Raw genomic sequence first — 57671 nt, forward strand, 5'->3', positions numbered from 1 at the left:
CCCCCTTAACAATCCCCTAACCCCGACGACGTTAGAGGTGCATGCCTCAGTGCTTCGCACTGCATGCGTTTTATTGAAATTCTAGTAAATTTTAAAATTTATGAGCGAGCATATCACGGCTCTAAATTTAGTGCTAAACGAAGTGTAGCCTAAATTTAGTAGCCTGCTAAGGCAAGCGAGTAAAGTTTTAAAATTTACAAAGAGAAATGAAATGTGGCAAGTTTTATCAAAATTTTAATAAGTCAAATACTTAATCGTATCTTGATAAAGCACTTGATTTTCGCATTGTATCAGTAATAGGTCATTTTCTTCAAAGATTGTTGAGCCAGTTGGCTTTTGATACTCGTTTTTACGCTTTATTAGGATTATTAAAAACTCAGTTGGAAGCTCAAGCTGAGCCAAATCTTTGCCAATTAGTTTTGAGCCATAGTGGATGGTATGCTGGTGAAGCGTGTAGCTTAAGATCGGCGAGTTTTCTACTGCCTTAACATCCTCTTGCTCGCTCTCTTTGACCTTAAATTTATCAGCTGCAAAGCCAAGCGACATGCCCTGTATCAAAATAGAAATCAAAACCATAAAAAATATAATGTTAAAAATCATATCCGCATCACGTACGCCATCGACATAAACATAGGTAGCTAGTACAACTGGCACGACGCCTCTTAGCCCAACCCAAGAGATAAAAATTTGCTCATTTATCTTAAATTTTGAAAATGCAAGCGATGCAAAAACACCAAGTGGTCTTGCAAAAAACATAAGCCACAAGGCCAAAACAAGCGCTAACAGCGCAGTTGCAGGAAGTTGTGATGGATTTACCAAAAGGCCAAGTGTTAAAAAGACCACTATCTGCATCGTCCAAGCGATACCGTCGTGAAAACCGACTAAATTTTTCTTGTGAGAAAACTCTTTTTTATTTATAAAAATTCCAGCAATATAAACAGCCAAATAGCCATTGCCACCGATTTTAAAGCAAAGCGTATATAAAAGCAATATCCAAGCGATAGAAAAAACTGGATAAAGGCCCCAGCTTTTTAGGCGAAGTCTATTAAAGATGGCTGGCAAAGCAACGCCAAATAAATAGCCTATAGCGATACCTATGCCAAACTGCTTAACAAGTGTGATCGCCCACTCTGACGCACTTGGAGTGCTATTTAGTGAGATCATTTGAAAGATCGTCATAGTTAGAAATATCGCCATTGGATCGTTTGAGCCAGATTCCAACTCAAGCAATGGTGCAATGCTATTTCTAAGTGAAATTTTCTTAGCTCTTAGTATAGCAAAAACAGCTGCTGCGTCTGTTGAAGAGATAATGGAGCCTAGCAAAAAGGCCTCCGCCCAGGTAAAATCAAGCAGATATTTTGCAACTGGAGCAATAGCTAGTGCGGTTAAAAAACACCAAGTGTAGCAAGTGCTAAACCTCTAGCAAAAATAGGCTTAATCGCTGCAAAATCAGTATCTAGCCCACCAGCATAAAGTATAAAAATAAGTGCCAGCATACCGACATTTTGAGCGATCATTTGATCATCAAAATTTACGCCCAGCAAGCCATCTGAGCCAGCTAGCATGCCAACGCCTAAAAATATTATTAAAGATGGAATTCCAAATTTATCAGAGATCTTACTTAAAAGAATGCTAGTTATAAGCAAAACTGCAAAAAATAGTAGTAAATTCTCTAAATAAACTCCACAAAATTATATTAAATTATACTTTCAAAAACTTCAAATTTATCTTGATTTACAAGCATCTCAAGTAAGACGCCGTAGTTGTCTTTTATCTCATCTTGAAGTTTTATAGCAAGCTCTTTTGCGTCTTTTCCATCTTTTGGATAGGTAACCACTAGATCGATCGGCTCAGCGTTTAAAAACTCTTGTATGCCAGTTAGTAGCTCGCTAGCGCCTCTTTCGTTTGTGCCGTGAAGCACGACTACGTAGTGTTCGTTTTCTCTTATGACAACGTCAGTTTGTCTTAGGATTTTTTCAAAAATTTCGCCATATTCTTTACTATTTGGTAAAGAAAAATATATCAAAGATAAATTTTTCGCATAGTCCTTTACGTTTTTGTATCGCTTTATAAAAGCTATCTCAAGATCGATTATTGATAAAATATCAACTGCCGAGAAGATTTTTGCCGCCATTTTTACACTCCTTTTTTTGCGGTTTTGATTTTTACGCCGCTATTATATCTTGTAAATTTTCAAAAATAAAGACATTCATTCCATTTTTGTATTCATAGCCAAATTTTAGTCCATGAGCCTCAAGGATGTTGCTAACTATATATAAACCTAGACCAAAGCTCTTTTGCGCATCCTCGCCTTTGATAAATGGCTGGATGTAAAAGTCAAGGTCATTTTTTAGCTTCTCGCCTTGAGTTATAAATTTCATATGATCCTTGCTAACCATGATATTTACGTGCTTATCAGTTGAATACTTTATACCATTATCTATCATATTTTTAATAGCTACTGAAAATAGTTTAAAATCAACCATCACCCTAACCTCATCAAGCTCGCTGATGCCAACATGCTCCTTTTCAACCATCGCTATATCGATAGCCTCATCGATGAGATCCCTCATAAGGCAAGGCGTTTTGTTTGTAAGTCCTATCTTTGAAGTGATCTGCTCGATTGCTGCAAGCTCGTTTATCAAATTTTCAAGCTTGTGAAAGACGGAGATGAGCCTCTCTTGGTTTTTACTTTTTTCTATCATTTGAGCAGCGATCAGCCCCTTTGTGATAGGCGTTTTTAGCTCGTGCATGATATTTCTTAAGAAAAGATGCCTTGAGTCATTTAGCGCCTTGATCTGACAAACAGCCTCATAAAATGCCTCTGAAACCTCTGAAATTTCATCCTTGCCGTTGCCGACATTTTGCACGCCGTTTAGCTCGCCATTTGCAAATTTCACGATCTGACGCTTTAGCTTTCTAAGCGGCTTTATCTTATAGATGACAAAGATATAAGCAGCCAGCAAAATGACCGCAACTACGGCAAACACAGCCTTTATCACCTCGTATCTATAAGGCTGAAATTCTTTATCCATTAAAAGCTTTAGCTCATCTAAATGCTCGATCTTTAGGTAGTGATGCTTATCATAAAGCAAGATCGCACTTGATCCTAGATCACTTGAAATTTCTTCTAAAACGGCTGCATTTTTTAAAATTTCTTCTTTTTCATTTTTAGCGGTGATCTCTGGCATATCGATGTTTGAGAGCTGGCGGTCGTACTGAGCTTTATTTATGATGCCACCCATGTAGAGTAAATTTGTCCTAGCGACGTTTGAGTATTTGTTATTTAGCTCCCTTGTGTAGTTTTGCTTATCAAAACCCATGAGCCACAAAAATGCTAGAAATATCGAAACAAGCGCGAGCCCAAAGATAAACGTTATCGTGATAAATATAGAAGATCTTGGCATCAAAGGACCAACTTATAGCCGATGCCACGGATCGCGTGGATGTATTTTGGCTCTTTTGGATTTTCATTTAGTTTTTGGCGAATTCTGCCGATGATGACGTCGATACTTTTGTTTGAGCTATCTTCATTTATGCTCTCGCAGTTGTAGATGAGCTCCTCTCTAGTGACCGCCCCACCCTCTTTTTGAAGCAGATATTTTAAGATGTCATACTCCGCTGCGGTTAAATTTAGCACACTTCCTTTAAATAAAATTTCTCTCTCAAATTCTTTTAAAACCAAGTCTTTGTTTAAATTTCTTGCCTCATTTGCAGGAGCGATGCTCTGCCTTCTTAGATGACTTTTGATGCGAGCAAGAAGCTCTTGTGGATCATAAGGCTTTGGCAGATAGTCGTCCGCGCCGTTATCTAGGGCATTTACTTTGTCTGTTATATCGTGCCTTGCGCTTGAGATGATTATAGGGATGTTGTGTTTTTTTCTTATCTCTTTGCACACCTCTAGTCCGTCCATGCCAGGGAGCGTAAGATCAAGAATAACTAGGTCAAATTCGCTTGTGTTTAAAGTAGATAGTCCGATATATGGCTCCTCAGCCGTCGTTACTTTTATGTCGTAGTTTTCTAGGTATTCAGTTAAAATTTCAGCAAGCTCCATATCATCTTCTATCATTAAAATTCTAGTCATGATCTTTCCTGATGTAAATTTATTTTTAAGGATTATAGCAGATAAAGGTTTTAAAAATTTAAAAGAGTTAAGAGCTGAAATTTCAGCTCTTAAGTGGTTATTTTATAACAAGGCCTTGCATGATGCCACCGCGGTTTATCCACACTAGCGTCTTTTTGCCTTTTGCGTTTTTAACTGTGCTTGCAAATGTTTGAAGATCTTTTATGCTTTCTTCGCCAACTTGAACGATCACATCACCTCTTTCAAAGCCAAAGTCTTCAGCTTTTGAGCCAGATTTTACATCAGTTACAAGCACGCCTTGAGTATCTGGGCTGATCTTATACTTAAATCTTATCTCATCGCTTAGATTACTAACGCTAAGACCTTCGATGATGACGCTTTTTGTAGCATCTTTTGCGTTGTGATCCATATTTACAAGCTTGATTTTTGTATTCATGATTTTATTTGATCGCTCGTAAGTTATATCAACGCTGCTATTTGGAGTTAGTGAGCCGATGAAATTTTTAAGATCATTTGCGTTTTTGATGGCTTTGCCGTTTGCTGAAATAACCAAGTCGCCTCTTTTTAGCCCTGCTTCATCTGCTGGCATGCCCTGCTCTACGCCGCTTATTAGCGCGCCCTCTTTATTTGTGTAAAGCTCTTTTTGCTCATCAGTTAAATTTGCGATAGTTACGCCGATAAATCCACGCTCGATCTTACCGTCAGTTATCAGCTTTTTAGCGATATCTTTTACCATATTTGATGGTATGGCAAAGCCTATGCCGTTGTTGCCACCACTTTTTGAAAGTATGGCTGAGTTTATACCGACTAAATAGCCCCTGCTATCAACCAAAGCACCACCTGAGTTGCCAGGGTTTATAGAGGCGTCTGTTTGGATGAAATTTTCATATTGATTAAGGCCTATGTTGTCTTTATTGAGCCCTGAGACGATGCCTTGAGTGATGCTCTCGCCTACGCCAAAAGGATTGCCTATGGCAAAGACTACGTCCGCATCAAGCAGCTTTGATGAGTCGGCAAATGTGATCGCATTTAGCCCATTTGCCTCTATCTTTATAACGGCTAGATCGGTCTTTGGATCGCTGCCTATTAGCTTCGCTTTATACTCCTTGCCACCCTTTGCCAAGGTCACAACGATCTGGTCGCTATCTTCGATGACATGGTTGTTTGTAACAATGTAGCCGTCATTTGAGATGATGACGCCAGAGCCAAGAGAGGTTGTCTTTTCTTTCTCTTTTGGTTTTGCAAAGTTAAATCCAAAAAATTCATTAAAAAACGGGTCATTAAACATCTGCTCGATGCCAGCGTTGCTTACTGTTTTTGTAGTTGAGATATTTACAACTGAAAGTTTTGCCTGAGCGATAGAGTCATAGTATGAGAGCACACTATTTTTATCACTTAACGGCGAAACTCTAGTTACATCTTGGTTTGCTTCGTTAAATTTAATATCAGCTCCCATTAGCAAAGAAGCCGCCGCTAATGAAATTAGCATAAATTTTTTCATTTTTTTCCTTTAAATTGAAAATGTCTTGAAATTATAAATAGAGCTTAAAAATAAAATCTTAACGCTTTTTTCTCCTTTGTAAATAAAAATAAACTTGACTTGCATAGACTAAAGTTTTGTGATATAATCCGTGTCAAAAAACATAAGGAGAATATATGAGCGAAAGCTTATATGAAACTTTAGGAGTTTCAAAAGGCGCATCAAGCGACGAGATAAAAAAAGCTTATAGAAAACTTGCTAGAAAGTACCACCCAGACATCAACAAAGACCCTGGAGCAGAGGATAAATTTAAAGAGATAAACGCTGCTTATGAAATTTTAAGTGACGAGAAAAAACGTGCCCAGTATGATCAATACGGCGATAATATGTTTGGCGGTCAAAATTTCCACGACTTTGCCAGAGGTTCAGCCGATATGGGCGATCTAAACGATATCTTGAAAAATATCTTCGCAGGCGGATTTGGCGGAGGCGGCGCTAAATTTAGCGGTGGCTTTGGCGGAGGTTTTGAGGGATTTGAAGGCTTTGGCGGAGGTGGATTTGGCTTTGGCGGAGCTGATCTAGACGTAAATGCCAAAATTTCTATACCATTTGACGTAGCTGTAACTGGCGGCGAACATAAGATAAATTTTAATGGCGAAAGTATCAAGATAAAGATCCCAAGCGGCATAGAAGGTGGCGAAAAACTTCGCATAAAAGGCAAAGGCAAGAGTGCTGGCGGTCAAACTGGCGATCTTATACTTGCCATTAGCGTTGAGCCAAGCGACGAGTATGAAAGAGTCGGAGATGATCTTTATAAAGATGTAGAAATTCCACTAAAAACTATGCTCTTTGGCGGCAAGATAAATGTGCATACATATAAAAAAGATGTAACTATCAAAATCGCTGAGAACTCAAAAACAGGCACAAAGATCCGCTTGAAAGGATACGGTGTGCAAAACAGAAAGAGTGGAATTTATGGCGATCTTTACTTAAAAGCTAGGGTAAAACTTCCAAACATTAGTGAGCTTGACGAGGGCTTAGTAAAAGAGTTAAAAGAAAAATTACCGGAGTAAAAAATGCAAAATTACGAAGAACCACTTTTTTTAATAAGCGTTGTAGCAAAGGTTTTAAGCATACATCCACAAACTTTAAGACAATACGAAAGAGAGGGACTAGTTGAACCCTCAAGAACAGATGGCAAGATGAGGCTCTACTCGCAAAAAGACGTTGATCGCGTCAAAACGATACTAAATTTGACCCGTGAGCTTGGCGTAAATTTAGCAGGTGTTGATGTGATACTTCAGCTAAAAGAGAAAATTGACGATTTAGAAGCAACTATTGATGAGTTAAATAAAAAATTACACGAAGCTACCAGTCAAACTAGCACCAAAAGATCTCTAGTAAAGAGAAAAAATAGCTTTGATCTTGTATTTTACGAAGGCAAAAAATAATATATGGAACAAATTTTAGAAGGCTTCTTGCTTGTCGCTGCTATCTCAGTCGCGTTAAATGTCATTTTTAAGAAATTTCAGATACCAACCATCATCGGCTACATCGTAACCGGCACGCTTATATCAGAATTTTTCAACCTAAAAAGCAACGATGAAATTTCTCATATAGCGGAATTTGGTATTGCATTTTTGATGTTTACGATCGGACTTGAGTTTAGCTTTAAGCACCTGATGAGCATGAAAAAAGAGGTCTTTCTAAATGGCGGTCTGCAAGTTTGTTTAAGCGGCTTTGTGATGGGCGTGATGCTTTACTACGCGCTTCATCTAAAGGACGAGACAGCACTTATTGCTGGTCTTGCCTTTGCTCTATCATCAACTGCGATCGTGCTAAAAACGCTAAATGACAACGGCGATGTGAGTAAAATTTATGGTAGAAAGGCACTTGGAATTTTGCTATTTCAAGATATCGCCGTTATCCCGATCTTACTTATGATAGATATGTTTAGCTCGCAAGATGCCTCGATAAATGAGCTTTTGCTAAAGACATTTACGAGTGCGGTTATCCTTATCGTTGTGCTATTTTTGCTCGGCAAATACGTCATCAACTGGATATTTTACAAAGTCGTTCAGACAAACTCTCAAGAGGTCTTTATAGCCACGATCCTATTTTTAGTCGTTGGCGCTAGCACGCTAGCTCACTTCTTTGGCTTTTCATATTCTCTTGGTGCATTCTTGGCTGGCATGATGATGGCAGAGACGCAGTATAAGCACCAGATCGAGGTCGATCTCATACCTTTTAGAGATCTGCTTCTTGGGCTATTTTTCATAACCGTTGGCATGCAGATAAATTTTGTAGTCGTGCTCTCAAATATCTGGCTAGTTTTAGGTCTAGTCTTTAGCATAATGGTCGTAAAAGCCATCGTCGTTTTTGCCGTTTTAAATATCTACTTAAAACGCAGGGTCGCTGCTAAGACCGCACTTAGCGTCTGTCAGATCGGCGAATTTGCACTGGCTGTCTTTGGGCTGATGACTACTAGAAATTTACTTGATGTCCAAACAGCTCAAATTTTCATCGCAGCCTCTGTTATATCGATGTTTGCAACACCTTTTATACTTAAAAAGCTTGACGTGATAGCTGATCTTGTAGAGCGTGAGGTGGTGGTCGAGTCAAACGAGACCTTAAAGCCACAAAAACTAAAAAATCACATCGTAGTCTTTGGCTATGATAGGCTCGGTCAAGAGGTGGTTTTAAGACTAAAAGAGACAAAGCTTTTATACATCGTACTTGATAATGATATCAGCCTAGTCGAGCTTGGCAGGAGCCGCGGGGAAAATGTATTTTTAGGAAATGTGCTTCAAAGTAACACTCTTGAAAACGCTTGCTTAGACGACGCAGCAGCCGTTATCATAACAGTTAGCAACGAGCAAAGAGTTGAGCTGATCGCGCAAAAGATCAAAGACTACGGAGCAAATATCCAAACGATCATCAAAGCAAATGGCGAGGGCAACAAAGATATCTTTGGCGAGTTAGGAGAGAATTTCCACCTTATAAGCGAGGAGCGCGTCATGGCAAAAACCCTTGTTCACGAAGCCCTTCAATGCAAGATCGACCACGATGTAAGAGCGTAGTAAATTTAGCTTCTTAAAACACGTTTTTTTGTTAAGTTCGTTTAAATAAATTAATAAAACTATTAGCAACTTTTTTGATTGCATAAGAAATAATAGAGACAATAAGAAGCTAAAAATTTGTCTAGTCACAGCGTCGACAAAGAATTAAAAATTGATGAGCTATCAAAAGATAAAAAAATAGAATTTATTACAAATTAAAATAAAAGCATATTAGCCAATAATATGCTTTTTAAAACTAAATTTAAAGCCTAGCTTTTCTAGGCTTTTACTCATTTCTTAAAGTTTGAAGGACATTTACCTCTGTGGCTTTTTTTGCTGGATAGTAAGACGAGATAGCCACGATAAATACAGCTCCAACCACGATAAGCACAAGATCAAGAGTTGAGAGTTCAAGTGGTAGTTTGCTTGAGCCATAAACATCAGCTGGTAGGTCTATGATGTTGAAATTTCCAAGTAAAAATAACCCCAAAAAGCCAAGTACTAAGCCAAATATGATGCCACCTCCACCTATTACTAACCCTTGATAAAAAAAGCTTCTTTTTATCTCGCTTTTACTAGCTCCAAGCGCTAAAAGCAAGGCGATCTCCTGCCTGCGGTTCATCACGGTCATTAGTAGCGAGCTTATGATATTTAGCGACGCCACAAGGATTATAAGCATCAAAACGATAAAAAGTGCTCTTTTTTCAAGTGCGAGCGCTGAGAAAAAGTTGCCATTTTGCTCCCACCAGCCAATAGCAACCGTGCCAGCTGGAAGCCCCTCGCGCACCCTTTTTATATCATCAAATGGCTTACTTGAAAAGATGTGAATTCCATCATAAACGCCTTTTGGATAGTCCAAAATTTTCCTTAATGCATCAACTGAAGTATATGAAAATGCCTTGTCATAGGCGATTAGTCCGGATGTAAATGAGCCGCCGATATCAAAGCGCTTCATCTTTGGCGTTAGCGAAAAGCCAGCAGGATCAGCCTTTGTAAAGATAAGCGTTAGTTTTTCATCGTTTCTTAGCCTAAACTCACTCGTTATGCCACTTCCCACAAGTATCTCAAAGCCCTCTAGCTCTTTTTCTTTCAAAGCTTCATTCACAACTGAATTTATCTGCTTTTCATCTTTAAAATTTACGCCATAAATTAGCCCACCTTCAAGCGCATTTGCCGAGCGGTAAATGACCTGCGTGCTGATATATGGACTAAATTTAAGATCACTAAATTTAGCCTTTAGTTCATCTACAAAGCCATCATCGATCGATCCTTTAAAAGCGCTTTGAACGGTTATAGGATAGTTCATTGTAAAAAGTTTGCGCTCAAATTCTTTATCAAATCCGTTCATGATCGCCATCGCAACTATTAAAACCATAAGTCCTATACTAACTCCAAGAAAGGCGAGCAAGGCGCTTAGAGCGATAAATGGCTGAGTTTTATCAAATCTTAAATATTTAAAAAGTAGGTACTTTGGTAAGCTTGTCATCAAATAGCCTTTAAAAGATTAAGGCGCTTTGGCGCCTTAAAAGTAGAAATTTTAAGCAAATATGCCTTTTTTAGGGCCACTTTTGCCGTGGCAATCTTTATATTTTTTACCGCTTCCGCAAGGGCATGGAGCGTTTCTTGGTATCTTTTTTTCAGGCGTGAAATTTTCTTCTTCGCCTTGATTATTATAGCTTAGGGGCTCATTTTCAGCATTTTGGCTAGCTTCTAACATCATCCTGGCTTGCTCTTCTTGCTCCTCACGGCTCTTAAATCTAACGATTTGAAGCGTTTTAACGCTCTCAGTTTTTAGTCTGCCAACTAGCTCCATAAAGAGGTTGTAGCTCTCTTTTTTATACTCCACTAATGGATCTTTTTGATTATATCCTCTTAGACCGATACCAGTTTTTAGGATATCCATCTGATAAAGGTGCTCTCTCCACGCATTATCAAGCACTTGAAGATATAAAATTTTCTCTATATCTTTTCTTTGCTCTTCATTTAGCACGCTCATCTTTTCGTTATATCTAACCTCTAAAATTTGCGCTATTTTCTCTACTAGTTCATTATACTCTAGCCCTTTTAGCTCGTTCTCGTCGATCTCTTCACCGCAGTCTGCAAGGATGATAGAGCATAAATTTTTAATGTCATAGTCATCTTTCAAGCCGCCATGGAAAATTTCAGCCGTATCAAGTAAATTTGTAGCGTATTCAACTCTATTTTGAGCTATCTTTTCGCTCATATCGTAGTTTTTATCAAGTAGCTCGTCGCGGTATTTGTAGATAGTCTTTCTTTGCTCATTTGCCACGTCGTCATACTCAAGCAAGTGCTTTCTAGCCTCAAAATGCAAACTCTCGACCTTCTTTTGGGCATTTTCAACAGCTCTTGTCACCATGCGGCTCTCGATGCTCTCGCCTTCGTCGATGCCAAGCCTATCCATGATCGCCTTTATGCGGTCGCTACCAAAAATTCTTAAAAGATTGTCCTCCAAGCTTAGGTAAAATCTACTCATACCAGGGTCGCCCTGACGTCCAGCACGGCCACGAAGCTGATTATCTATCCTTCTACTCTCGTGCCTTTCGGTGCCTATGATATACAGACCGCCAAGGTCTCTGACCTCGTCGTTTATCCTGATATCAACACCACGTCCAGCCATGTTTGTAGCGATAGTTACAGCGCCTTTTACACCAGCTTGTGCGATGATTTCAGCCTCTTTTTCGTGGTTTTTAGCATTTAGCACAGAGTGTGGGATGCCAGCTTTTTTAAGCATCTCATGAAGCACCTCACTACGCTCGATACTTGCAGTCCCCACAAGCACTGGCTGACCTTTTTCGTGAGCTTTTTTGATCTCGTCGATGACAGCTTTAAATTTCTCATTTTGAGTTTTGTAGATAAGGTCGTTTTGATCGATCCTCTTAACTGGCACGTTTGTTGGGATCGAGATAACATCAAGGTTGTAAATTTGAGAAAACTCAGTGGCCTCCGTCTGAGCCGTACCAGTCATGCCTGCAAGCTTTTTATACATCCTAAAGTAGTTTTGATATGTTGTATCAGCTAGCGTTTGGCTCTCTTCTTGAATTTTCACGCCCTCTTTTGCCTCAAGCGCTTGATGAAGTCCCTCACTAAAGCGCCTGCCCTCGCTTAGACGTCCTGTAAATTCATCAACAATAACAACCTCACCATCTTTTACAACATAATGAACGTCTTTTTCAAAGAGATTGTGAGCTTTTAGAGCTTGATCTAAGTGGTGGCTTAGCACGGCATTTTCAAGGTTGTATAAATTTTCAACGCCAAAGAGCTTTTCAGCTTTGCTTATGCCAGCTTCTGTGATCATGATCGTTCTATTTTTTTCATCTACTATGAAATCCCCAGTTGGCTTTGAGCCTGGCACGTTTGGATCGGCCGGAGTGCCTCTGGTAAGTTGTTTTGCGACTTGATCGGCTCTTATGTAACCATCAAGCGTGCGGTTTGTTGGACCAGAGATTATAAGCGGAGTTCTAGCCTCGTCTATCAAGATACTATCGACCTCGTCCACGATGACGAAGTTATGGCCTCTTTGCACCTTTTGGCTAGCTTCAAATTTCATATTATCACGCAGATAGTCAAAGCCAAATTCTGAGTTTGTACCGTATGTTATGTCGGCGTTATAGGCAGCTTGTCTTACCTCATCGTCGTATCCGCCACTTAGTATCACATCAACACTTAAGCCCAAAAAGTTATAAAGCTCGCCCATTTGCGTCGCGTCACGCTTTGCAAGGTAGTCATTTACTGTAACTACATGCACACCCTTGCCGCTCATCGCGTTTAATATAACTGGCAAAGTCGCCACCAAGGTCTTACCCTCGCCTGTCTTCATCTCAGCGATCCTGCCCTCGTTTAGCACCATGCCGCCGATTAGCTGCACGTCAAAATGGCGCATCTTAAGCACCCTTTTGCTAGCCTCTCTAACTAACGCAAAGACATCATTTAAAATTTGATCTAAAGTGACTTTCTCTTCGACGACTTGGGCTTTTAGCTCGTTAAATTTAATCTTAAGCTCATCGTCGCTCATCTTCTCATAAGTAGGCTCTAGCGCATTTATCTGCGCCACACGTTTTATATATTTTTTGACTTCTCTATCGTTTTTCGTGCCAAAAATCTTTCTAAATACCGATGAAATCATTACTTTACCTTCCTAAATTTTTAAACTTTGGATCTTAGCATAGTTTAACTATTTATTTAATTAAACTGGGCTAGAATACGCCAAAAAAGGATAAAAAATGAGAAAATTTTTGATAGCTTCTCTCGTTGCAGTTTGCTCATTTGGCGCTGGCTTAAATTTTAAAAGCCTGCAAAGTGACTTTACGCAAACTGTCTTTAGCGAGGGCAAAAGTGTAAATTACAAGGGTAGATTTTACGCTAAAAGCGACAATACCGCGCTTTGGATATATGAAAGTCCAACACCAAAGAGAATTTACTTTGACAAAGACAAAGTGGTCGTGATCGAAGATGAGCTTGAGCAAGCCATCATTTCAAGGCTAGATGATACGCCAAATTTGACGCAGGTCTTAGCTCACGCAGAGCAAATTCAGCCGACACTTTATAAGGCGATATATGACGGAGTTGAGTACTTTATAACGATAAAAAACACGCTTCCAACGACGATTGATTATAAAGACAAGCTCTCAAATAAGATAAAAATCACTCTAAGCAACCCTGTAAAAGACGCGCTCATCCCAAAAGAGACGCTAACTCCGGTTATCCCACAAGGTTACGACATCGTAAATCAATAAATTTGGCTAGCTTTTAGCCAAATTTACTCACTTCTCTCCGAAGTCTTTTCCAAATTCTTGCACATTATTTAGATCGATCGGCTTTTGCACCACATCATTTGGATCAGGTGCGACGATGATCTCGTTGCCTTTTTTCTTCTTTTCTGGCTTTGTCATCACATCTTCATTTACGCTTGGATCAGAGCATAAATTTTGGCTTTTTATCGCTTTTATGATCTCGCTTAGCTCTAGATTATTTATCACTTTGATATTTAAAATAAGCACATCATCGATATCAAGCGAGTGCTTTTTGGCTGCGTATTTCATAAAGAGCTCTTTAAATTTCTCTTTTCCCATTGAGGTTAGGATATCCTCCACGTAAAAGCTGCCAACCACGACGTTTAGCGCATCAAGCACGTATGCTTCGTTCTCCTCCACATCACGTCCGACAACTTCAAGGTTCATACTTATCTTTTTTGTTAAATTTTGTCCAGCTTTTGAGTAGATATCTGTCTGAAAGTCACTCACTTTTAGCACGTCTGCAAATGCAAAAACGCCAAAAACAAGGCTTAGAAATAGCTTTTTCATAAACTCTCCTTAATATGCAAAAATACGTTTTCTTGGTAAAATTTCTTAACTTCGTCGTCAATTTTAACCACTTTTCTTAAATGCTGCCTAAAATCACTTTTCTTATCATAAAAAAGTTTTAAATTTTTAGGATTTACCGCGCGAGAAAGTGCGACGTAGAGCTGCCCTTTGGCAAAGATGTGGTTGATGTTGCAAATGAGCGAATTTATACTCATGCCTTGAGACTTGTGGATAGTTAGGGCATAGGCAAGCTTAAATGGAAACTGATAAAGCGAAGCTTGCACGTTCTCCTCGATCTCGTCTTCATTCAAATTTAGCGCGCAAAAGTTATAAGCGCACTTTTCTATCTCGCAAATCTCGCCGCTATCTTTTTGCACGATCACACTTGAAATGGCGCCATTTTCTTTTAAAATTTGCATGATCTTACCCTGCTCGCCGTTGTAGTACTCGCCCCATTTATTTGAAGTAAAGATGATTTTTGCGCCTATTTTCATCTCTAAATTTCTTGAGATATTTAGCGTATTTGCCCACTTTTCAAACTCTTTTTTATCTAAATTTTCATCCATAACAATCACGTCTGAGCTTGAAATTTCAAGTGGCGCATTAAGCGCAAGAAGTCTCTTTTGATTTAGCATCTCAGCCTCAGCATTTCTGCCAAAAAGCACGCTAGTCTCGCTATCTGGCTCTATAGCGTCCACTCGCAAGCTCTCGATATAAGCCATCATCTCATCATCTAGCTCGCCAACTCTAAGGCGAGAGAGAATTTCATAAAATTTAAGATCATTTGTGCGTTTTGAGACCAAAAGCTCAACATTTGTAAATTTCATATCCTCCCACGCACTGGAGTTAAAGGCGTATAAAAAGTTAAAAAGTTTGCTCTCATTTTGCTCTTTTTGCACTGGTGGCAGCTGATAAAAGTCGCCCACTATAAGCACCCTGCCCTTAAATTTAGAGGTGAGCAAGCGGTATCTTATCATCTCCATGACATTTGAGCTAACCATCGAAATTTCGTCTATTACTAGCAGATCGCAGGCATCTAGCATATTTCTTAGCTTGCTTAGCTTATCTTTTTGGCGGTAGTCAAGCCGTCTTAGCTCCTCGTAGTCCTTGCAGTAGCCAAATTTAAAAAAGCTATGCAAGCTCACGCCCCCAAGGCTAACAGCGCTTATGCCAGTTGAGCCAAGGATGACGACATTTTTGAAATTTTCTTTGTAGTGTCTGATGATGGAGGCGGTTAGATAGCTCTTGCCAACACCGCCACCGCCTGTTAAAAAGACATTTGAGCGAGATAAAATTTCTAAAATTTGATCTTTCATCTACTCAAACATCTCTGGGCGATACTCAAAATGCATCGTATCAAAGTGCTTCCAGCGTCCACCCCAGATAAATTTATGCTTCTCAAAGACTCGCACGATCTTTTCAGGGATCAAATTCTCATAGCCCTTGCTCCACTGCCAGTAGTGACTCTTTTTTACATTTATATCTATCGCGATGCCGTAGCTGTGCGCGCTTAGGCGGTTTGTGCCAGCGATGATGCGCCATTTAAATGTCCCGCCTGGATCTTTTAGGTATTCAAGTAAATTTGGATCGCTCTTTACCATCTCATTTAGCTCGTTGCTCACATCTTGCAAAGCAGCTGCAGCGCCATTTTTAGAGTTAAATTTTAAAGGCAAATTTAAAAAATCCTTTAGCCAGATGACATCAACCAAATTTGCTTTTACCGCACTCTCGCTTGAGCCATAAATTTTGCCTAAAAGCTCGTAGTTTCTGCATCTACCAGCATCACTTAGAGCTGTGCTAAGTGGCGAAAATGCAGCGTAGTCAAGTGCGTTCATATCCTCTATATCAGCGCCAGTGCTGCACTCTTCATCTTTTTGTTTAAAATCATCATAGACTAAACTCGTGCCATCGCTAAATTTAACCAAATTTTCTTCGATCTTTACGCCATAAGCTCTTTGCAAAGCCGACATCTTTCTAGCCTTATCTAGCATCCCTTGCTCAGGCCTCATCACATTTATAGAATCAACCTTAGAAATTAGCAAATTTGCACTTTGTATGTCGCTTCTGTTTTGACCGATATTTAGCGTAGTTATCGCGGTCGCTCCGATAAGCGCACGGCCGTTGTTTGCAGTCTTTAGCCCCCAAGCGTCATGCACCACATAGATATCATCGCCCTTATATCCAGCATAGAGCATGATGTGACCTGGCAGATGCACGAGAGTGAGATATGGCACGCCCTTTTCTTTTATCTCTTTGCTCTTTGCAGCGTTACTAAGACCTTTTAGATTGATCTTCTCTCCCATATTTGCCTGCGCCCTCGAGTTCCTAGGTAACCACACGCCAAAGCTTGCTAGCAAGTCTTTTGTAAAAAGCGAGCAGTCTCTTAGCTTATCCACGCCACCCCAGCCATAAGGCTGAGTAAGAAGCGAGCTAAGAATTGTCTTTAAATTTGAGTCATTAAATTTAAGTGGAAAAAGGGCGCTAAAAGACTTTGGGAGGACAAACTCCCTAAGCATATTTCTTACATAAATTTTGCCGTAGTAGTTTTTGTCATCTTGTGCTAAAACTGGCAGTATCGCGCCGACACGCGAGTAAAATAAAAAGTTCCCTCCCTTGTCATAAACTGGCATCTTGTCGGTTTTTATCGTGACAAAGCTTGATTTTTGATAGGCAAGCGCCTCTTCATCGCTTATAAATTTGATATCTTCAACCTTCACCCAGCCCCAAACCGCATCATCGCTCACAAACGCCCATGCCCTATCCTTTGAGAGGTGCGAGACAAAGAGCGGATGAGCGATGCTTAGGGTTGATTCTTGCAAATAATCAAACGGATAGCCCTCGCCTGGGGTTTGCGGGTTTAAAAATATCGGCTCGTCGGTTGGGAAATTTCTTACAGCTGTGTTTGCTGAAGTTAGAGCGTAAGCTGAAATTTGCAAAAAGCCAGCGAAATTTGCATTGTCCTTTTGTGCGTCAAACCAGCTTTGAGGTATCTGCCTAAAATTTGAGCCAAAATACTTTCTTTTTTCGCTTGGTTTATATACATTAAACGCCCAAAAAGCGTCATTTGGGTTAAATTTCACGCCTCTTAGAGTAAAAACTTTAAACCTTCTTTTTAAAATTTCATCCTGAGCAAAGCTTGCACTTTGCATATTTTGAGGTAGCGACGATGCGTCTTGTTTTACTTCAAATTCAAGCAAGCTGATGCGCTCATTTGGCTTATAAACATTTTCGTCTGGCAGGGCATTTTGCTGCTTGTTTGGCTCTGGTTTTGTTGTCTGCGAACAACCCAAAAACAAAGCAACACTCAGTGCTAAAAATATACCTTTTTTCAAATTTCTTCCTTATCCTTAAATATAGCTTCGACGATCAAAACAAAGATATAAAACATCTTTTCATCGTTATTTTTGCAAATTTGCCTCATCGTCTCGTTTTGGTCCCTGACCTTTATATCGTTTGATCTTAAAATTTCTGCAATGTCTGAGCCAAATTTCTTTGAAATTTCCCCAACTTTGACATCATTTAGCGCGTTTAAAAACCTTGTCGTGTTGCAGTCCATCTGCACTGGCTTGTGCTTTAAGATATTTTTAAACTCAAGGCTTAGCTTTTTTAACTTTTTCTTTTTGACGTAGCTGTGAATGATAGTTAAAACAACCAAGCTAAAACCAAAGAAAATGTGCAAATTTAGCGAATTTTCGCTCATCTCTCCCTTTAAAAAGAGCACGCCGCTTACAAAAAGCCCCACCACGCAGACAAAAAGTAGCAGCAAGATGATGTATTTAAAGACGACTTCGAGCCAGACGTTATCTTTTAGCCTCTCAAACATCAAGCCGCCCTATCTCATCTTCGCTAAAAACTAAAATTTCATTTTCTTTTAGCAGTTTTGCCGCTACGCCGTCACCTAAAATGAGCTTTTTAGTGAAGCTTCCATCATAAATTTGCCCGCTCCCACAGCTTGGGCTTCTAGCTTTTAAAATAGCCTTTTTGCAGCCATTTAGCTTAGCTATCTTTAGGCAAATTTTAGCTCCATTGATGAAATTTTCGCTCACATCTTTGGCGGTTTTTGTGACAACAAGCCCATTTTTCATCTCAGCTGGCTCTCTTGGCGTGCTAAGTCCGCCAAAAACCTCTGGGCAGACAAAAAGCAGATGATATCTCTTTGAAATTTCATCCAAAATGCCACTATCTAAAAGGTTATTTTCGCCGTTAAATTTGCAGTTTATGCCAGCCAGACAAGCGCTTATTAAGACCTTTTCTCTCAAAGTCCAGCTTCTTTTAAAAGCTCACTAGCATAAATTTCACGAAGTTTGCTTGAGATTTCGCCCACTTTTGCGCCGTTTATCGCCTTGCCATCAGCATAGATGACTGGCAAAAGTATGAGCGTAGCAGCCGAGATAAAGACTTCATCAGCGCTATAAACCTCGTCCATGTTAAATTTACGCTCCTCTATCTTTAAACCGATATCTTTAGCGATCCTTAAAAGCCTCATACGGCGGATCCCTGGCAAAATTTCATTTGAAAGTGGCTTGGTGATGAGGGTTTTATCCTTGATGATAAAAGCGCTCGAGCTACAGCCCTCTGTGACAAAGCCATTTTCGACCATAAAGCCCTCGTCCGCGCCCTTTTTGTGAGCCTCGTTTTTAGCGTAGCACTGAGCTAGAAGCGAGATCGACTTTATATCGCGCCTTTTCCACCTGATGTCCTCGACGCTCACGACCTTTATGCCAGTTTTTGCAGCTGGGTTGTTTAAAATTTCACTCTCATAGCAAAAGATAAAGACGCTTGGGGTTAAATTTTCCATAAAGTAGAAATTTCTAAACGCCACGCCTCTTGTTACTTGCATGTAAATTCCGCCCTCTTTTAAGGCGTTTTTGGTGATCATCTCATTTAAGATCGCTTCAAATTTATCTTTTTCGTAAGGCAGGCTTATATCTATCTCGTTTAAGCTTCTCTCAAACCTCGCCCAAAAGCCCTCTTTATCGACCATTTTTGAATTTATCACAGGCACCACTTCATAAATTCCATCGCCAAATATAAATCCTCTATCAAATGCGCTAACTTTTGCCTCATCTTTTGGCAAAAACTCGCCATTTAAAAAGACCGTTTCTAAAGCTTTATCTGCCATTTTTAGCTCCTTAAATTTTGTGCAAATTGTATCTAATTTTGTTTGAATTTATAGATTTTTAGATACAATGAGCTGAAATTTTTAAGGTAAAAAGTCTATAAAAAATGAAAGAAAATCTAAGAAACACTATCATTAAAAATATTTTTTTCGTCTCAAAACAGCCAGTTTTATTTAGAGATTTGCTTGAAGCAAATGCCCTTTTTAACGAAGGTATGCTAGTTGATGGCGCAAAGCTAAATTTTAGATTTAACCACGTGAAGCTCTACCAAATTTACGCACTCATCTGCTTTGTTGTCTTATTTCCGCTTCTCATCATCACGCACCACTTTTTAGCAAATACTGACGCTCACATCTCGATAATTGCAACCACGATCGTCACTTCAGCTGTTTTTATTGGCTTTGATATGTTTAAGGTTTGGGCTAGAAGAGAGATAAGTTTGGAGCTCATAAAAAAGGCTTGGAGCGTGCATTTCCCATATTTTGGATATGAAAAATATTCAAGCAAGGTCGAAGAAATTTACAACACCGCCCTTAAAAATGACGTTTCAAAAAAAGATTTAGAACAATATATATATGAAAAGCTAATCTCTCAAAAAGAGAGCGCTGAGTAAATTTCATTTTGCCCTAAAGCAACTCGTAAAATTAGCTTTTTAGCGTTTTCGTCTTTGCAAAGCAGCTTCGTTTCTATCTCGCTTATGAAATAATATGGAAGCTTTCTCATCTTTTTATCTAGCATTAAAAACCTATCTGAGATGATTTTTACATCATTTTGCAAGGCGTTTTTCTCTTGTAGCTCGTCTAAATTCAGATAATTTCTAAGCTTAATCAGATCGCTATTTATATCATCAAGCTTGCTAGCTATAAATTTTGCATTTTTTATATTATCATCGTCTAAATTTTTACTAACTTTTATAGCGTAGTTTAGCTCATTTAGCGAGCCTAAAATCTCTTTTTCATCCGTGCTAAAAGCATCTTTGTTTGACTCATTTAGAGAAATTTGCACTAAATTTCTAAAACCTATCAAGACATCACTTAAGCTATCTTTTACCTTAGTATAGTCATTTTTTCTAGTTAGCAAATATGCGGCAAAAACTATCACAAAGCCAGCTGCCACGTCGAGCAATCTATCGACCATAAGAGCCAAAAAGTCTCTTTTTATAAGCGAAAAAATGGATGTAAATTCAAACATAAAAGCCGTTGCAAAGACAATTTGTTTATAGGCTTTAAGGTAATAAACCAAAAACATACCGATAAAGACAACCACGTAAAATGCGTATGATTCGCCCATAAATTTAACAAAAACAAGCGCGATAAAAAAGCCGATAACTCCGCCAAGAAGACTATCTCTGCCAGCATTTTTCAAAGCATCTTCGTCGTTTTTGTTTAGGCTCATCACCGCTATGGCGATCCAAATTCCGTGATTTATATGCATCGCCTGCGCTATAAAAATGGCTATCGACATACAAATGGCAAGCCTTAAAGACTCTTTTAATATTTCATTTTTTAAATTTAGCTTTTTAAACACCTCTTTTAGCGTGATCTTTTTTGTGTTATTAAACGAGAGTTTGTCCTCGCCACCCTCTTTTATAAGCAAAAATTTATCATAAAGCACGCCAAGCGAGCTTGCAAAAATTTTAAAATTTGAGTTTTTAGCTAAATTTAGCGCATCAAATTTTAGCTTTAGAGTTTGATTTTTGAAAATTTTTTTAAGCTCAAAAAGGTTGTAAGCGATCTCATTTTTTACCTCGTTTAAAAGCGCTTTGTCCTCGATCCTTTCAAACGAAGCGCCTAATGTTCGAAGCAAAAGAGCGATCTCTTCAACTTTATAAAAATAAAATAGCGCTTTGGCTTGATTTCTAACTAGCTTAACATCTTTTATCTTTAGGCTTTTGTTTGCAAAAATTTCTTTTGATTTATCAATCGAACTCATCAAATCTGCAATGCTTGCGTAAAAATGACTCGTGCCAAGCGCCTTGCTCGACAAGATGGCGCTGTCTAGTAAAAAGCTGATGCTCTTTTTAGTAAATTTGCCGTATTTGCCAAAATTTTCAAATTTTATGATGATACTTAGCACGCCAGCAAGCACTAAAGCGCCGATACTATCAGCCACATTTAGCCCAACTGCGGCCTTTGTCACAAAAGCAACTAGGCCGGTTGCATTTACAGCGAGTAAAATTTTGTTTAAATTTGAGCTATAAATTTGGCTAATGCCTACCACAAATATCCAGACAAATACGATAAACGAGAGCCAAACGCCAAGGCTGATAAATGGATCAACAAAGGGCATAAAAGCGCAAGAAAGCGCGATGTAAAGCAGCAAAAATGCAAATTTGCTCCTATCTTTGCACTCAAGCTCGCCAAGAAAAAATATACCCATCGTGATATTTACAGCCATGATAGCGCCACTTAGATGAAAGAAGTAAAAGCACAAAAAGCAGTTAAAAGCGATGGTTGTGGCAGCTTTTAGCGAGTAGATGAGCTGGAAATTTGCAGGGTCGTAGTAGTGGATAAAGCTTTTAAATTTCTTGATTATTTCCATTGACGCTCTTGCATATTGTTTAAAATTTGATTTTTATAACGCAAATTTTCAAGCTTTATGCTAAGAGCTCTGTTTTCTTCAAGGAGCATATCTCGTTTGCCGCTGATATCGGCGATATCTCTACTTATATAATAAATTTGATTTGCTATATAAATTTTTGGCAAAAATAGAGCTAGCGCTATAAAAACCGCCAGATAGACCATCACTAGCGTCTTAAAGCTTAAATTTACCTCACGTTTTTGCTCCTCGTCGTGAAGTGTTAGCAGCTCTTCTTTTTCTTGCATCTTTATCCTTTTATCTTAAAAACACGCAGTTTTGCGCTCTTGCTTCGTGAGTTTTGTGCCAGCTCACTTTGGCTTGCTGTTAGTGGTTTTTTGGTTAAAATTTCGCCCAGTTCGTGGTTGTTTCCGCACTCACATCGGTAGATGCCAGGCGGGCAGATACAGCTGTTTGCCCACTTTTTGAAGCGCTCTTTTACGATCCTATCTTCAAGCGAGTGAAATGTTATGACCGCTACCAAGCAATCTTTAAAACTGCCTTTTTCTATACTATCAAGCAAATTTGTTAGCTCGTCTAGCTCGCCATTTACCTCTATCCTAATCGCCTGAAAAGCAAGGATGGCAGGGCTAACACCACGTCCTTTTATCTGGGCTGTACCTATTATGTTTGCAAGCTCTTTTGCGCTTGTTATCTTGCCTAAATTTCTAGCATTTATTATCTTATTTGCGATCCCAGAGGCATTTTTTAGCTCACCGTAATCCCTAAAAATCCTAACTAACTCATCAAACGAGTAGCCATTTACCACCTCATAAGCGCTAAAACCTCGCTCTTTATCCATGCGCATATCAAGCGCGCTTGAGCCAAGACTAAAGCCCCTATCATCTTTATCTATCTGCAAAGAGCTAACGCCAATGTCAGCTAAAATTCCTCTAACATTTGAAATTTCATCGCTACTAAGCTTGCTAATAAGCTCAGAGAAATTGCTTTTATAAATTTTCACTCTACTGCCAAATGGCTCAAGTTTTTTGAGCGAGAAATTTATAGCTTCGATGTCTTTGTCGCAAGCGATCAAATTTAAATTTTCATTTTGAGACAAAATAGCACTAGAATGTCCAGCATATCCAAGCGTGCAATCTATAAAATTTCCACGTAGGCCTTTAAAAAAAGATAAAACTTCGTCAAGTAAAACGCTAATATGCGGACTTTGCAACACTGCCTCTTTAATGAAATTAGTGTGAAAATTTATCGAAATTTTACTTAAAAAGCTATCATTACATAAAATTTTACACAAATTTTAAGATAGCTTAAATATAATCACCCAAACATAGGAGAAAAAATGGACTTAATGCACTCAACAAATGAGATAAAAAAGATATCTCTTTCGATGTTTAGAAAGAATTTTTTTGGTGTTTTTCATGGTTCTATCTCAGCAAGAGTAGAAAAAAATCAATTTATCATCAACAAGCAAAGTGCCATTTTTGACGACTTGCAAGATAGCGATCTAACGCTTCTTTCATCAAAAAAAGACTACCGCTGGAATGATGCGAGTTTGGATGCTGATATACACTTAAATATCTACAAAAACATAAATGAAGCAAAATTTGTCTGCTACGCCATGCCTCCATATGCGACAGCTTATGCAATGAAACATGAAAAAATCGCACCAAAAGACTATTTTGGATGCATGAGATTTAATGAAATTTTAGTCTATGATCCAAAGCAGTTTGACGACTGGTATGAGCGTGCTGAGACAGAAATTTATAGAGCGATGATAGAGAAAAATACTAACGTCGTCGTGATCAAAGGATACGGCGTTTACGCGTATAGCAGGAGCCCTCAGCTACTTGCAAAAGATATAGCTTTGTTAGAAAATAGCTGCAAACTGCTTCATTTTACTGGTGATTACAGCGATTTTAGCATTTAAATTTTTGCTAACAAAGATAAAAAATGTTAGTAAAAATTTAGCAAGAAACGTTTTTATAAAGCCCCATTTTAAGCTTATTTAAGCCAAATTTCTATAAAATATCGCACAAGCTTTGTTAGTATTTTAAAGGAAGAACTTAATGTTATCTTGGATGCAAAAACATAAAAAATACCTAGTCGTGACAATTTGGGTAAGCACGATAGCTTTTGTCGGTGCTGGTTTTGTCGGCTGGGGCGCATACGATCTAAACAGCAACAGAGCTACTTCAGTAGCCAAAGTAGGACATAGAAATATAAGCGTTCAAGAGTTGCAACAAAAATATGATAGGTTATATCAGTACTACAACAATGTATTTGAAGGCAAATTAACTCAAGAGAAAGCTGAAGAGTTAGGCTTAGAAAATGCTGCACTTCAAGCTGCTATTCAAGAAAATTTACTATTAAATTTCGCAGACGACATCGGTCTTAGCGTTAATAAAGACGATGTTTTAAAATATATAATCGTCGATCCAACATTTCAAAAAGACGGCGTTTTTGACAAAAAATTATACTACGATGTGCTAAGAAGAGCTAGGATAAACCCAACTGATTTTGAAGACAATCTAAAACTAACTATCTTACTAGATAAACTTAGAACTATTTTAAATTTGCCTGCTAGTAAAGAAGATATCGCCATGATGGAAGCTAGCTTTTTCATGCAAGATAAATTAGCTGTGCAAGTAGTAAATGCTGATCAAAATGAGATCAAAGTAGATGAGAAAGAGCTAAAAGATCTTTGGGAGATAAATAAAAATAACTATATGACAAAGACACTTTATGGTATAGATACATACTTTGTCGAGTCAGAAAAAAGTGACGCAAACGAAAGCGTTTTAAAATCTTACTATAACGAAAACCAAGATAAATACAAGGGTTCTGATGACAAGATAAAACCTTTTAGCGAGGTAAAAGCTGAGGTTAATAAAGACTACAACATAGAGCAAAGCAAAACTAATGCTTTAGAAAAGTATGTCGCTGTTAAAAAAGCTGAGCTTGCAACTAATGGTTTTATAAGTGTAAATGAAGACAATGCTACTTTTTCACTTGATGAGATAAAGGGTGCAAAAGTTGGTGAAGTGATAAAACCATTTATCTACAAAGATGGCTATTTGATAGCTAGAATAAAAAGCGTAACTCCTCCACAACCTATGAGCTTTGAACAAGCAAGAGCTAATGTGCTTGAAATTTATAAAAGTAAAAAAGAAAAAGAAATTTTAACAGCAAAAGCAAAAGAGACTCTACAAAACTTCAAAGGCACAGATGTCGGCTTTGTTAGCAGAGAGGTAAATGGCTCTATTGCGGGCTTAAATGAGAGTGATACAAGAGCTTTTGTATCTCAACTTTTTGACACTAACAACACAAAAGGTTATGTTATATTAGATGACAAAGCCGTAGTGTACGATATTTTGGAACAAAGATTGCTTACTAACAATATAAATAACAACTATAAGCAAATAACACAACAAAATGTTGCAATGCTTAAAAACAACGAGTTGATAAAAGATTTAACAAACAAGCTTCTAAAATATTATGAAGTTAAAGAATATGTCAAAAGGTAAAAATTTTGAGTACTAGAATTTTAGGCATAGATGTCGGATCATTTCAAATTTGTGCTGTTATAGCAGAGCAAAATGATGATGGCATAAAAATAATAGGAATAGGCACAGAAAAAGCACAAGGTATAAAAAAAGGTGCTATAAACAACATTGAACTAGCTGCAAAATCTATAAAAAACGCACTCATAGAAGCACAAAAAGTTGCGGGTACACACTACGAAAGAGTAGTAGTTTCGATATCTGGAAAATATACTAAAAGTGTAAATAGCAGTGGCGTAGTAAATATACCAAATCATGAAATAGGCATAAAAGAGATAGAGCGTGCTATGCAGATGGCAGATCACAATGCCGAGACTTCACCAGAATATGAAAAACTTCATGTCTTGCCTTACAACTTCAAGGTGGATGGGCAAGAATTTATAGAAGATCCTATTGGTATGAATGGCACTAGACTTGAAGTGCAAACACATATCATAAGTATTCAAAAATCACAACTTAGCAACCTAAGAAAGGCTGTAAATTTAGCAGGTGTGCAGGTTGATAATGTAGTTCTTTCTGGTTACGCTTCAGCCATAGCAACACTAACAAAAGATGAAAAAGAACTTGGTGTTGCTCTTATAGATATGGGCGGCGAGACATGTAATATGGTAGTGCACGCTGGAAATTCACTAAGATACAACTCATATCTACACGTTGGCTCTGCAAATATAACTATAGATCTTTCAATGGCGCTTCATACTCCTTTGCCAAAAGCTGAAGAGATAAAACTAGAATATGGCAAGCTAGTAAATAAATCAGTTGATCTTATCGAGCTTCCAAGACTTGGCGATGAGCAAAAAACTCACGAAGTTTCACTTGATGTTATATCAAATGTCATCTCAGCTAGAGCAGAAGAGACTGTGATGGTGCTTGCAAATATGCTTGAAGATAGTGGATATAAAGATCTAGTTGGCGCTGGCATAGTACTAACTGGCGGCATGACAAAGCTTGATGGGTTAAAAGACCTAGCTTCTGCGATATTTGACAACATGCCTGTAAGAATAGCCAGACCAAAAGAGATGGATGGCTTATATGAAATTTTAAGAGATCCAGCAAATTCTTGTGCCATAGGACTTTGTATGTATGGCGCTGGAGAATTTACGCCTTATGAGATAGACTCAGAAAAAAAGATGAGATATAAAGGTGAATTAAGATCAAAGCCAAAAACAAATTTCAACATTTTTGAAGAAGAGAAAAAAGAGAAATTTGAAGTAAAAAAACAGGAAAAAGATGATTTTGAAGAAGGCATTGAGCTTGTAAATATGGATATAAATTTAGAGCAAACAAACAACAAAAACGAGCTTGCAAATATCGCTGATATAAGCAAGCAAGAAAAAAAACCAAGTGCTTTAAAGAAATTTTGGCACAGCATGACACAACTATTTTGAGGAGAATTTTTACAATGAGCAACAGTTTCACAATCGAAGAGAACAAGAGCCTATATAGCGCAAAGATAAAGGTAGTAGGCGTAGGCGGTGGTGGTGGTAATATGATAAACCACATCATAAGAGAGAATCCAAATTTAGACATCGATCTAATGATAGCAAATACAGATGCTAAGGCACTTGATAATTCTCCTGCACACACAAAGATACAGCTTGGTGAGAAAAAGACAAAAGGTCTTGGCGCTGGTATGAGACCAGAAGTTGGCAAAGAAGCTGCACAAGAGAGCTACGAAGAGATAAAAAGCGCTCTTGAGACTTCTGATGTTGTGTTTATCGCTTCAGGCCTTGGTGGTGGTACAGGTACAGGCGCTGCTCCAGTTGTTGCACAAGCTGCAAAAGAGATAGGTGCGCTAACAGTTGCTGTTGTGACTATGCCTTTTTCATTTGAGGGTAAAAAGCGCAGCAAGCTAGCTGATATCGGTCTAAGCGAGCTTAGAAAAGAGAGCGACTCGATAGTTATCATACCAAATGATAGACTTTTAACTTTGATAGACAAAAAATCAGGCATCAAAGAGAGCTTTAAAATGGTTGATGAAGTGCTTGCAAGAGCGGTAAATGGTATGTGCTCTATTGTACTTGACTCTGGTGTTAGCGATATCAACCTCGACTTTGCTGACGTAAAAACAGTTATGAGCCATAGAGGTCATGCTTTAATGGGCGTTGGTGAGGCTTATGGCGAGGGCGCAGCTCAAGAAGCTATCAAAAATGCTATCCAGTCTCCACTACTTGATAATATGAATATAAATGGAGCGCTTGGCGTTTTAGTTCATTTTAAAATGCATCCAAACTGCTCACTTGATGATCTTCATAGTGCTATGTCAATGATCGAAGAGGCATCTGATGATGATGCTGATGTGATCTTTGGTACAACAACCGATGAAAACATAGAAGACAATAAAGTCGAAGTTACTATCATCGCAACAGGTTTTAAAGGTGCTGAAAAAGAAAGCGAAGAAAAAAAAATAGCCCAAGAGCCTGAAAACGATCTTCTAAATAAAAATATCGTTTTAAAAAGAAGAGTAAGTGGTGGATATAATAGCGACGAGTATATCTCTCAGCTAGATATCCCATCATATCTTCGTCACCAAATGGACTAAGTCCTAACCAAAAATTCTCCTGTTAAATTGCAAGTTTATCTTGCAATTTACCTTTTTATATATTCAAATTTTAACTATTACCTAGCAAACGCCTAAAATTATCTTCTATAGCTCGCATTTTTAGTTTTTACTTGCATAAATTTATTTGTAAACTTATTAAAGAGCTTAAGCGGCAACAAACAAATTTAACTACGCTTTTTATAATATTTTTAAAATTTAAAGTAGAAGTTTAAGAAGAAAGGCTAGAAATTTGCTAGCTAAGCTAAATTTCTAGCCAAATTTATTAATTCACTCCAAGTTGTGCTTTTACAAAATCGCTTGCCATTTGGATATTCCACTCAGGCTCCCAAACTAGGTCTATCTCACACTCTTTTACGCCATCCACTCCAAGCACAGCCGTTTCAACCCAGCCAAGTATCATCTCATGAAGCGGACAAGACTTAGTTGAAAGCGTCATCGTCACCTTTGCTTTGCCGTTTTCATCGCAGCTCGCATCATATATCAGTCCAAGCGAAACGATGTCAAAACCAACCTCTGGATCAACGATATTTGATAGAGCATCATAAATTTTTTCTTTCATTTTTTATCCTTTAAAACCAGTAAATTTAAAAACGTTTATCATATTTACAGCAAGCAAAATGATGCTTAAAGCCATAAAAATCATGCTTGCATAGACCAAATTTCTCATCTCAAAGCTAACCGCCAAAGGGTAGCACACAAGAGAAATGGCATTAAATGCTATGGCAAGATATGCAGCCTTTTTTAGTATCATTGCATCGAGTAGCGGCACTTTTGCCTTGCCAACAAATGGCGCCACATAGTGATACCAGATGAGAAATGGCGCAATCTTATAAAGATGAGCCACGATAAAGGCAAACAAAAAGCCATATATCATAAAAAACGCAGCCAAATTTAGCTTTTCAAAAACCATAAATGTAGCAGCCACAAACAAGGCAAGCAGCGAAAGAGCGATATTTACGTTCCAGTAGTCATATGCCTTTCTCACACGTTTTTTTAAGATATTAAAGGCCTGTGCTATAAAAAGCAAAGCCGCTACAGCCACTGCAAAAATGGCTAAATTTTCATCAACCGCCAGCAAAACCCCAGCCAAAATATAAGAGGCAAGAGAAGCCTTGCTAAGTGTAAATTTAAGATCATGCGCCAGAGCAAACATCGGTAAAAGCACGCTTGCAGCCCCAAGTACCACGAAAAATACAAAACCCAGCACGAAATATACGTGAAATTTTAGCGTCATCATAAAATCAAGCATAAGCGTGCCGCCAAGTATCATCACTAGGCAAAATCCAAGCGTTATGCCAACTAGCAAAAATATCGCCGAGACAAAGAGTGCAAAGGCAGCGAAGCTTCTTTTTTGATTATCCATAAAGCTTAGCGCATAGGTCGAGCCAAAAAAGAGAAGTGTGCCAAAGAGAAAAACTGCGCTGATTTGTAAAATTTTGGCCTCGCCAAATATCATCGCATAGCTCATAGCAAGCAGCGACAGGCAAAAGATGACTAAATTTAAAATAGCCCCTTTGACCGTGAAAAATGGCTTTTCTAAGATGACTGAGGTTAGCTGATAGAGCGCTCCGATGATGATGCTTATCACAAAGCCCACGAAAAATATATGCAAAAAACCAGCCGTATTTAGCGAGCTAATCGCATCAAAGTCAGCATAAAAAAATGCCGGGGCGCTAAGTGCTAAGAAAAAAATGCCAGCGATAAAGTAGCCGCCAACTAGTTTAAATGGCGGCGCATAAGTGTTTAAAAGCATTTTAGTGGCAAAGGCTGGTGTCTATATTTTCTATGCTAGCGCCATCTTTTAGGCTAAAAGTCATCTTCACGGCCCCGCCCTCAAGATCCTCGCGCTCCACATTAAAGCTTTTTTCTATCTTTGGTATGAGCCCAGCTGGAAATTTGTGATTTACCATCACGATCTTTGTGTTTTTATCAGCAAATTTTATAGCTAAAAGCGCATTTACCATAGGCTCTGGCGGCACGCAAGGACGTGAGTCAAAGCCTACAAAATCTACACCATTTTCACTAAATTTATAAAACGGCACCGTCGCACCATCGACGCTAAACTGCTCTGCATTTTTGAAAAATTCACTCATTTTTTCTCCTTTTGATTTTGGAGAATTATACTCTGATTAAACTTTTCAAACCATTGATTTGCTTCAACAAAAGCTACTTGACGTAGGGGATAAACTCCTCGTATCCAAGCCTAGCCATATCCTCAAGCGGTATAAATTTAAGGCTTGCGCCGTTTATACAATACCTTAGTCCGCCCTTGTCGCTTGGTCCGTCATCAAAAACATGCCCGAGGTGCGCGTCGCTGTTTTGAGACCTAACTTCTACCCTTTTCATCATAAAAGAGTTGTCCTCGCTATACGCAAGCGCCGTTGTCGTGATAGGCTTTGTAAAGCTTGGCCAGCCACACCCCGCATCAAATTTATCAGCGCTTGAAAAGAGTGGCTTGCCACTGGTGATATCGACATAGATGCCCTTTTTGTCAAATTTATCATACTCGCTGCTAAATGGCCTCTCAGTCGCCGCCTCCTGCGTCACGGCATACTGCTCGCTACTTAAATTTCTCTTTAGCTCCTCTTTGCTAAGCGGCTTAAATTTAGCCTCATCGTAAAGCGGCTTATTTGCCAAATTTAGATCGATATGGCAGTATCCAAAAGGGTTTTTATCAAGATAGTCTTGATGATACTCCTCGGCAATGACGAAATTCTTAAGTGGCGCAACCTCGACCACGATCTTATCTTTAAATTTCTTTTGCTCTATCTTCATAAAGCTCTCAATGACAGCCAGATCATCCTTGCTAACATAGTAAATCCCGCTTCTATACTGCCTGCCAACGTCATTGCCCTGTTTATTTAGCGAGGTCGGGTCGATCACCCTAAAAAAATGAGCCAAAATTTCAGCCAAAGCGACCCTATTTTCATCAAATTTGACATAAAGTGTCTCGGCATGATCGCTCTCGTGAAGCTCACGGTAGCTCGTGTTCTCGCTCTTACCATTTGCGTAGCCCACTTTTGTATCTACCACGCCAAATATCTTTTTAAAATATCCCTGCATGCCCCAAAAGCAGCCACCTGCTAAATAAATTTCTTTCAAATTTTGCCCTGCCATCGTCTGCTCCTTTAAAAACTCATCTTTTGCCGTCAAATTTACACCCAAAAATACCGCCAAAACCAAGAGAAAATTTAATATCTTTTTCATGTGAGCTCCTTTTTTTGAAGGATTATATAAAATTTAAAGTTATAAAGTGTGAAGCAAGGGGCAAAGTGCCCCTAAATTTTAGTGTAAGAAGTGTCTAACGCCAGTAAAGTATAGCGACATGCCGTGCTCATCGGCAGCCTCTATCACCTCATCATCTCTGATGCTACCGCCTGGCTCGATGACGCATTTTACGCCCACTTTGCTAGCGATATCGATGCTGTCTCTAAACGGAAAGAACGCTTCGCTTGCTAGCACGCAGCCATTTAGGTCGATCTTTAGCTCTTTTGCCTTTGCCACGGCCGCACGAGCAGCGTCCACACGGCTAGTCATACCCATGCCAATAGCCACCATCGCGCCATCTTTTACATAAACTACGCAGTTGCTCTTCGTTAGCGCAGCCACTTTCCACGCTATCTGAGCGTCTTTTAGCTCGCTACCAGTTGCAAATTTCTTGCTCATTTGCTTCATATTTTCAAGCTCTTCGTCTTTTACGAAGTCTCTTTCTTGAAATACAAATCCACCATCGATGTGCTTAAAGTCAAATTTATCATTTGAGCGTACTAAAAATTTATTATCCTGAGTGAAAATTTTGATGCGTTTTTTGCTCTCAAACACTTTAAGCGCGGCATCATCGACATTTGCAGCGATGATTACTTCAACGTAAATTTCATTTATCTTTTTAGCTAGCTCCTCATCAAGCGTGCCATTTATCGCCACCACGCCGCCGTATGCTGAGATCGGGTCGCACTTAAGCGCTGCCACGTAGCTCTCTAGCAACGTATCTTTTACCGCAAAACCGCAAGGGTTAGCGTGCTTGATGATAGCCACTGCCGGAGCGTCATCAAAGCTAGTTGCAAGCATTAAGGCACCATTTATATCGGTCATATTATTAAAACTTGCCTCGCCTTTTAGGGCTCTAAAGTTGTTCGTAAAGAAATAATCAAACTCATAAAGCGCGCCTTTTTGGTGTGGGTTTTCGCCGTATCTGGTGTCAAAAACCTTGCTTCCCACGATAAATCTAGCATCACCAAAACCGCCATTAAATCTATCATTCATATAGTTTGCTATCATGCTGTCATAGGCTGCTGTATGTTCGAACGCCTTTATCATCAGCGATCTTCTAAACTCGTAATCATCGCTTTTCTCTTTTAGGCGCTTTAAAATTTCATCGTAGTCAAGCACGCTTGTGACGATGAGCACGTCTTTAAAGTTTTTAGCAGCGCTTCTTACCATAGCTGGGCCGCCGATGTCGATATTTTCGATGATCTCGCCAAAGTCATCAGTCCTAATCGTAGTCTCTTTGAATGGATATAAATTTACGCAAACTAGATCGATGCCCTCGATGCCATACTCCTTTGCCTGAGCCACGTGCGTAGCGTCATCGCGTTTGTGTAAGATGCCACCATGTATCTTTGGATGAAGGGTCTTTACCCTGCCCTCAAACATCTCAGGCGACGCCGTAAATTCGCTAACCTCAGTGGCTTTGACGCCCTCACCCTTTAAAAGTTTATAGGTGCCACCAGTTGAAAGTATCTGCCAGCCAAGCTCTTCTAGCCCCTTTGCAAACTCTACAATGCCCTCTTTATCGCTAACGCTAAGCAACGCTCTCATTTTTTCTCCTTTATTAAATTTTTATTATCTACACTCTTTACTCAAAATATCTCTTATAAATTTTAGCTTATGAGAACCATATAGCTTGATTATCTCTCCTCTAATCACTTTTGATTTTTCCTCGCCACCATTAGCATCTAAGAAACTTCTACTAACATACAGTTCGTTAATTTTTTGCATTTTGGACTCTTTTTTGTCTAACGTGCCCTCAAAAGTGTATGAAAAAAGTATATCTTGTTTGTTATAAATACTTGCAAATCCACTAATATCTAAATTCTCTCCTGCCATATAAGAGTAACAAATACTATCACCACTACCCGTTGTTGTGATAGTAGAAAATTCCGATCCTCGCTCAAACAGATATATAGTTGCCGACTTCACACCTTTTGTTTTATAAACATTGAAATTTACATAGGATTTGCCACTATCATCTCTAAGCAGCACCTGTGTTGCCCGTGAGATGTTAGTGTAGTCTCCGAGCAATTTTCCATCTTCATATAATTTACCTTTGTCGTCAAAACTATATTCGACAACCTTGTCTTTCGTCTTAAAATACATAGGCTTTGGCGGAGCAAAACACCCGCTTAATCCTATCGCTATCACAACCGCTAACAAAATTTCCTTCATTTGTCTTCCTTTTTAAATTTATTTCTCCGCTAAACACATCGCTTTTTCAAGCACAAGTAGCCCCATGGCTGTGTCTTTTTTGATATTTTCTTCTGTTAAATTTTCTAGTTTTTCTAAACTTTTGCCACTAGCATTTACTGCAAAGTGGCTCTTTTTAATCAAATTTTGAAACTCGCCACCTGCGATATCCACACTAAAGGCGTAGTTTGAAATTTGCTTGCCACTAAAATAACTTGAACTTAGCACGCTTAAATTTACAGCCTCTTTTTTACTAAATGCCTCGCAGATTGGGTTTTTAGCGCTAAATTTCACTACCTTTATGCCGCCCTCATCTGAAAATATATACTCTTTAAACTCATTTAAATTTTTAGCTCTAACTGCCTTAAAATCACCCTCAACGCCATCACTGCCAGCTAGGATGATGCTAGCAGCGCTTGTCTTATTGTATTCGCCGATCTTTTTACCATTTTCAAAAAGCGTGCTATCTTTTAGCTCAAATTTGATCTCATTTCCATTAAGATCGCTCACGTTTAGCTCTCTGCAAAAGCCAGCCACCGCTAGCAGCAAAATAATAAATTTCTTCATCTAAACTCCAAATTTCTCTTTTAATCGCCCATAAGCCTCATTTATCTCCTGAAGCTTCTTAGTCGAGCGCTCTATCACCTCTTTGCTCTCACCCCTGCCCATCAAAATGTCAGGATGATACTGCCTCACAAGCTCTTTGTAGCGAGCCTTTACCTCATCAAGGCTTGCATTTTTACTAAGTCCTAAAACCTCAAACGCATCGTTTTCTCGGCTCACCTCATCGTGGTCTGCCCCAAATCTTGAGCCATAGAAGCTATCAAATTTATAGATTATCTCATCAAGCGTCTCTTTGTCGATGCCAAATCCATAAGCGATGTTTCTTATAACATCTTGCTCGCTTTTGTTAAATTCTCCGTCTATATAGGCTAAATTTAGAAAAAAAGTGAGCCTAGCCACGCAGGTATCGTAGTTTAGATTAAACGCGCGCTTGTAGTTTCTGGCGGTTTCATAGGCATTATCTACATTTTCTTTTTGGCTATTATAAACCTCTTTTAGATACTCACGCACGCCGCTAACACCGCTAACTTTCTGGCTTAGATCATCTAGTACTTGAGTGATCAGCCTAGCCTCTAGCTCGCTAACTCTGCCGTCACTTTTAGCGACTTTTGCAAGCAGTGAGACTAGAAATTTAGCCTCATCTACATTTGCTTGTTTCTTGCGGTTACTACCTATTTGGACATTCATAAATAAAAATATCGCACCGCCTAATATCAGTAAAAACAGAACTCCAGACATATTACCACAAGTGATAGATTGTATTTTTTATCTTGCCATTTACCAGCTCATTTTTGCGCCATGAGCTCTCGTCATTCATCACGTTCCAGCGGCGCTCCTCAGGACGATAAAACCAGTCTTTATCGATCTGATAGTAAATTTGCTTGCCGTTTGTTTCGATGATGTTTGCGATGTTGTTATCGTGATAGCTGTTCTCATCGTAGTCGGTAAAGGCTCGCTGCCCCATCTCCGAGTAAAGTAGCGTTAGCTCCTGAAGCATCTCGTTTAGATCATCGTCCATTTTCTTGACATGCAGACCGATCTCCTGCGCCTCACGAAAAAGTATCGGATACTCGTGCGCTGGGTAGTCTGCGTTTAGACGCTCTGAAATTTCAACGATCTTTTTGTCATCATCTATGTGATATCTAAGTAGCTCAGAGCAAATTTTAAGCGAAAGCGAGCTAGCGCGATCAACCGCACCAAAAACTAGCGGATGGATGTACTCATATAGCGAGTTATAGGGGTTTGTATCGTTTGGTCTATCTTTATCCTGCTCTTTCCAAAGCTTCACCACACGGCTAAGCTCGTCCATTGAGACGCTAACAAGCTCGTTACCTTTGTTTGTAGGGCTTAGCTCGTGTTTTAAAGAGGTATCAACTGGCGTTAGATAGGCAAGTGGGCCCATCACGATCTCGTTTGCTCCAAGCGCCATCATTGTAGCAGCTGAAGCGCAGTTTGATGGGATCAGTGCTATTAAATTTTTGCAGTAGTTTCTAAGGGTGCTAATGATCCTAAGTGCGGCTATACCGCTTCCGCCATCACTTTTTATGAAAAGATAGGCAGTGTCTATCTTTTTACCCTTTAAAATTTCATACATTGCGCTTGCGTCGTTGCCACAGACATTACCAGCGTTTGAGTTGTAGTAGGTTATCAAAGGGGCATTTAGCCTTTTTTCTATCGTACTTATCAAATTTTGAGTCTCGCTAAAGAGCACTGGCGGCTTTGCCACGCCCTTTTTCTCGTTTTGCTCTACTTCCTTTTCCCCGCTTACTTTTTCCTTTTTAGAAAACATCTCTTAGTCCTCCTTTTTTACGATTTTTGCAAACTCATTTAGATAAATTTCTCTTACGTCCTCTAAGCTCTCATCTATCTCATTTAGCTTAAATCTCTTGCCTCCGCTAACGCCGATCTTTTCAAATTTCACACCAAATTTAGCCGCAAGCGCTTCAAATTTAGCCTCGTCTTTCACGCCCACAACCGCTCTTGAAAAGCTCTCGTCAAAGATGAAATTTGGCTCTTTAAATTTAACTTCACAATTTACGCCGATGTTTGAGATGCTAGCCATTTTTGCCAGTGTGATAGCAAGACCGCCTACACCCACGCTATTTGCAAACTCTAAAATTTGCTCTTTATTTGCCTCTATCACTAGGTCCCAAAGAGCTCTCTCGGCTTTATAATCAACCTCTTTTAGCTTACCACCAACCACGTTAAATAGCGCCTTTGCGTAAAGCGAAGCTGCAAATTCACCGCTTGTCTCACCAAGTAGGTAAATCGCCCTACCCTCGCTTAAAAATGTGCTTTTTAGGTTTAAATTTGCATCTTCATTTACACCAACCGTGACGATGGCTGGCGTTGGATAGACGCTAACGCCGTCAGTGTCGTTATAAAGGCTCACGTTACCACTAACAACTGGTGTATTTAGCTCACGGCAAGCCTCTTTTATGCCTTCACATCCCTCTTTAAACTGCCACATAACCTCTGGATTTTGCGGGTTGCCGTAGTTTAGGCAGTCAGTTATCGCAAGTGGCACAGCGCCGCTCATCGCGACCTTTCTACCAGCTGCAGCGACAGCTCTTGCAGCGCCAACTTTTGGATCAACAAAATTTGCTCTTGGATCGCACTGCGCAGCCATAGAGACGGCCTTTTTAGTGCCTTTTACTCTGATGCTTGCAGCGCCTAAGCAACCTGGCTGTTTTATCGTATTTGTCTGGATATTTGCGTCGTATTGGTCGTAGATAAAGCTTTTATTTAGTACTTCTGGCTCTTTTAAAAGCTTAAAAAATGCAGTTTTGTTATCAACATTATTTGGAATTTTTAAATTTGCTATCTCATCAAGGTATTTTGGACGTGCAACTGGGCGGTCAAGCACCGGAGCTGCCTCGCTAAGTGGTCCGATAGGGATTTCGCCTGCAAGCTCGTCGTGCCAGTAAAGCTGCATCACGCCGCTACTTGTGACCTCACCGATGATCTCAGCGTCAAGGTCCCACTTTCTAAAAATTTCAAGCACCTTTTGCTCAAAACCTTTTTTAGCGCATATTAGCATACGCTCTTGAGACTCGCTTAGCATTAGCTCATAAGGCGTCATGCCAACTTCGCGCATCGGCACGCGGTCTAGATACATCTTCATGCCGCTGCCACTTCTGCCAGCCATCTCAAAGCTAGAGCTCGTTAGTCCTGCTGCACCCATATCTTGGATGCCGATGATATAGTCTTTTTTGAAAAGCTCTAAGCAAGCTTCCATAAGCAGCTTCTCAGCAAATGGGTCGCCCACTTGCACCGTTGGACGGAGTGATTTATTTTCGTCGTTAAAGCTATCGCTCGCCATCACAGCGCCGCCAAGTCCGTCTCTGCCGGTCTTTGAGCCCACGTAAATGACTGGGTTGCCCACGCCTTCAGCCTTGCCGTAGAAAATTTCATCACTTTTACAAAGACCAAGCGCGAAGGCGTTGATTAGGATGTTGCCATTAAAGCTAGGATCAAAGGTAGTTTCGCCGCCGATCGTTGGGATGCCCATGCAGTTGCCGTAGTGTCCTATGCCAGCTACACTTCCTTTTAGCAGATATCTATGCTTTTTGGCTAGCTCGTCCTCGCCTCTTATCTCGCCAAAACGAAGTGAGTTCATGTTCGCAACGACTCTTGCACCCATCGTAAAGACATCTCTTAAAATTCCACCAACGCCAGTTGCAGCGCCCTGAAACGGCTCGATAAAGCTTGGGTGGTTGTGACTCTCCATCTTAAACACAGCTGCTACTCCATCGCCAACGTCGATGACACCAGCATTTTCGCCAGGTCCTTGAATGACCCAAGGCGCCTTTGTCGGAAAGCCATTTAGGTATTTTTTGCTTGATTTGTAGCTGCAGTGCTCGCTCCACATCGCCGAAAATATGCCAAGCTCTAGTAAATTTGGCTCACGGCCTAAAATTTTTAAGATCTCTTCATACTCTTCATCGCTGATTTTATGTGCTTGTATGGTAGCTTTATCCATTGGTGTAACCTTTTAAGAATTTTAAGCTATTTTACAACCTCGCTTATAAAAAGTTACTAAAAAGCCTTTTGAAATTTACTAAAACAAAGCACATTTGAGAGAATTTCACCTTGTCTCACTAGGTCACTTTCGATAAATGTTTTGTAAAAATTTTGCGTTAGCGTCTCAGCCTTAATCTTCTCTTCATCTTCACTTGAAAGGTTGAAATAATACCTCGTCTCTCTTAGAAAAAAGCCTTGATCATTAGATATATCTGAGCTTAAGATCACTGCAAAAAAGCCATTTTTCAAAGGGTGATTTGTCACGCTTTTTACTTTTATCGCCTCTTTGCCGCTTACAAAAGCTTCGCAAACTGGCATGCTCTTTGTGCTATAAACCACGCTTTTTATAGCGCCATTTGAAATTTCATAAAATTTGATATTTTTAGCCTTTATTAGCTCATCTATATCGTTAGAATTTGATAGCACAGCGTCCTTGCTAGTGTCTAGGTTTTTAGCGATCATCGTTTTATTTGCGTCGCCACTTTGCATTAGCTCGCCAAGAGCGCTAAATTTGCCATTTTCGCCAGCTACTTTGATCTCAGCCTTGCCGACAATGTTTGCAAATTTATTAAAGTCATCTAGGCTATTTTGCAGCTTATAAAATTTCATCTCATGCAAGGTTTCGTTATTTTCAAGATAGAGTAAATTTGCCTCATCGCTTGGCCCTAAAATTTGCTTGTCAGCACACCCTGCAAATAATATAACAGCAGCTAAAAATAGAAATTTTGTCCTCATTTTCCCCCACACAAGATAGATATAAATTTAAATGCCCTCTAGCGCAAATGACTAGAGAGCGGCAGAAATTTGTTTTTACGCTTTGAAAACTTTTTCAAGATGCGCCTTATACTCTTTTAGGTATCTTGGCACGTCTGGCATCTTGATAACATCGCAGCAGATAAAGTGCGGAAGCGACTTTAAGCCCATAAATTCATTTGCCTTTCTAAAATGAAAATAAACTCCATCAACGCCGCGCGCCTCAAAAAACTCATTTGGATCGCTAAATGCCTCAGCTGGGGCATTCCAAGTAAGGCTTAGCATAAATTTCTTACCATTTAGCAAGCCACCTTTGCCGTAGTTTTTGGCTGGATCTACCCTGTGCCTGCCATCACTCGTATAAAGCTTGCCATGACCTGCTGTAAAGACCTCGTCGATATATTTTTTCACTATCCAAGGCTCGCCCATCCACCAAGCTGGCATCTGCCAAACTACCGCATCCATCCAGAGAAATTTCTCAACTTCAGCCTCGATATCATAGCCTTGATCTATCACGGTTTGCTTTACCTCGTGACCCATTTTCGCTAGTTTTTCGCACGCAAGATCGTGAAGTGTTTGATTGAGCCTGCCATCTGAATGACCAAATTTTTTGCCGCCATTTATAAGTAAAATTTTCATATTCTCTCCTTTAAAAAGCGCAAATTTTAACCAAAAAAAGTATCATTTTCCTAAACAAAAATGACTAAACATCTCGTCTAAAATTTCACTTCTCTCAAATGGCTTTGTAATACTTGCAAGTGCCTTTATCGCACTATTTAGCTCATAAGCAAAAATTTCTAGTTCCTCTTCATTTAGCCTAAAAAACGCCCTTTTTAAAGCCTCGCTCGCCTCTTTGCAGCTTAAAATTTGGCGGTTTGAGCTTAGCATGATCTCGTCGGTGTCTTGTGTCTTGAGGTAGCCCTCAAGCTCTTTTAAAACTACGCTCGTATCATTTTTTGCTGAAATTTTGATAGCGCCATCCAAATTTATGTCAAATTTAAATGCAAGATCGCTTTTATTTAGGACGAAAAAGGCTTTTTTGTTTGAGTTAGAAACGAGCCTAATTATCTCCTTATCTTGCTCGTCGCTTGGGCAAGAGCCGTCAAAGACAGCTAGGATGATGTCGGTCTCGTTTATGGCTGAGATCGAGTAGTTTATGCCGATTTGTTCGATCTTTCCAGCATCTTTTCTGATGCCTGCGGTGTCTATAATGCGAACTAGATGCGAGCCGATCTTGAAATTTTCTTCTATCCTATCTCTAGTTGTGCCAGCCTCGTCGCTGACGATCGCTCTTTCGTATGCCAAAAATGAATTTAAAATGGAGCTTTTACCCACATTTGGCTTGCCAACGATAGCGATTTTAAAGCCATCGATCAGCCCTCTTCTTTGCTCGCTAAGAGTGGCTATGCGCTCTAGCTTCTCGCTATTTTTTAAAAGCATCTGCTTAGTCTGCTCTAGCAAATTTGCAGGTAGATCATCATCAGCATAGTCGATCATCGTCTCAACAAAGGCAAGAGTTTTGACCACTTCGCCCCTGATCTCGCCTACAAATTTACTAAGATCGCCTTGCATCTGGCGGGTCAAAATTTTAGCAGCGATCTCACTTTTTGAAGTGATAAGCCCTTGCATCGCCTCGGCCTTGGCTAGATCCATCTTGCCATTTAAAAATGCTCGCTTGCTAAACTCGCCAGGCATTGCAAGCCTAGCTCCAGCTCTTATTAGCTCATTTAAAATTCTCTCGCTCACCATAACGCCACCATGAGTTTGAAACTCGACGATATCCTCGCCAGTAAAGCTTGCTGGGCCTTTAAAATATATAACGATACCCTCGTCTAAAATTTCATCATCAAGGGAGTAAATTTTGGCTAGTTTTGCGTATCTTGGCTCTAAATTTGAAAGTTTAAGTAGTTTTAAAGAGGTGGCCAGGGCGTCCTTGCCGCTAAGCCTTACGATAGAAACTGAGCCGATGCCATACGCTGTGGCAAGGGCTGCGATAGTTTCACTCATTTTTTGAAAAAGTCATTTACGACGACAAATTTGCCGTCATTGCCGCTTTTTATGCCGACATATTTATCTGGGAATTTCTCTCTAAGCTTCTCAAGCGCGATCTTAACTAAAACTCCGTCAAGTGGCTTAGTTTGGGCTCTACCGCTATTTTGCACACGCTCGATCACACCATTTAGATATTGATCCATCATCGCTTCTTGATTTTGCAAAAATTGCGCGATCTCAAGGCGGATAGCGAGGTTGTATTTTGAATTTAGCCAGTTATAGAGCATATAAGAGATCGCTTTATATCTATAGCCCTCTTTGCCTATAAGTAGCGCCGCGTCAGCACCGTCTAGCTCGATAAGCACGGTCTCATCGTTAAATTTACTAACTTCTACCTTGTCTATCTCAAAGCAGCTTGCTTTAAAAAGACGCGTCATGCCATCTTTTATCTCAGGTAAAATTTTATCAAAGTCGATTACAACTTTCTCTTTTTTCTCTTTTGGCAAAGCTTGAGGCGCGCTCTCTTCGTCAGTTTGGTTGAAATTTTCGATGATTGATGTATCTAGGATATTTTTAGGAGCACTTTTACTAGCTTGTGGCTCTTTTGCCTCTTTAGTCTCTTTTTGCTCTTTTGGCTCATCAAGTCTTTTTATGACATATCCTGGCTCTTCAGCCTCTTTTTCACCCTTTTCAGCAAAGGCATCTTTTGCAAGAGCTGAGTTTTTTTCACTCAAATTTGGCTTTTCATTTTTATGCTCTTTTTGCTCAGACTTAGCCTCATTTTTCTCATCTTTATGCTTTTTAGGATTTCGCTTTTTATCATTATGATCGTGCTTTTTGCTCTGTTTTTTCTCTTCTTTTACACTCTCATTTTCATCACTTTTTTTAGCAAAATTTCTATCATTTTTTGGTTTATGTTGTGGTTTTGGCTGATTTTCTAAATTTGCCTCGATGATCGCCGTCTTTTTAAAAAATCCAAAAATTCCACCACTTGGATGTTGCAAGACCTTTATATCAAGCTCTGTAACTGAACAGTTAAGCTGCTCGGCTGCCTTTTGAAATGCCTCTTGGAGGGTATTTGCTTCTATTTTCATTGAGCTTTTACCTCCGCAGCTTTTTTATGTTTTTCAAAAAGTTTATTTACAAAGACTTGTTGAACGACTGAACAAACGTTATTTACAAACCAGTAAAGCGTAAGACCTGCTGGGAATGTCACAAAGAAAAATGTGAAGATCAAAGGCAAGAATTTCATAACTTTTTCTTGCATAGGATCAGTAAATGTCGTTGGTGTAAGTTTTTGTTGTAAAAACATCGTTAGACCCATCAATATAGGTAGCACAAAGTATGGATCCATCACTGAAAGATCGTGTATCCAAAGTATCCAAGGAGCACCTTTTAGCTCGATCGCATTTAGTAAAACGCGGTAGATCGCAAAAAATACTGGAATTTGAAGCAAGATCGGCAAGCAGCCACCCATTGGGTTTGCGCCATGCTTTTTGTATAGCTCCATCATATGAACTTGCATCTTTTGCTTATCATCTTTATATTTTGTTTGGATCTCTTTTACCTTTGGAGCAAGCTCTTTTAGCTTATTCATCGATAGCATACCCTTATATGTAAGCGGGAATAAAACTATCCTTATAACAAGCGTTAGCACAACTATCGCCCAACCCCAGTTGCCGATGTAGTTATGTAAGAAATTTAAGAATGCAAACATCGGCTTTGCTATAAATGTAAACCAACCATACTCGATAACGTCATTTAGTCTCTCATCCATCGAGCTTAAAATTTTATGCTCTTTTGGTCCGATGTAAGCGCCTAGTTTTAGACTATCATTTGCCTTTACAAAGACGATAGGATTGTTATTTGCATCTTTATCCACAACAGCTTCAAATGGCTTGTTAAATGAGTAAAATAGCGCTGTGTAGTATCTATCAGATGCGGCTGCTATAGTTGTGTTTGCATAGTTTTTAACCTCTTTTGCATCGCCATCTTCTATGATATTTAGACTATCGTCTGTATTTCTAAGCATGACACCATGAACTGTGTAGCTATCTATCGCGATATTTGGTCTAAAGCCAGGAGTGATGAAATAATCAACACTTTTACTTAAATTTACTTCAACCTCATAATGACCATTTGGGTAAAATTTGATATTTTTTATGACTGTAACGCCGTCTAAATTTTGAGTAAGTTTTATAGTTTTAGGCTCACTGCTAGCATCTACCTCGCTAGCGTCACTGCTATATGCAACCTTAAAAGCATCAGTATTTAAAGTGCTATCGTTAAATCTAAGCTCAAGCGGCAGTGGATTTTGTGAAACAAGCTCGATTTTGTTGCCATCTTCTGTTTTGTACTTATCTTCGGTGAGATAGAATTTCGCAATCCTGCCTAACTTATCTATCTTTGCTTCGTAGCTTTGACCTTTGATGGTAGCGATTATCTCGTTTGAAGCTAAATTTTCATTTGATTTTGGAGTATCGTTAGTAGAGGCTGGAGCTTTGCTTTGATCCATTGTTTGAGAGATCGTTGTCTGGTTTTGCTCTAGTGGAGCTCTTTTTGGCATAAAAAAATCATATACTATAAAAAATACGATAGACAAAAGTGCTGCAAGAAGCAGTCTTTTTTGCATAGACATCTGTTCCATTTAATTTTTTTCCTTTAATTTATCTAATACTTTTACGACATAAAATTTACTATTTTGGCAAGGGATAAACCAGAAATTTACATTTTTGGTATCGCTTTTTTGAAATATAAAACATGAGTTAAATTTTTTGCGGATGATTGGGTAGTTGATACCGCCTTTGAAAAATTGATTGCATCTTAAAATTCGCATAAATGTTGCAAAAAAAGCAGAGAAAAAGCTATTTGTTTGAAATTCCCAAATGGCGTATTGTGAGCAAGTCGGATAGTAGCGACAGCTTTTTGGCAGAAGTATGGAAATATATTTTTGATAAAAAGCGATAAATTTAATCGCAAATTTTTTCATTTTAGACATCCCATTTTTTTTGTAGACCAGCTCAAATTTTTACAAATTTTGTCAAATGAAATTTCTGTAATTCCATTTTTTGCGACCATAATGTAAGTGCCATCTTTTAGCTCATTAGAAATAGAAAAAAAAGCAGCTCTTAAAAGCCTCTTTGCTCTATTTCTAACTACTGCCTTTCCCACTTTTTTGCTAGCAACAACTGCTAATTTTTTTTCAATTGTAGGCTTATAAAAAACTACGCAAGCATCGCAGTGCCATTTGCTGGCTTCTTTATAAACCTGAGAAAATTCTCTCGAGTCACTTAGTGACTCAAAACCAGCTAAGCAGCCAATCTTTTTCTACCTTTAGCACGTCTAGCGTTGATAACCTTGCGGCCATTTTTAGTTTTCATTCTTAAACGAAAGCCGTGAGTGCGTTTTTTAGGGGTTTTATGAGGTTGATAAGTCCTTTTCATTTCTATCCTTAAAGTTAATATAAAAAGTGGGATTTTATCAAAGCAATACTTAAATTCCTTTGAATAAATCAGCCCGAAAAAACTATAATTTAAACTTTAAGTAAATCAAGTTATAATCCAAAAATGAAATTTCATAAAAATAAAGATCTCTTAGAAAAATTACTTTTTTTAAAAGCGATCGGTTACAATTTTATAGATGAAAATTTTCTTAATTTAAGTAAATATCAAGATTATAACAGCATAGACGAGCTAAATAGCGAGATAAAAAAGTGCTCTCTTTGCTTTTTGAGAAACAGTTCAAAGTGCGTTTCTACTGGCTTTGGTGATAAAAATAGCAAGATAATGTTTGTCTTACTTTGTAAAAAAGATGATTATTTTGAAGGCACAAGTGGCAAAATTTTGCAAAACGCTATAAAAGAAGGCTTAAATTTAGAAAAAGATAATGTCTATATAAGCTTGCTTTTGCGATGTGAAATTTCAAATAGTGACGCGAAAAATCCAGCGTTAAAGAGCTCATTTGAGCTTTGTAGGCCTTATCTTTTAGAAGAGATAAGACTTCTAAAGCCCAAAATGATCATCACTTTAGGAGAGCAAACTTTCATGCATCTTTATCCAAATTTGCTCTCAAAGGGCGGATTTTCAAGTATAAGAGGAAGCATTTTAAAAGATGATGATAGGTTTATAATGCCAACTTTTTCACCAGAGTGGATCAGCAAAAACCCAAGTTTTGAAGAAAATTTTATAGATGATTTGAAAAAAATCAAGGGAGTGATATGAAAAGAATTTTTCTTTTTTTAGTTATATTTGTAAGTCTTTTTGCAGCGCAAAATGAAGCCTTAAGCGAGATGCAAGACGAGATCACTGATGCAAAATTTGAAAGCAACATCACTAAAAATCAAAGCCTCTCAAGCATACCGCCAGCAAAGATCACTTACATAAATTTAGAGCCAGAATTTTGTGATAGCTCTTGCCTAAATGAGCTTATTAAGAGCGATATGCTAGCTAGCTTTATGGCGAGATTTGAGCCAGCAAAGATAGATGATAAGGCACTTTTGGAGCTTTACACATCGCTTGGCGGCGAGATGGTTTTAAAGCTTGCGCAAAGTGATAAGATAGCAGTCATCATCCCTCAAAAGGTCATAAAATCATACGCAAATGTCGTATCAAATGCTATCTTGAGCTACATCTTAAAGCAAGATGCAAATGTCGAAGTGAAATTTATAAATAGCAGTGACGAGAGTTTGCCTAGTCTTCAAAACGCGTTTCAAAACGCTAGAAACGAAGGTTTTATCTACTTCATAGCAGCCCTTACTCAAAATGGCGCAAACACGGTAAATTCTCTCATCTTGCCAAATGAACTCATCTACATCCCAAGCGTTCATAGCTCTTTCGTGACAGCTCCAAAGCCAAATTTGATCTTTGGCGGAGTTGATTACAAAGCGCAAATTTCAGCCCTACTGGCTTTTGCCAACGAAAAGATAGTCGCCTTTGACGATGGCAGCGCGCTAGCACAAAAGCTAAATGAGTATGTACGCATGCAAAGTAACGACTACTACGAGAGCTCGATCACAGGTAAAGATATAAATTTAAACGATACTTTAAGTAAAAAGTATAAATTTGATAACGCAAGCGTCTTTTTAAACATCCCAATCGTAAAAGCTTCTCTTGTGGCAACACAGATGAGAGGCTTTGAGATAAAGCCTTATGCGCTTTTAAGCACGCAGATAAATTTCTTGCCAAATATCTTTAGCGCCATCACGCAAAGAGATAGGCAAAATCTATTTGTGGCAAATTCGCTAAATTCGCTTGATGAGAGATTTTTAGGGCTTGGAGATCTTTTTGGAGTTGATTTTAGATACTCACAGATCGGCTACTCAAGTGCGCTGGGAGTGGAGTATATCTATACAAATTTCATAAACAAAAGTGCCAGCAAAATTTTCACAGAGAGGGTTGAAGGCTCACAAGTTTTATATGATGTGAAAATTTATGATACAAAAAGCGATCACTTTAATGAGGTAAATTCGCAGGAGCAAAATAGCACAAGCGGAATTTAGCAGTTTTGCTTGCTAAAATTTAACCCCATTTATAAAATCTTTCATGCTCTCATCTATCTTTGCTAGCCTGCCCTCTTTCATAAAAGCTAGCGTGATAGTCGCTTTAAAGAGTACTTTTTCGGCATCTTTTTCTTCAAATTTATAAATTTCTTGTTCTAAAACAAGGCTTGCCTTTTTAAGCTCTATGAGCTTTGTTTTTACAAAAACTTCATCGCCAAGCACAGCTGAAGCGAGAAATTTAGCCTCAAGTGCCAAAACGACAAAGTATCCGCCCTCTTTTGTGAAATTTAGCCCAGCCTCAAAAAACGCTTCGCTTCTGGCTCGCTCGCAATATTTAATATAATTTGTATGATAGACGATGCCGCCTGCATCGGTATCTTCGTAATAAATTCTTATCTTCACTGCAAAGCTCCTTTAAATTTTCATTTGCTCTTGCTAGGCTTGCCTTTAGCGCCTCTAGTTATCGTAAGTGATTGATCATAAAACAAGGTAAGCACCACCGAAACGCCCACACCTAGTGCTAGCGAGACTGTCGTAGTCGTGATAGCATTATCAAAAAATATGATCAAATACTCATTTTTCTTAGCGATGCTTGTCTCATTTAAAAATGAAAAAAGAGCCAATATCCCTTTATATGCAAAAACTCCTGGCACCATCGGCAAAAGCGCTGGAAATGCGATGATCTCAGCTGGCACCTTTAGCCGTTTGGCAAAGAGCATGCCTAAAATTCCGCTCATAAAAGAGACGATTAGCGTTGCGACACTGATGTTAAAAAATCCCATCTGCATGATCCAAAAACGGCTAGCATGTGCAAATGCAGCAAGCAAGGCGCAAAATATGAGAGTTCTTTTTGGAGGCGAGCTAGCATAGGCAAAGCCAAGTCCAGCCACCGCAGCAAAGCCAGCATCTACAAGCGTTTCACTTAAAAGCTCAAACATTTAATATCTCCGCACTGCTAAGCGTTAGCGTGATATAGACGCCAACAGCCATGCAAAGTATTAGGATGCCCGTGCTTATGGCTCTGCTGATGCCAACAAGGGTGTTGTCGTTTAGGATGTCAAAGACTGAATTTATGAGAAAAACGCCAGGCATCATAAAGAGTATCGACGAGCCTATCGCCACGTCGCTTGTGTGCGTAAGTCCGTAAGATACGCCAAGATAGGCGATAAATGAGACGACAAAGGATGTCAGGACGTATTGGATTTTTAAATTTACGCCCATTTTTGCAAGGGCAAATTTAAGAGTGTAGCCAACAAGCGTTGCAAAAAATATACAAATAACTGAGCCAGCATCGCCTCCAAAAAGTCTGCAAAATGCCGCATTTGCAAGGCTTATTAAGATAAGCGAGCTAGCAAATTTATTTGCACCAACACTCATCACGCTATCAAAACTCTCTTTAGCTTCATCTAAGCTCAAACTCTCATCTAAAATTTGCCAGCTAAGCGATGATAGCTCAGAAATTCTGTTAAAACTGACGTGCCCTAACGGGATCTTTCTTACATAAGTTCGGCGCAGGGAGTTATCCTGTGAGTCCATCACGCTAATGGTAAAATACTTCACAAAAATGGTCACGCTAACGTCGTAGCCGTAGTGCTTAGCTATGCGGTCGACGCACTTTTCTACGCGCGCAGTGTATGTGCCAGCACTCACCATCGCTGTCGTGTATTCGGCGAGAAAATTCGTTAAGATTTGGATATCAGGCTTGGCGTTCATCTTGACTGATCTTAAATTTCAGAAAAAACAAAATGAGCTGCAAAACAAGCATCACTTTCATCACATATTCGCTTGCGCTATGCATCTTGGCAAACTCCGCTGTCTGCGTCGCCTCTGCGCCAAGACCCTGAGCCTGCACGATAAATGGCGTAAAGATAAAGACAAAGCTTAGCGCTAGGGCTAAGTTTAAAAACGAGAGCATAAATGTGCTAAATTTTAGTGAAAATGCAAGCTTTTTTCTTAGATCAAAGAGCTCGCTAACTGCCACAAAAGCGCTTACAAATAGCAAAACGTAGTTAAATTTTAAAAATATCTTTGTCATCATCTGCCCGCTCATAAAATGCGTGAGCACCCCCTCGCCTATTATGCTTTGTGGGAAAAATATGACTGACGCGACCAAAATTCCAAGCGTTAGCTCAGTGCCGATCACCGCTGCTAATAGTAAAAAATAGATACTTCTCAATCTCTCTCCTTTATAGTTTTAATCTCGCGCAAAAGCCCCTGTCAAAGCCCGCTAAGTCCTTATAAAAAGCGCTTTCATAGCCATTAAATTTTAGCACCATCTCCATGCTCGCTCTTTGATCATAGCCCATCTCGCAGGCGATATTTTTTATGCCGCGGTTTCTAGCGATAAGGATGATGTTTTTTAAAATTTCATCTCCGACCTCGCCACCAAATAGCGCCTCATGCGGTTCGTTTATCACAAATTTATCAAGTTTATAGTCTCGCGCGATATATGGCGGGTTTGAGACCAAGATGTCGATATCACCAGAAATTTCATCGATATATGAGCAATTTACAAACTCGATTTTATCACTTACATTAAATTTAAGCGCATTTTTTTTTGCTAGTTTTAAAGCCTTTTCGTTTATATCTGTGGCAACTATTTTGGCGTTTGTTTTAAGGGCAAGCATGACGCTTATTATCCCGCTGCCAGTACCGATCTCAGCGATCTTTGGTGCTTTGTAGCTGCTTGCTATCTCTAGCACTTTATCGACTAAAATTTCAGTCTCAGGGCGCGGTATCAAAACGCCACTTTCTACATCAAACTCTAGCCCATAAAAGCCAGCCTTGCCGGTTATATATTCAAGCGGCTCGTAGTTTTCAAAGCGCTTTACAAGGCCAAAGTAGCCGCTCTCATCAAATTCGCTCTTTTGGTTTAAAAATATCCACTCGATGCTCACATCAAGGTAGCTCATGAGCAAAATTTTAGCCACTCTGCTTGGGTTCTCACAAAGCGGCTTTAGCCTTAAATTTGCCTCTTTTAGAGCCTCTTCAACTCTCATTTTCTAGCTCATTTATCCGCTCAAAAAGGCTTGGGTGCGAGTGATAGACAAATGAGTAAAGCCAGTGTGACTTTGGAAATGCTTTGTTTTCGCTGCCAAGCTTGGTTAGGGCGTTTATCATGTCAGTTTTGTTTGAAATTTCTTTTGAAAATCTATCTGCGCCAAATTCATTTTTGCGGCTAAAGTGCGAGATGATCGGCGAGAAAAGAAAACTAAAAATAGGCGAGAAAAGCACCAAAAAGATGATGATACTAGCGCCGTTTTGCCCAAGTCCTATCGCCTCATAAGCGCTTGCGCCCACGTTTCCAAAGATAAAAAATAGACAAAAGAGCATGACCGCACTTAGCGCTATCATTTTTAGGATATCTTTATGTTTAAAGTGCCCAAGCTCGTGACCTAAAACAGCCACGATCTCCTCGGTGCTTAGCTTTTTTATGAGCGTGTCAAAAAGCACCACTCGCTTTGTCGCTCCAAGCCCGCCGAAATAGGCGTTTAAGCGGTTGTCGCGCTTGCTAGCGTCTATCGTAAAAACGCCGCTACTTTTAAAGCCACATTTTTTAAGCAGACCCTCTATCTTACCCTTTAGCTCGCCATCTTCAAGTGGCGACATCTTGTTAAATATAGGCGCGATGAGCGTTGGGTATATCAAATTTATAATTAAAGCGATGCCAAAACTTAGCAAAAACGCCCAAAACCACCAAAAATCGCCAAGAAAATTTATGCAAAGAAGCACGAGCCAAACGAAGGCCGAGCCAAAAACTAGCATAAGAGCTAGCGATTTTATAGTATCAACCAAAAATATCTTTGCACTCATATTTGAAAAGCCAAGCTTTTTGTCTTTTACAAAGCTCTCGTAGATATTTAGCGGCAGATCAAGCAGCGACGAGATCAGTAAAAAGCTCATCACAAAGAGGATGTTTTCAAACGTAGTGCCCTCTTTTAGGCAAGCGTCTGAGAGCATTTTTAGCCCAAAGCTTATCCACGCAAAGAAAATGACGGCGTGATAGATGAGGCTAAAAATTTCAAATTTTAGATTTGTCGCGGCGGCAACTGCGGCGTTTTTGTATTCGCTCTCTTCAAGCACAACAGGCTCTTTTTTGGCCTGCGCCCTTACAAAGCTGATCTGTAAATTCGCCAAAAAAAGCTTAATAATCACATAAAAAATATAGATAAATAAAAGTGTATAAAACATATTCTCCCTTAAATTTCATAAAAACTAAAGCAACCATAGTCCGTTCTAACTGCGAGCTTGCCATCTATAAATTTAGCCTTGCAGCTCTTTACGACATGATCTAGCGTAAATTCCGCCATCACATCGCCACCTTTTAAATTGGCGGCGTAGGCTCTGCTTTGATCAATAACCACAAGCTTGCCAACTACGGCGTCAATGCAAAACTCTCTCGCTCTTAGATACTCGTCCTTTATCCAAGGCTGCTTTGTCACTTTTGCGCTCTTTATATCAAGGCAAAATAGCTTGTTTTCAAGATACTGCCTAACCAAAAGTATCTTTTCGTCCAAAAAGCAAATTTTATCAAGCGCGCCAAATTCGGCTCTTACTTCGCTTAAAATTTCGCCATTTTTTGCGTTTAAAATTTGCAGCTCATTTTCTTTGGTGCAAAGCGCAAGCATGCTAGCATCCGCACTAAGAGCAGCGCAAAGTATCGGCACGTGGTTTTTTGTACTGCATTTATACTCGCCGATCTTTGAAATTTCGCCATCTCTAAAGACAAAAATTTGCCCATACATGCCAAAAACTGCAACGCCATTTGAAGCGCAGATAAAGCTAGCTATCTCGCTATTTTTCTTAACATTTTGCTCGGCTAAAATTTCACGAAATTTAGCCTCTTTTGGCTCAAAAATGTAAATTTCATGATCAAGATCTAAGAGTAAATTTTCACCCACGCACTGGGCGTCCCACGCAAGCGGATTTGGCAAGGCGATCTGCTCTTTTATAGCGCCGCTTCGATCAAGCTTCACCAAAATATCGCTAGGCTTGCCGCCATCTTTTTGACCAGCACTTTTATAAACGTAAATTTCATCTTTTATGCTGGCAAACGAAAGCGCTCCAGTGTATCCACCGCCGATATAAACGTGCAGGCTCGCTTCACCTGTTTTTGCCTCGCTATCTTGCAGGACAAAGCCCTTTTTTAGGCTCTCCCACTCCTTTTTGACACAGGCTTTTTTAGCCTCTTGCTCGCTTGCAAATTCTTTTTTAGTTTGCTTTGTTTTGCCGCCTTTTATGCTCACACTCACTAAAGCTTTATCTTCTGCGCCAAGCTCCAAACACTCACCGCTATCAAAATTTACAAGCTCGCGCATATTTCACTTCAAAAAGTTGTCGTAAAAGCTGCTGATAAATAGCACCAAAATGACAAAAGGCACGATAAATTTGATGTAGAAAAACCAAATGTTTATAAGCTTTGCATATTTTTCACTGCCTTGCAAGATCTCTTTTTTCGCTTCATCTTTTAGCACCCAGCCGACAAATATCGCGCACCCAAGTGAGGTCAGCACGAAAAATATCGTCGCACTTATCGCATCGTATGCGTCAAAGATATTTTTACCAAAAACTGTGACGTGGCTTAGTAAATTTGTAGCCATAAGTGATGGTAAATTCCCTAGCACAAAGATGACGCTAAGCACTAAAAATATCGCTTTTTTGCGCTTTATCTTAAATTTCTCTTGCAGCGTAGTAATGATCACTTCATATATCGGTAACGACGTCGTAAGCGCAGCGATCATAAGAAGCGCGAAAAACGCCACCGCGAAAAATCCGCCAAACGGCATGTGCGAAAAGACGATCGGAAGCGACTTGAAAACTAGGCTAGGCCCGCTATCTGGTGAGACGCCGTAGCTAAAGAGTGACGGGAATATCATAAAGCCAGCAAGCACGGCTATGACGGTGTTTAAGATGCCAGTGATGATAGAAATTTTAACCAGCCCTTCGTCCTTTTTAACAAAACTTGAGAGCGTTATCATCACGCCAAATCCAAGCGAAAGCGCAAAGAAAACCTGCCCCAAAACCTCGACAAAAAGCTTTAAATTTATCTTTGAAAAATCAGGCGTTAAGTAAAATTTCACACCCTCCATCGCGCCATCAAGTGTGATATTTTTAGCGATCATGACGAGCATTAGGATAAAAAGCAGTGGCATTAGATATTTTGCTGAGCGCTCGATACCACCAACTGCACCTTGCACCAAGATAGCGTAATTAACCAGAACAAAAACAAGGGTCGCAAAGCTGATGGCTAGCGGGTTGCTAACGATATTTTGCTCGTAAAATGCGCTAGTTTGCTCAAAGCTCACGATGTGCGAGAGATCAAGCAAACCAAATGAAATTTGAGCGATATAGTTTAAGACCCAGCCTCCGATAACCATATAATAAGCCATGATGCCAAATGCGCCAACAAGCCCCATCCAGCCCACTATCTGCCACTTTTTGCTGATCTTTTTGCCATTTATCGTGCCACCAAATGCATCAACGGCATTGCACTTTAGGCGCCTGCCAATGGCGTTTTCAACCAAAATCATAGGAATACCAATGACTATCATCGCTATGCAAAACACGAGAACATAGGCCCCGCCGCCGTTTTGACCGACTAAGTAAGGAAACCGCCACGTCGCGCCAAAGCCGACCGTAGCCCCTGCAACAGCTAAAATGTATGTAAGTCTTGAACTCCACGATTTTCTATCCATCTATCTACCTTTGTGAAAAATAGGGATTATATAAAAAAATTGATTAAATTTTGCTAGCGACAGGCGATACTTACGTGTAAATTTGGCTTTTTTGATAAATTTTAGGACTTTTATGGACGGAATTTTTATCTTTGCAGGATAATTTTAAATCTATTAATGCAAAACGCCAAATTCTACGTATCCCTCCATCGCAACGAGCAATATCCAACCCTCTTTGGGGCTGCAAAAATAGTGGTGTTGCGCGACATTTTCAACCATAAATTTTAAAAAATCATAAAAGCATTCAGGCGCAAATTTAAGCTCTACGCTAGTTAGACTATCGCCGACGTAGCCTATCTCGCTGCTTAAAATTTTGCTTTGGATACTTGGATATGAGCTTAGAAAATTTTTAATATCAACGAAATTTTCATAATCAGCCGTTTTATAATCTTTTAAATTTTGCAAAAGCGGTTTTGAACCGACAAAGGTAAAATTTCGCTCTATAAAATTTGCTACATCATCGCTTTTGTGCCATTTTTGACCCAAATTTGACAAAAAAGAAAGCATCTCATCATCGGCTGAAGTAAAATTTGAAACTGAATTTTTCTCGCTCATTTATCTCCTTTTTGTAAAGTTACTACACCTTTGTAAAAGAGGGATTATATAAAAATTTATGGTGGTTTTATATTTTTTTAGTAACAGTTGGCGAGCAAATTTTAAAATTTCATGAACGAGTAATTTCGGCTCTAAAATTTGAGCTAAGCTGTAAGCGAAGCCAAATTTTAGTAGTCAATTCTTGCGAGTGAATGGAATTTTAAAATTTGAAAAGATAGCTTGATTAAATTTATAGATTTCTTTTATTTAAAAGGGAGACAAGGGGACTTGAATTACGAAGCCGTCCCCTTATCTCCCTTTAGATCCCTCAATCCCCTCGCACGTTCAAGGTGCATGCTCCAGTGCTTCGCACTGCATGCGGTTTATTCTAAAAAGGCTAGCTCAAATTTTAAAATTTATGAGCGAGCATATCACGCTTCTAAATTTAGTGGCGAATTATTATGAGCCCTAAATTTAGTAGTCTGCTAAGGCGAGTGAGTAAGATTTTAAAATTTGCAAAGACAGCTTGATTGAATTTGCAAATTTGCCCAGAAATTTTAAAATTCCAGGCAAATTTCACTCAAATTTACTCTCTAACGACATGTAAAAACTGCATATGTTTGCGGTATTGCTCGATGACGTCGTTTATCAGCGTAGCTTCGCTCCAGCCAAGCACGTCGTAGTCCTGACCGCCCTCTTTTAGATAGACCTCAGCTCTGTAATAAAGATCGTCACCCTCAAGCTCTCTGGTGTAGTCTGGGCTCTGGCTCTTGGTGAGATAGACGCCATATCTAAAGTCCATCTCATCGCCAAGTCCAACGTTTAAATTTACAAAATTTTCACCATTTGTAACATTTGCTTCAAGGCCGTTTTTAGCAAATTCCTCTTTTAGCTCGTTAAAAGCTTTTAGCACGACTTCGTTTAAAAATTTCTTGCCATCTTTCTTGCCTGGCAGTGTAATGATCGCACTTAGGCGCTCTTGCCACGGCTTTGAAAGATCACTAATGGGCATGTTGTTAAAGTTATTTGTCTCTTTTTTGGTTAGATCCACACGTAACGCCTTAAATAGCCCGTAAATGGCGCCAAGTAGCACTATGGAAAATGGCAGTGCTGTCGTGATCGTAAGTGCCTGAAGTGAGCCAAGACCACCAGCTAGCATCAAAAATGCCGCCACGACGCCCACTGTAACGCTCCAAAAGACCTTTTGCCAAACTGGCGTATCGTCCTTGCCGTTTGAGCAAAGCATATTCATAACGATCGCCGCAGAGTCGGCAGAAGTGACGAAAAATATGACGATCATAAAGACTGCTATCACGCTTAGCACGCCTGAGAAGCTAAATTTCTCTAAAAACATAAAAAGCGCTGAGGCTGAGTCAGAATTTACCGTGGTCGCTAGCTCGCTAAAGCCACTTTGAACAAGCGCGATCGCCGAGTTACCAAAAAAGCTCATCCAAGCAAAGGTAAAGCCAGTTGGCACGAGAAGCACGCCGATCACAAATTCTCTAATCGTTCTGCCCTTTGAAATTTTAGCGATAAATAGCCCCACAAACGGCGACCAAGATAGCCACCAAGCCCAGTATAGCAGCGTCCAGCCGCCAAGCCAGCTCTCATTTTGCCTCTCGTAGGCGTAGAGATTAAAGGTGTTTGAGATGAGCGTAGAGATGTAGTCGCCGCTGTTTTGCACAAACGACTTTAGAAGCTGCGTCGTATCGCCCAAAAATAGTATCAAAAACATAAAACATATAGCTAGCGCGATATTTGCGTTTGACAAGATTTTGATGCCCTTATCGACACCACTTGCCGCTGAGATGGTAGCTGCAAAACAAAGCACTATTAGAAGCGTGATATGCATAGTCGGCAGGCCAAAAACGTGCGTAAGACCGGCATTTACCTGAAGCACGCCATATCCCAGCGAGGTCGCCACACCAAAAAGGGTCGCTACGACGGCAAATGTATCAATGGCACTACCTATCTTGCCGTAAATTTTATCTCCGATGATCGGATAAAACGCCGATCTAAGCGTGAGTGGCAAGCCGTGTCTATACGAGAAAAAGGCTAGAATTAGCGCTACGATAGCATAAACTGACCATGCGCTCATGCCCCAGTGAAAAAATGTGATATTCAACGCAAGCTTTTGCGCTGCGATAGTTTGCGCGTCGCCAACTGGCGGGTTTAGATAGTGCATGAGCGGCTCGGCCACACCAAAAAATACTAGACCTATGCCCATGCCAGCGGCAAAAAGCATAGAAAACCACGAGATATTTTTGTGCTCTGGCTTTACGTGATCAGCTCCTAGTTTGATCTCGCCAAGCTTACTAAAGCCAAGAATGATGACGCTTAGCAGTATGACGGCAACGACTAGGATATAAAACCAGCCAAATTTGGCCGCGATGTAGTTTTGCATACCCTTAAAAAACTCATTTGAGAAATTTGGAAATATCGCTGCAAATGCTGCTATTAAAAATATAACAATAAGCGATGGGATAAATACTGAGTTGTTAAATTTTGACCTTTGAAATTTAAACATTTTTCTCCTTTTTATAAATTTCAGTTTTGCCTTAAAATAACAAAAAAGAGTAAATAGGTCAAATTTTCTCTTTAAATTTTTATGAAATTTTAAGCTTTAACCACCAAAAATAGCCACTTTGAAATTTATCTCAAGTCTCTTTCATCTCTCTTTGGTTTTGCAAGAGTTGTTAGCACTATGACGAAAAAAGCGATGCCAAATGTGATATACAAGATGATCTTTGGCGAGTCAAACTCTATCCTAGATCTAGCGACCTCTTCGCCGCTTGCCTCCACTAGCTCGCCGCGCTTTATCATCTCGCTGATATCTTTTGCGCTAAGCTCTTTAGACGGCCTTGTTAAAATTTCTATGACGCTAAGATCTGCCACCTCATAAACGCTATGTCTAATGCCATAAAATGGCTTTATACTGCTAAAAAAATAGACCTTATCGCCGTTTGCATAGACCGCGCCATACTCGCCATCTTTTACCAGTCCTATCTCGCGCCATGATGAGCTTGGGGCAAATTTATACAAAGAGACGGTTTGTGCCACTAAGTGCCTGCCGTGCTTTGAGCGCTGCCACTCTTCGCCTTGTTGTAAAAAATATGCTGAGCTATCATCTACAAAAACGTCAGCATAGAGCCTTTTTAGCTCGCCTTTTAGCTGGTAGTCTGAAATTTTAGCCTGCTCGTTTTTACTGCCATCCCAAAAGTAAATTCCATCTTTGCTGGCAAAAAGAGGCCAAAACGAATGCACGTTATCCACGCTATAAATGGCGCTATAAGGCATATTTTGAGCGCTAAATTTATGCTCATTTGCAAACACCGCCCCACTTTTTGGCTCAAAAAGATATTCTATATCGTGCTTAGCATCGTAGCATATCCGGCGCGTCTCATCTGAGTAACTTGCATCGAGCCTATAAAAGCCCATAAACAAGCTTTTGCCATCTGTGTAATATCCGCTAGCAGCGCCATTTTCTGTTGTGATGTATCTTAGCTCGCTAGGATCTGCGTCAAGCTTTTCGCCCTTGTAGTAAAGCGTGCTGCCATCTCTTGCAAAACCAGCGTCAAAGATAGGCTCTAAATTTGTGCTTTCAACCCTTTTTGTCCTGTAAAAATAAGGGCTATCATCGTAGCTTTTTATAAAGGTGTGAGCAAGGTTTTTCATAATGGCGCCAAATTCGCTAAATCCTGGCTCTTTCTCGCTTCTAGTAGCGCAATAATAGCTTATCTTGCCATCACTTAGATAGCCATTGCCAAGCACTTTGGTGCTGTTTGGATCAAGACCAGGCAAAATTTCTCTAGCGCAATAGACACTGTTTTTATCAGCCGCCACATTTGAGTAATCATACGCGTGTTTTAGCTTTAAGACCCTAAAACTAGCCTCATCAACGCCTTTTAGCTCATACTTGCCACCGCCTGAAATTTGAACGTAAATTTTACCCTCAGGCGAGCGGTAAAACTCGCTACTATCAATGTTTGCAAAGCCTCTTTGATACTCTCCCTCATGCCAGAGATAAAGCATCGCCAAAACATAAAATAGCGTCAAGATAACTAAAAAATAAACAAATCTAATAGTAATTTTTCTCATTATCTATAGTCATCCACCCTTTTTTTAAGCTCGCTTTTTTGCTTTTTGTTTTTAAAAATAGCGCCAACCACCGAGAGCACAAATGCGATGGCTAAAAATATCCAGTAGGCATATTTTTGCGAGTAATCATCAAAGTCGCTTATCGCATCGATCACCACCTCGCCATCAGCTGGCACCATAGCGCCTTGATCTACCATTTTTACTATCTCATCAAGTTTTAAATTCTCAACATTTGAGTCATAAGGACGAGTGAGGATTTCAACCACGCCAAGGTCGTTTATATCATAA

General features: G+C 39.5%; 55 protein-coding genes and 3 pseudogenes (1 of these 58 running past the window's edge). 11 read left to right on the forward strand and 47 right to left on the reverse strand.

The genetic code is table 11. From position 1 onward, the window contains the following. Positions 1-234: 234 nt before the first annotated feature. The 5 genes and pseudogenes from CVS86_RS08190 to CVS86_RS08210 form a co-directional block, all read right to left on the reverse strand. Positions 235-1646: pseudogene (locus CVS86_RS08190) on the reverse strand (potassium/proton antiporter). Positions 1647-1696: 50 nt separating this feature from the next. Then, positions 1697-2134, reverse strand: coding sequence for a pyridoxal-5'-phosphate-dependent protein (locus tag CVS86_RS08195; RefSeq protein WP_002940300.1), 438 nt, complete (start codon positions 2132-2134; stop codon positions 1697-1699). Between the two features lie 31 nt (positions 2135-2165). Then, positions 2166-3407, reverse strand: coding sequence for an ArsS family sensor histidine kinase (locus tag CVS86_RS08200; protein ID WP_103612761.1), 1242 nt, complete (start codon positions 3405-3407; stop codon positions 2166-2168). Next, complete coding sequence (locus tag CVS86_RS08205; protein WP_002940190.1) at positions 3407-4084, reverse strand: response regulator transcription factor; 678 nt, start codon at positions 4082-4084, stop codon at positions 3407-3409. Before CVS86_RS08205 ends, CVS86_RS08200 begins: the two co-directional genes overlap by 1 nt. 97 nt (positions 4085-4181) lie before the next feature. Then, positions 4182-5585, reverse strand: coding sequence for a Do family serine endopeptidase (locus CVS86_RS08210; protein WP_107791569.1), 1404 nt, complete (start codon positions 5583-5585; stop codon positions 4182-4184). A 155-nt stretch (positions 5586-5740) separates the two neighbouring features. Here CVS86_RS08210 and CVS86_RS08215 point away from each other — a divergent pair, with 155 nt between their 5' ends. From CVS86_RS08215 to CVS86_RS08225, 3 genes are read left to right on the forward strand one after another with little or no spacing between them, the layout of a single operon-like run. Beyond that, positions 5741-6637, forward strand: a complete 897-nt coding sequence (locus tag CVS86_RS08215) for a DnaJ C-terminal domain-containing protein (protein ID WP_107791570.1) — start codon at positions 5741-5743, stop codon at positions 6635-6637. 3 nt (positions 6638-6640) lie between these two features. Then, positions 6641-7015, forward strand: a complete 375-nt coding sequence (locus tag CVS86_RS08220; protein WP_107791571.1) for a heat shock protein transcriptional repressor HspR — start codon at positions 6641-6643, stop codon at positions 7013-7015. A gap of 3 nt (positions 7016-7018) precedes the next feature. Beyond that, positions 7019-8644, forward strand: coding sequence for a cation:proton antiporter (locus tag CVS86_RS08225; RefSeq protein ID WP_107791572.1), 1626 nt, complete (start codon positions 7019-7021; stop codon positions 8642-8644). 265 nt (positions 8645-8909) lie between these two features. Here CVS86_RS08225 and CVS86_RS08230 read toward each other — a convergent pair whose 3' ends face one another. The 3 genes and pseudogenes from CVS86_RS08230 to secA all read right to left on the reverse strand — a co-directional run. After that, positions 8910-10109, reverse strand: coding sequence for an ABC transporter permease (locus CVS86_RS08230; RefSeq protein ID WP_107791573.1), 1200 nt, complete (start codon positions 10107-10109; stop codon positions 8910-8912). 51 nt (positions 10110-10160) lie between these two features. Continuing rightward, positions 10161-10262: pseudogene (locus CVS86_RS10285) on the reverse strand (SEC-C metal-binding domain-containing protein); the annotation flags it as partial. A gap of 108 nt (positions 10263-10370) precedes the next feature. Continuing rightward, positions 10371-12767, reverse strand: a pseudogene (gene secA, locus CVS86_RS08235) (preprotein translocase subunit SecA); the annotation flags it as partial. A 97-nt stretch (positions 12768-12864) separates the two neighbouring features. Here secA and lolA point away from each other — a divergent pair. Then, positions 12865-13377, forward strand: a complete 513-nt coding sequence (gene lolA, locus CVS86_RS08240) for a LolA-like outer membrane lipoprotein chaperone (RefSeq protein WP_002940204.1) — start codon at positions 12865-12867, stop codon at positions 13375-13377. 27 nt (positions 13378-13404) lie between these two features. On the opposite strand, the gene CVS86_RS08245 is transcribed toward lolA, so the two are convergent. From CVS86_RS08245 to CVS86_RS08270, 6 genes are read right to left on the reverse strand one after another with little or no spacing between them, the layout of a single operon-like run. Further along, entirely contained in the window at positions 13405-13944 is a 540-nt protein-coding gene (locus CVS86_RS08245) for a hypothetical protein (protein WP_009293697.1), read from the reverse strand. After that, positions 13941-15260, reverse strand: coding sequence for an ATP-dependent DNA helicase (locus tag CVS86_RS08250; protein WP_107791575.1), 1320 nt, complete (start codon positions 15258-15260; stop codon positions 13941-13943). The genes CVS86_RS08245 and CVS86_RS08250 overlap by 4 nt, the downstream gene beginning before the upstream one ends. Continuing rightward, the gene (locus CVS86_RS08255) at positions 15261-17276 is read right to left on the reverse strand and encodes an SH3 domain-containing protein (protein ID WP_107791576.1); all 2016 of its coding nucleotides are present in this window, start codon (positions 17274-17276) and stop codon (positions 15261-15263) included. Then, entirely contained in the window at positions 17273-17767 is a 495-nt protein-coding gene (locus CVS86_RS08260) for a chemotaxis protein (protein WP_103611045.1), read from the reverse strand. Before CVS86_RS08260 ends, CVS86_RS08255 begins: the two co-directional genes overlap by 4 nt. Beyond that, the gene (locus tag CVS86_RS08265; protein WP_107791577.1) at positions 17760-18203 is read right to left on the reverse strand and encodes a DUF523 domain-containing protein; all 444 of its coding nucleotides are present in this window, start codon (positions 18201-18203) and stop codon (positions 17760-17762) included. The genes CVS86_RS08260 and CVS86_RS08265 overlap by 8 nt, the downstream gene beginning before the upstream one ends. Beyond that, a complete protein-coding gene (locus CVS86_RS08270) occupies positions 18200-19066 on the reverse strand; it encodes a D-amino acid aminotransferase (protein ID WP_107791578.1) in 867 nt (288 codons plus the stop codon). The genes CVS86_RS08265 and CVS86_RS08270 overlap by 4 nt, the downstream gene beginning before the upstream one ends. 104 nt (positions 19067-19170) lie before the next feature. Between CVS86_RS08270 and CVS86_RS08275 the strand changes: the two genes are divergently transcribed. Further along, positions 19171-19677: a hypothetical protein gene (locus CVS86_RS08275; RefSeq protein ID WP_107791579.1), complete on the forward strand. Its 507-nt coding sequence runs from the start codon at positions 19171-19173 to the stop codon at positions 19675-19677. Here the strand turns inward: CVS86_RS08275 and CVS86_RS08280 are convergent. From CVS86_RS08280 to rsmH, 3 genes are read right to left on the reverse strand one after another with little or no spacing between them, the layout of a single operon-like run. Beyond that, positions 19656-21605, reverse strand: a complete 1950-nt coding sequence (locus CVS86_RS08280) for an FUSC family protein (RefSeq protein ID WP_107791580.1) — start codon at positions 21603-21605, stop codon at positions 19656-19658. The genes CVS86_RS08275 and CVS86_RS08280 overlap by 22 nt on opposite strands. After that, positions 21596-21889 carry a hypothetical protein gene (locus tag CVS86_RS08285; RefSeq protein ID WP_002940285.1) on the reverse strand — a complete coding sequence of 98 codons (294 nt, stop codon included), beginning with the start codon at positions 21887-21889 and terminating at the stop codon, positions 21596-21598. The genes CVS86_RS08280 and CVS86_RS08285 overlap by 10 nt, the downstream gene beginning before the upstream one ends. A gap of 2 nt (positions 21890-21891) precedes the next feature. Next, entirely contained in the window at positions 21892-22815 is a 924-nt protein-coding gene (rsmH, locus tag CVS86_RS08290) for a 16S rRNA (cytosine(1402)-N(4))-methyltransferase RsmH (protein ID WP_107791581.1), read from the reverse strand. A gap of 126 nt (positions 22816-22941) precedes the next feature. On the opposite strand from rsmH, the gene CVS86_RS08295 reads away from it, so the two are divergent. The 4 genes from CVS86_RS08295 to ftsZ all read left to right on the forward strand — a co-directional run bounded on the left by CVS86_RS08295 (position 22942) and on the right by ftsZ (position 27704). Next, entirely contained in the window at positions 22942-23529 is a 588-nt protein-coding gene (locus tag CVS86_RS08295; protein ID WP_107791582.1) for a class II aldolase and adducin N-terminal domain-containing protein, read from the forward strand. A 139-nt stretch (positions 23530-23668) separates the two neighbouring features. Then, entirely contained in the window at positions 23669-25126 is a 1458-nt protein-coding gene (locus CVS86_RS08300) for a peptidylprolyl isomerase (protein ID WP_107791583.1), read from the forward strand. A 5-nt stretch (positions 25127-25131) separates the two neighbouring features. Continuing rightward, positions 25132-26550: a cell division protein FtsA gene (gene ftsA / locus CVS86_RS08305; protein ID WP_087581844.1), complete on the forward strand. Its 1419-nt coding sequence runs from the start codon at positions 25132-25134 to the stop codon at positions 26548-26550. Between the two features lie 14 nt (positions 26551-26564). Next, complete coding sequence (gene ftsZ, locus CVS86_RS08310) at positions 26565-27704, forward strand: cell division protein FtsZ (protein ID WP_012001610.1); 1140 nt, start codon at positions 26565-26567, stop codon at positions 27702-27704. Positions 27705-27987: 283 nt separating this feature from the next. Here the strand turns inward: ftsZ and CVS86_RS08315 are convergent, their stop codons facing one another. The 18 genes from CVS86_RS08315 to rpmH form a co-directional block, all read right to left on the reverse strand. Continuing rightward, positions 27988-28284, reverse strand: coding sequence for a metal-sulfur cluster assembly factor (locus CVS86_RS08315; RefSeq protein WP_107791584.1), 297 nt, complete (start codon positions 28282-28284; stop codon positions 27988-27990). Between the two features lie 3 nt (positions 28285-28287). Then, complete coding sequence (locus CVS86_RS08320) at positions 28288-29478, reverse strand: peptidase M50 (protein ID WP_107791585.1); 1191 nt, start codon at positions 29476-29478, stop codon at positions 28288-28290. Between the two features lies 1 nt (position 29479). Beyond that, positions 29480-29818, reverse strand: coding sequence for a hypothetical protein (locus tag CVS86_RS08325; RefSeq protein WP_107791586.1), 339 nt, complete (start codon positions 29816-29818; stop codon positions 29480-29482). 73 nt (positions 29819-29891) lie between these two features. Then, complete coding sequence (gene msrB / locus CVS86_RS08330) at positions 29892-30932, reverse strand: peptide-methionine (R)-S-oxide reductase MsrB (protein ID WP_107791587.1); 1041 nt, start codon at positions 30930-30932, stop codon at positions 29892-29894. A 78-nt stretch (positions 30933-31010) separates the two neighbouring features. Further along, entirely contained in the window at positions 31011-32543 is a 1533-nt protein-coding gene (gene purH / locus CVS86_RS08335) for a bifunctional phosphoribosylaminoimidazolecarboxamide formyltransferase/IMP cyclohydrolase (protein WP_107791588.1), read from the reverse strand. 24 nt (positions 32544-32567) lie between these two features. Beyond that, positions 32568-33170 carry a hypothetical protein gene (locus CVS86_RS08340; protein ID WP_103639720.1) on the reverse strand — a complete coding sequence of 201 codons (603 nt, stop codon included), beginning with the start codon at positions 33168-33170 and terminating at the stop codon, positions 32568-32570. 18 nt (positions 33171-33188) lie between these two features. Next, entirely contained in the window at positions 33189-33755 is a 567-nt protein-coding gene (locus tag CVS86_RS08345; protein WP_107791589.1) for a hypothetical protein, read from the reverse strand. Next, entirely contained in the window at positions 33756-34490 is a 735-nt protein-coding gene (locus CVS86_RS08350) for a TerB family tellurite resistance protein (RefSeq protein WP_107791590.1), read from the reverse strand. Between the two features lies 1 nt (position 34491). Beyond that, positions 34492-35541, reverse strand: a complete 1050-nt coding sequence (locus CVS86_RS08355; RefSeq protein ID WP_107791591.1) for an SDH family Clp fold serine proteinase — start codon at positions 35539-35541, stop codon at positions 34492-34494. Positions 35542-35544: 3 nt separating this feature from the next. Beyond that, entirely contained in the window at positions 35545-37734 is a 2190-nt protein-coding gene (purL, locus tag CVS86_RS08360) for a phosphoribosylformylglycinamidine synthase subunit PurL (RefSeq protein ID WP_107791592.1), read from the reverse strand. 56 nt (positions 37735-37790) lie between these two features. After that, positions 37791-38510, reverse strand: coding sequence for a hypothetical protein (locus CVS86_RS08365; RefSeq protein WP_107791593.1), 720 nt, complete (start codon positions 38508-38510; stop codon positions 37791-37793). 75 nt (positions 38511-38585) lie between these two features. Beyond that, positions 38586-39167: an NAD(P)H-dependent oxidoreductase gene (locus CVS86_RS08370; RefSeq protein WP_107791594.1), complete on the reverse strand. Its 582-nt coding sequence runs from the start codon at positions 39165-39167 to the stop codon at positions 38586-38588. 42 nt (positions 39168-39209) lie between these two features. After that, positions 39210-40535 (reverse strand): tRNA uridine-5-carboxymethylaminomethyl(34) synthesis GTPase MnmE, encoded by a 1326-nt coding sequence (mnmE, locus tag CVS86_RS08375; protein ID WP_107791595.1) that lies wholly within the window; start codon positions 40533-40535, stop codon positions 39210-39212. Then, a complete protein-coding gene (locus CVS86_RS08380) occupies positions 40532-41614 on the reverse strand; it encodes a Jag N-terminal domain-containing protein (protein WP_107791596.1) in 1083 nt (360 codons plus the stop codon). The genes mnmE and CVS86_RS08380 overlap by 4 nt, the downstream gene beginning before the upstream one ends. Continuing rightward, entirely contained in the window at positions 41611-43167 is a 1557-nt protein-coding gene (gene yidC, locus CVS86_RS08385) for a membrane protein insertase YidC (RefSeq protein ID WP_103611025.1), read from the reverse strand. Before yidC ends, CVS86_RS08380 begins: the two co-directional genes overlap by 4 nt. After that, entirely contained in the window at positions 43168-43509 is a 342-nt protein-coding gene (yidD, locus tag CVS86_RS08390) for a membrane protein insertion efficiency factor YidD (protein WP_103559094.1), read from the reverse strand. Then, positions 43506-43841: a ribonuclease P protein component gene (gene rnpA, locus CVS86_RS08395; protein WP_035142427.1), complete on the reverse strand. Its 336-nt coding sequence runs from the start codon at positions 43839-43841 to the stop codon at positions 43506-43508. Before rnpA ends, yidD begins: the two co-directional genes overlap by 4 nt. Next, positions 43829-43963 carry a 50S ribosomal protein L34 gene (gene rpmH, locus CVS86_RS08400; protein ID WP_002940373.1) on the reverse strand — a complete coding sequence of 45 codons (135 nt, stop codon included), beginning with the start codon at positions 43961-43963 and terminating at the stop codon, positions 43829-43831. The genes rnpA and rpmH overlap by 13 nt, the downstream gene beginning before the upstream one ends. 285 nt (positions 43964-44248) lie before the next feature. On the opposite strand from rpmH, the gene CVS86_RS08405 reads away from it, so the two are divergent. Then, positions 44249-44740 (forward strand): uracil-DNA glycosylase family protein, encoded by a 492-nt coding sequence (locus CVS86_RS08405; RefSeq protein WP_234399258.1) that lies wholly within the window; start codon positions 44249-44251, stop codon positions 44738-44740. Then, positions 44737-46017, forward strand: coding sequence for a hypothetical protein (locus CVS86_RS08410; protein WP_107791598.1), 1281 nt, complete (start codon positions 44737-44739; stop codon positions 46015-46017). Before CVS86_RS08405 ends, CVS86_RS08410 begins: the two co-directional genes overlap by 4 nt. Before the next feature lie 12 nt (positions 46018-46029). Here the strand turns inward: CVS86_RS08410 and CVS86_RS08415 are convergent, their stop codons facing one another. The 12 genes from CVS86_RS08415 to CVS86_RS08470 all read right to left on the reverse strand — a co-directional run. Further along, entirely contained in the window at positions 46030-46419 is a 390-nt protein-coding gene (locus CVS86_RS08415) for a YbgC/FadM family acyl-CoA thioesterase (protein ID WP_107791599.1), read from the reverse strand. A gap of 20 nt (positions 46420-46439) precedes the next feature. Then, positions 46440-46955 carry a threonine/serine exporter family protein gene (locus CVS86_RS08420; protein WP_103590686.1) on the reverse strand — a complete coding sequence of 172 codons (516 nt, stop codon included), beginning with the start codon at positions 46953-46955 and terminating at the stop codon, positions 46440-46442. Continuing rightward, positions 46948-47730 (reverse strand): threonine/serine exporter family protein, encoded by a 783-nt coding sequence (locus CVS86_RS08425; RefSeq protein WP_107791600.1) that lies wholly within the window; start codon positions 47728-47730, stop codon positions 46948-46950. The genes CVS86_RS08420 and CVS86_RS08425 overlap by 8 nt, the downstream gene beginning before the upstream one ends. Then, complete coding sequence (locus CVS86_RS08430; RefSeq protein ID WP_107791601.1) at positions 47714-48193, reverse strand: DUF4149 domain-containing protein; 480 nt, start codon at positions 48191-48193, stop codon at positions 47714-47716. The genes CVS86_RS08425 and CVS86_RS08430 overlap by 17 nt, the downstream gene beginning before the upstream one ends. A gap of 10 nt (positions 48194-48203) precedes the next feature. Beyond that, on the reverse strand, positions 48204-49016 hold the full coding sequence (gene prmC, locus CVS86_RS08435; RefSeq protein ID WP_107791602.1) for a peptide chain release factor N(5)-glutamine methyltransferase: 813 nt from the start codon (positions 49014-49016) through the stop codon (positions 48204-48206). Further along, complete coding sequence (locus CVS86_RS08440; RefSeq protein WP_107791603.1) at positions 49006-50208, reverse strand: M48 family metallopeptidase; 1203 nt, start codon at positions 50206-50208, stop codon at positions 49006-49008. Before CVS86_RS08440 ends, prmC begins: the two co-directional genes overlap by 11 nt. Before the next feature lie 8 nt (positions 50209-50216). After that, on the reverse strand, positions 50217-51335 hold the full coding sequence (locus CVS86_RS08445; RefSeq protein WP_107791604.1) for a hypothetical protein: 1119 nt from the start codon (positions 51333-51335) through the stop codon (positions 50217-50219). Between the two features lie 3 nt (positions 51336-51338). Then, the gene (locus CVS86_RS08450) at positions 51339-52712 is read right to left on the reverse strand and encodes a sodium-dependent transporter (RefSeq protein WP_107791605.1); all 1374 of its coding nucleotides are present in this window, start codon (positions 52710-52712) and stop codon (positions 51339-51341) included. Between the two features lie 153 nt (positions 52713-52865). Next, positions 52866-53306 (reverse strand): hypothetical protein, encoded by a 441-nt coding sequence (locus CVS86_RS08455; protein WP_107791606.1) that lies wholly within the window; start codon positions 53304-53306, stop codon positions 52866-52868. Between the two features lie 565 nt (positions 53307-53871). Next, complete coding sequence (locus CVS86_RS08460) at positions 53872-55812, reverse strand: BCCT family transporter (RefSeq protein WP_107791607.1); 1941 nt, start codon at positions 55810-55812, stop codon at positions 53872-53874. Between the two features lie 125 nt (positions 55813-55937). Then, positions 55938-57383, reverse strand: coding sequence for a DKNYY domain-containing protein (locus CVS86_RS08465; RefSeq protein WP_107791608.1), 1446 nt, complete (start codon positions 57381-57383; stop codon positions 55938-55940). After that, on the reverse strand, positions 57383-57671 hold the final stretch of the coding sequence (locus tag CVS86_RS08470; RefSeq protein ID WP_107791609.1) for a DKNYY domain-containing protein. 1223 nt of this gene lie beyond the right edge of the window; 289 of the gene's 1512 nt are visible here — the last part of the coding sequence; the start codon falls outside the window, past its right edge; it ends in the stop codon at positions 57383-57385. The genes CVS86_RS08465 and CVS86_RS08470 overlap by 1 nt, the downstream gene beginning before the upstream one ends.

Origin of the sequence: Campylobacter concisus, from assembly GCF_003048605.1 — a bacterium.
In the GTDB taxonomy this organism is placed as follows: Bacteria; Campylobacterota; Campylobacteria; order Campylobacterales; family Campylobacteraceae; genus Campylobacter_A; species Campylobacter_A concisus_BM.

Bases quoted from the DNA above. Each gene is read 5' to 3' on its own strand.
- CVS86_RS08420 (WP_103590686.1), bottom strand. From the start codon at position 46,955: ATGTTTGAGCTTTTAAGTGAAACGCTTGTAGATGCTGGCTTTGCTGCG.
- CVS86_RS08380 (WP_107791596.1), bottom strand. From the start codon at position 41,614: ATGAAAATAGAAGCAAATACCCTCCAAGAGGCATTTCAAAAGGCAGCC.
- CVS86_RS08425 (WP_107791600.1), bottom strand. From the start codon at position 47,730: ATGAACGCCAAGCCTGATATCCAAATCTTAACGAATTTTCTCGCCGAA.
- purL (WP_107791592.1), bottom strand. From the start codon at position 37,734: ATGGATAAAGCTACCATACAAGCACATAAAATCAGCGATGAAGAGTAT.
- CVS86_RS08205 (WP_002940190.1), bottom strand. From the start codon at position 4,084: ATGACTAGAATTTTAATGATAGAAGATGATATGGAGCTTGCTGAAATT.
- CVS86_RS08370 (WP_107791594.1), bottom strand. From the start codon at position 39,167: ATGAAAATTTTACTTATAAATGGCGGCAAAAAATTTGGTCATTCAGAT.
- CVS86_RS08300 (WP_107791583.1), top strand. From the start codon at position 23,669: ATGTTATCTTGGATGCAAAAACATAAAAAATACCTAGTCGTGACAATT.
- CVS86_RS08220 (WP_107791571.1), top strand. From the start codon at position 6,641: ATGCAAAATTACGAAGAACCACTTTTTTTAATAAGCGTTGTAGCAAAG.
- CVS86_RS08355 (WP_107791591.1), bottom strand. From the start codon at position 35,541: ATGTTTTCTAAAAAGGAAAAAGTAAGCGGGGAAAAGGAAGTAGAGCAA.
- CVS86_RS08230 (WP_107791573.1), bottom strand. From the start codon at position 10,109: ATGACAAGCTTACCAAAGTACCTACTTTTTAAATATTTAAGATTTGAT.
- CVS86_RS08320 (WP_107791585.1), bottom strand. From the start codon at position 29,478: ATGCTTTTAAACACTTATGCGCCGCCATTTAAACTAGTTGGCGGCTAC.
- CVS86_RS08350 (WP_107791590.1), bottom strand. From the start codon at position 34,490: ATGTCTGGAGTTCTGTTTTTACTGATATTAGGCGGTGCGATATTTTTA.
- rpmH (WP_002940373.1), bottom strand. From the start codon at position 43,963: ATGAAAAGGACTTATCAACCTCATAAAACCCCTAAAAAACGCACTCAC.
- CVS86_RS08285 (WP_002940285.1), bottom strand. From the start codon at position 21,889: ATGCAAGAAAAAGAAGAGCTGCTAACACTTCACGACGAGGAGCAAAAA.
- CVS86_RS08260 (WP_103611045.1), bottom strand. From the start codon at position 17,767: ATGTTTGAGAGGCTAAAAGATAACGTCTGGCTCGAAGTCGTCTTTAAA.
- CVS86_RS08345 (WP_107791589.1), bottom strand. From the start codon at position 33,755: ATGAAGAAATTTATTATTTTGCTGCTAGCGGTGGCTGGCTTTTGCAGA.
- CVS86_RS08270 (WP_107791578.1), bottom strand. From the start codon at position 19,066: ATGGCAGATAAAGCTTTAGAAACGGTCTTTTTAAATGGCGAGTTTTTG.
- purH (WP_107791588.1), bottom strand. From the start codon at position 32,543: ATGAGAGCGTTGCTTAGCGTTAGCGATAAAGAGGGCATTGTAGAGTTT.
- CVS86_RS08340 (WP_103639720.1), bottom strand. From the start codon at position 33,170: ATGAAGGAAATTTTGTTAGCGGTTGTGATAGCGATAGGATTAAGCGGG.
- CVS86_RS08245 (WP_009293697.1), bottom strand. From the start codon at position 13,944: ATGAAAAAGCTATTTCTAAGCCTTGTTTTTGGCGTTTTTGCATTTGCA.
- CVS86_RS08280 (WP_107791580.1), bottom strand. From the start codon at position 21,605: ATGGAAATAATCAAGAAATTTAAAAGCTTTATCCACTACTACGACCCT.
- CVS86_RS08445 (WP_107791604.1), bottom strand. From the start codon at position 51,335: ATGCGCGAGCTTGTAAATTTTGATAGCGGTGAGTGTTTGGAGCTTGGC.
- CVS86_RS08250 (WP_107791575.1), bottom strand. From the start codon at position 15,260: ATGAAAGATCAAATTTTAGAAATTTTATCTCGCTCAAATGTCTTTTTA.
- CVS86_RS08365 (WP_107791593.1), bottom strand. From the start codon at position 38,510: ATGAGGACAAAATTTCTATTTTTAGCTGCTGTTATATTATTTGCAGGG.
- CVS86_RS08465 (WP_107791608.1), bottom strand. From the start codon at position 57,383: ATGAGAAAAATTACTATTAGATTTGTTTATTTTTTAGTTATCTTGACG.
- yidC (WP_103611025.1), bottom strand. From the start codon at position 43,167: ATGGAACAGATGTCTATGCAAAAAAGACTGCTTCTTGCAGCACTTTTG.
- CVS86_RS08215 (WP_107791570.1), top strand. From the start codon at position 5,741: ATGAGCGAAAGCTTATATGAAACTTTAGGAGTTTCAAAAGGCGCATCA.
- prmC (WP_107791602.1), bottom strand. From the start codon at position 49,016: ATGAGAGTTGAAGAGGCTCTAAAAGAGGCAAATTTAAGGCTAAAGCCG.
- CVS86_RS08325 (WP_107791586.1), bottom strand. From the start codon at position 29,818: ATGAGTGAATTTTTCAAAAATGCAGAGCAGTTTAGCGTCGATGGTGCG.
- msrB (WP_107791587.1), bottom strand. From the start codon at position 30,932: ATGAAAAAGATATTAAATTTTCTCTTGGTTTTGGCGGTATTTTTGGGT.
- CVS86_RS08225 (WP_107791572.1), top strand. From the start codon at position 7,019: ATGGAACAAATTTTAGAAGGCTTCTTGCTTGTCGCTGCTATCTCAGTC.
- CVS86_RS08440 (WP_107791603.1), bottom strand. From the start codon at position 50,208: ATGTTTTATACACTTTTATTTATCTATATTTTTTATGTGATTATTAAG.
- lolA (WP_002940204.1), top strand. From the start codon at position 12,865: ATGAGAAAATTTTTGATAGCTTCTCTCGTTGCAGTTTGCTCATTTGGC.
- mnmE (WP_107791595.1), bottom strand. From the start codon at position 40,535: ATGAGTGAAACTATCGCAGCCCTTGCCACAGCGTATGGCATCGGCTCA.
- CVS86_RS08195 (WP_002940300.1), bottom strand. From the start codon at position 2,134: ATGGCGGCAAAAATCTTCTCGGCAGTTGATATTTTATCAATAATCGAT.
- CVS86_RS08450 (WP_107791605.1), bottom strand. From the start codon at position 52,712: ATGGATAGAAAATCGTGGAGTTCAAGACTTACATACATTTTAGCTGTT.
- CVS86_RS08455 (WP_107791606.1), bottom strand. From the start codon at position 53,306: ATGAGCGAGAAAAATTCAGTTTCAAATTTTACTTCAGCCGATGATGAG.
- CVS86_RS08315 (WP_107791584.1), bottom strand. From the start codon at position 28,284: ATGAAAGAAAAAATTTATGATGCTCTATCAAATATCGTTGATCCAGAG.
- CVS86_RS08210 (WP_107791569.1), bottom strand. From the start codon at position 5,585: ATGAAAAAATTTATGCTAATTTCATTAGCGGCGGCTTCTTTGCTAATG.
- CVS86_RS08295 (WP_107791582.1), top strand. From the start codon at position 22,942: ATGGACTTAATGCACTCAACAAATGAGATAAAAAAGATATCTCTTTCG.
- yidD (WP_103559094.1), bottom strand. From the start codon at position 43,509: ATGAAAAAATTTGCGATTAAATTTATCGCTTTTTATCAAAAATATATT.
- ftsZ (WP_012001610.1), top strand. From the start codon at position 26,565: ATGAGCAACAGTTTCACAATCGAAGAGAACAAGAGCCTATATAGCGCA.
- CVS86_RS08460 (WP_107791607.1), bottom strand. From the start codon at position 55,812: ATGTTTAAATTTCAAAGGTCAAAATTTAACAACTCAGTATTTATCCCA.
- CVS86_RS08200 (WP_103612761.1), bottom strand. From the start codon at position 3,407: ATGCCAAGATCTTCTATATTTATCACGATAACGTTTATCTTTGGGCTC.
- CVS86_RS08410 (WP_107791598.1), top strand. From the start codon at position 44,737: ATGAAAAGAATTTTTCTTTTTTTAGTTATATTTGTAAGTCTTTTTGCA.
- CVS86_RS08275 (WP_107791579.1), top strand. From the start codon at position 19,171: ATGAAAGAAAATCTAAGAAACACTATCATTAAAAATATTTTTTTCGTC.